This window comes from Chitinophaga sp. 180180018-3, from assembly GCF_037893185.1.
GTDB lineage: Bacteria > Bacteroidota > Bacteroidia > Chitinophagales > Chitinophagaceae > Chitinophaga.
On the sequence record NZ_CP140772.1, the window covers coordinates 1,959,894 to 2,017,564 of the forward strand.

Annotated in this window: 48 protein-coding genes (2 of these 48 cut by a window edge); 30 read left to right on the forward strand and 18 right to left on the reverse strand. The window is 47.4% G+C overall.

The features are described from left to right. A protein-coding gene (locus UNH61_RS07995; RefSeq protein ID WP_326991552.1) for a glutathionylspermidine synthase family protein crosses the window boundary here: on the forward strand, window positions 1–1,040 show its 3' portion. It extends 91 nt beyond the left edge of the window; only the last 1,040 of its 1,131 coding nucleotides appear in the window; the start codon falls outside the window, past its left edge; the stop codon is at window positions 1,038–1,040. On the opposite strand, the gene UNH61_RS08000 is transcribed toward UNH61_RS07995, so the two are convergent. Next, the gene (locus UNH61_RS08000) at window positions 1,030–2,229 is read right to left on the reverse strand and encodes a glycosyltransferase (RefSeq protein WP_326991553.1); all 1,200 of its coding nucleotides are present in this window, start codon (window positions 2,227–2,229) and stop codon (window positions 1,030–1,032) included. The genes UNH61_RS07995 and UNH61_RS08000 overlap by 11 nt on opposite strands. 127 nt (window positions 2,230–2,356) lie before the next feature. On the opposite strand from UNH61_RS08000, the gene UNH61_RS08005 reads away from it, so the two are divergent. Further along, complete coding sequence (locus tag UNH61_RS08005) at window positions 2,357–3,112, forward strand: glycosyltransferase family 2 protein (protein WP_326991554.1); 756 nt, start codon at window positions 2,357–2,359, stop codon at window positions 3,110–3,112. Here the strand turns inward: UNH61_RS08005 and UNH61_RS08010 are convergent, their stop codons facing one another. The 7 genes from UNH61_RS08010 to UNH61_RS08040 all read right to left on the reverse strand — a co-directional run bounded on the left by UNH61_RS08010 (window position 3,113) and on the right by UNH61_RS08040 (window position 7,608). Beyond that, window positions 3,113–3,916, reverse strand: a complete 804-nt coding sequence (locus UNH61_RS08010) for an AraC family transcriptional regulator (protein ID WP_326991555.1) — start codon at window positions 3,914–3,916, stop codon at window positions 3,113–3,115. 20 nt (window positions 3,917–3,936) lie between these two features. Then, window positions 3,937–4,338 carry a heme-binding protein gene (locus tag UNH61_RS08015; protein ID WP_326991556.1) on the reverse strand — a complete coding sequence of 134 codons (402 nt, stop codon included), beginning with the start codon at window positions 4,336–4,338 and terminating at the stop codon, window positions 3,937–3,939. Between the two features lie 70 nt (window positions 4,339–4,408). Continuing rightward, window positions 4,409–5,197, reverse strand: a complete 789-nt coding sequence (locus UNH61_RS08020; RefSeq protein ID WP_326991557.1) for an SDR family oxidoreductase — start codon at window positions 5,195–5,197, stop codon at window positions 4,409–4,411. A 233-nt stretch (window positions 5,198–5,430) separates the two neighbouring features. Then, window positions 5,431–5,880, reverse strand: coding sequence for a DUF1569 domain-containing protein (locus UNH61_RS08025; protein ID WP_326991558.1), 450 nt, complete (start codon window positions 5,878–5,880; stop codon window positions 5,431–5,433). Window positions 5,881–5,905: 25 nt separating this feature from the next. Then, on the reverse strand, window positions 5,906–6,298 hold the full coding sequence (locus UNH61_RS08030; RefSeq protein ID WP_326991559.1) for a VOC family protein: 393 nt from the start codon (window positions 6,296–6,298) through the stop codon (window positions 5,906–5,908). 66 nt (window positions 6,299–6,364) lie between these two features. Then, window positions 6,365–6,814 carry an AraC family transcriptional regulator gene (locus UNH61_RS08035; RefSeq protein ID WP_326991560.1) on the reverse strand — a complete coding sequence of 150 codons (450 nt, stop codon included), beginning with the start codon at window positions 6,812–6,814 and terminating at the stop codon, window positions 6,365–6,367. A gap of 191 nt (window positions 6,815–7,005) precedes the next feature. After that, window positions 7,006–7,608, reverse strand: coding sequence for a Crp/Fnr family transcriptional regulator (locus UNH61_RS08040; RefSeq protein WP_326991561.1), 603 nt, complete (start codon window positions 7,606–7,608; stop codon window positions 7,006–7,008). A gap of 183 nt (window positions 7,609–7,791) precedes the next feature. Here UNH61_RS08040 and UNH61_RS08045 point away from each other — a divergent pair, with 183 nt between their 5' ends. Both UNH61_RS08045 and UNH61_RS08050 read left to right on the forward strand, forming a co-directional pair. Next, window positions 7,792–8,688, forward strand: a complete 897-nt coding sequence (locus tag UNH61_RS08045; protein WP_326991562.1) for an SDR family oxidoreductase — start codon at window positions 7,792–7,794, stop codon at window positions 8,686–8,688. A 53-nt stretch (window positions 8,689–8,741) separates the two neighbouring features. Then, window positions 8,742–9,026, forward strand: a complete 285-nt coding sequence (locus tag UNH61_RS08050) for a hypothetical protein (protein ID WP_326991563.1) — start codon at window positions 8,742–8,744, stop codon at window positions 9,024–9,026. A gap of 17 nt (window positions 9,027–9,043) precedes the next feature. On the opposite strand, the gene UNH61_RS08055 is transcribed toward UNH61_RS08050, so the two are convergent. From UNH61_RS08055 to UNH61_RS08070, 4 genes are all read right to left on the reverse strand, one after another. After that, on the reverse strand, window positions 9,044–9,613 hold the full coding sequence (locus UNH61_RS08055; protein ID WP_326991564.1) for a GNAT family protein: 570 nt from the start codon (window positions 9,611–9,613) through the stop codon (window positions 9,044–9,046). A gap of 53 nt (window positions 9,614–9,666) precedes the next feature. Continuing rightward, window positions 9,667–9,867: a hypothetical protein gene (locus tag UNH61_RS08060; RefSeq protein ID WP_326991565.1), complete on the reverse strand. Its 201-nt coding sequence runs from the start codon at window positions 9,865–9,867 to the stop codon at window positions 9,667–9,669. A 98-nt stretch (window positions 9,868–9,965) separates the two neighbouring features. Further along, window positions 9,966–10,622 (reverse strand): GIY-YIG nuclease family protein, encoded by a 657-nt coding sequence (locus UNH61_RS08065; protein ID WP_326991566.1) that lies wholly within the window; start codon window positions 10,620–10,622, stop codon window positions 9,966–9,968. A 184-nt stretch (window positions 10,623–10,806) separates the two neighbouring features. Then, on the reverse strand, window positions 10,807–11,184 hold the full coding sequence (locus tag UNH61_RS08070; RefSeq protein ID WP_326991567.1) for a hypothetical protein: 378 nt from the start codon (window positions 11,182–11,184) through the stop codon (window positions 10,807–10,809). 175 nt (window positions 11,185–11,359) lie between these two features. Here UNH61_RS08070 and UNH61_RS08075 point away from each other — a divergent pair, with 175 nt between their 5' ends. The 10 genes from UNH61_RS08075 to UNH61_RS08120 all read left to right on the forward strand — a co-directional run bounded on the left by UNH61_RS08075 (window position 11,360) and on the right by UNH61_RS08120 (window position 24,469). Further along, complete coding sequence (locus UNH61_RS08075; RefSeq protein WP_326991568.1) at window positions 11,360–13,429, forward strand: NosD domain-containing protein; 2,070 nt, start codon at window positions 11,360–11,362, stop codon at window positions 13,427–13,429. A gap of 44 nt (window positions 13,430–13,473) precedes the next feature. Further along, complete coding sequence (locus UNH61_RS08080; protein WP_326991569.1) at window positions 13,474–13,821, forward strand: hypothetical protein; 348 nt, start codon at window positions 13,474–13,476, stop codon at window positions 13,819–13,821. 168 nt (window positions 13,822–13,989) lie between these two features. After that, entirely contained in the window at window positions 13,990–14,778 is a 789-nt protein-coding gene (locus UNH61_RS08085) for a glycerophosphodiester phosphodiesterase family protein (RefSeq protein ID WP_326991570.1), read from the forward strand. Between the two features lie 164 nt (window positions 14,779–14,942). Continuing rightward, complete coding sequence (locus UNH61_RS08090) at window positions 14,943–15,608, forward strand: response regulator transcription factor (protein ID WP_326991571.1); 666 nt, start codon at window positions 14,943–14,945, stop codon at window positions 15,606–15,608. A 142-nt stretch (window positions 15,609–15,750) separates the two neighbouring features. Continuing rightward, window positions 15,751–16,335, forward strand: coding sequence for a sigma-70 family RNA polymerase sigma factor (locus tag UNH61_RS08095; RefSeq protein WP_326991572.1), 585 nt, complete (start codon window positions 15,751–15,753; stop codon window positions 16,333–16,335). Between the two features lie 70 nt (window positions 16,336–16,405). After that, the gene (locus tag UNH61_RS08100) at window positions 16,406–17,599 is read left to right on the forward strand and encodes a FecR family protein (RefSeq protein WP_326991573.1); all 1,194 of its coding nucleotides are present in this window, start codon (window positions 16,406–16,408) and stop codon (window positions 17,597–17,599) included. A 300-nt stretch (window positions 17,600–17,899) separates the two neighbouring features. Continuing rightward, window positions 17,900–21,361 (forward strand): SusC/RagA family TonB-linked outer membrane protein, encoded by a 3,462-nt coding sequence (locus UNH61_RS08105; protein WP_326991574.1) that lies wholly within the window; start codon window positions 17,900–17,902, stop codon window positions 21,359–21,361. A gap of 17 nt (window positions 21,362–21,378) precedes the next feature. Beyond that, window positions 21,379–22,896 (forward strand): RagB/SusD family nutrient uptake outer membrane protein, encoded by a 1,518-nt coding sequence (locus UNH61_RS08110; RefSeq protein ID WP_326991575.1) that lies wholly within the window; start codon window positions 21,379–21,381, stop codon window positions 22,894–22,896. 18 nt (window positions 22,897–22,914) lie between these two features. Continuing rightward, on the forward strand, window positions 22,915–24,048 hold the full coding sequence (locus tag UNH61_RS08115; protein ID WP_326991576.1) for a TlpA disulfide reductase family protein: 1,134 nt from the start codon (window positions 22,915–22,917) through the stop codon (window positions 24,046–24,048). Between the two features lie 49 nt (window positions 24,049–24,097). Continuing rightward, window positions 24,098–24,469 carry a VOC family protein gene (locus tag UNH61_RS08120; RefSeq protein ID WP_326991577.1) on the forward strand — a complete coding sequence of 124 codons (372 nt, stop codon included), beginning with the start codon at window positions 24,098–24,100 and terminating at the stop codon, window positions 24,467–24,469. A gap of 4 nt (window positions 24,470–24,473) precedes the next feature. On the opposite strand, the gene UNH61_RS08125 is transcribed toward UNH61_RS08120, so the two are convergent. Further along, window positions 24,474–25,019, reverse strand: a complete 546-nt coding sequence (locus tag UNH61_RS08125) for a hypothetical protein (protein WP_326991578.1) — start codon at window positions 25,017–25,019, stop codon at window positions 24,474–24,476. A 333-nt stretch (window positions 25,020–25,352) separates the two neighbouring features. On the opposite strand from UNH61_RS08125, the gene UNH61_RS08130 reads away from it, so the two are divergent. Beyond that, window positions 25,353–26,702 (forward strand): outer membrane beta-barrel protein, encoded by a 1,350-nt coding sequence (locus UNH61_RS08130; RefSeq protein WP_326991579.1) that lies wholly within the window; start codon window positions 25,353–25,355, stop codon window positions 26,700–26,702. A 118-nt stretch (window positions 26,703–26,820) separates the two neighbouring features. Here UNH61_RS08130 and UNH61_RS08135 read toward each other — a convergent pair whose 3' ends face one another. From UNH61_RS08135 to UNH61_RS08150, 4 genes are all read right to left on the reverse strand, one after another. Beyond that, complete coding sequence (locus tag UNH61_RS08135) at window positions 26,821–28,164, reverse strand: sigma-54 dependent transcriptional regulator (RefSeq protein WP_326991580.1); 1,344 nt, start codon at window positions 28,162–28,164, stop codon at window positions 26,821–26,823. Between the two features lie 11 nt (window positions 28,165–28,175). Further along, window positions 28,176–29,393: a histidine kinase dimerization/phospho-acceptor domain-containing protein gene (locus UNH61_RS08140; RefSeq protein WP_326991581.1), complete on the reverse strand. Its 1,218-nt coding sequence runs from the start codon at window positions 29,391–29,393 to the stop codon at window positions 28,176–28,178. 164 nt (window positions 29,394–29,557) lie between these two features. Continuing rightward, window positions 29,558–30,496, reverse strand: coding sequence for an EamA family transporter (locus tag UNH61_RS08145; protein ID WP_326991582.1), 939 nt, complete (start codon window positions 30,494–30,496; stop codon window positions 29,558–29,560). Between the two features lie 86 nt (window positions 30,497–30,582). Continuing rightward, window positions 30,583–31,968 carry a DUF3748 domain-containing protein gene (locus UNH61_RS08150; protein ID WP_326991584.1) on the reverse strand — a complete coding sequence of 462 codons (1,386 nt, stop codon included), beginning with the start codon at window positions 31,966–31,968 and terminating at the stop codon, window positions 30,583–30,585. A 225-nt stretch (window positions 31,969–32,193) separates the two neighbouring features. On the opposite strand from UNH61_RS08150, the gene UNH61_RS08155 reads away from it, so the two are divergent. Next, entirely contained in the window at window positions 32,194–32,943 is a 750-nt protein-coding gene (locus tag UNH61_RS08155) for a metallophosphoesterase family protein (RefSeq protein ID WP_326991585.1), read from the forward strand. Here the strand turns inward: UNH61_RS08155 and UNH61_RS08160 are convergent. Next, on the reverse strand, window positions 32,937–33,776 hold the full coding sequence (locus UNH61_RS08160) for an AraC family transcriptional regulator (protein ID WP_326991586.1): 840 nt from the start codon (window positions 33,774–33,776) through the stop codon (window positions 32,937–32,939). The two genes, UNH61_RS08155 and UNH61_RS08160, sit on opposite strands and share 7 nt — an antisense overlap. 125 nt (window positions 33,777–33,901) lie before the next feature. On the opposite strand from UNH61_RS08160, the gene UNH61_RS08165 reads away from it, so the two are divergent. The 14 genes from UNH61_RS08165 to UNH61_RS08230 form a co-directional block, all read left to right on the forward strand. Then, the gene (locus UNH61_RS08165; RefSeq protein ID WP_326991587.1) at window positions 33,902–34,771 is read left to right on the forward strand and encodes a LytTR family DNA-binding domain-containing protein; all 870 of its coding nucleotides are present in this window, start codon (window positions 33,902–33,904) and stop codon (window positions 34,769–34,771) included. A 134-nt stretch (window positions 34,772–34,905) separates the two neighbouring features. Next, window positions 34,906–37,656 carry a carboxypeptidase-like regulatory domain-containing protein gene (locus UNH61_RS08170; RefSeq protein WP_326991588.1) on the forward strand — a complete coding sequence of 917 codons (2,751 nt, stop codon included), beginning with the start codon at window positions 34,906–34,908 and terminating at the stop codon, window positions 37,654–37,656. A gap of 17 nt (window positions 37,657–37,673) precedes the next feature. Then, window positions 37,674–38,945, forward strand: coding sequence for a parallel beta-helix domain-containing protein (locus UNH61_RS08175; RefSeq protein WP_326991589.1), 1,272 nt, complete (start codon window positions 37,674–37,676; stop codon window positions 38,943–38,945). Between the two features lie 12 nt (window positions 38,946–38,957). Next, a complete protein-coding gene (locus tag UNH61_RS08180; RefSeq protein ID WP_326991590.1) occupies window positions 38,958–40,007 on the forward strand; it encodes an SO2930 family diheme c-type cytochrome in 1,050 nt (349 codons plus the stop codon). Window positions 40,008–40,105: 98 nt separating this feature from the next. Then, window positions 40,106–42,487: a TonB-dependent receptor gene (locus UNH61_RS08185; RefSeq protein WP_326991591.1), complete on the forward strand. Its 2,382-nt coding sequence runs from the start codon at window positions 40,106–40,108 to the stop codon at window positions 42,485–42,487. A 556-nt stretch (window positions 42,488–43,043) separates the two neighbouring features. Beyond that, window positions 43,044–44,027 (forward strand): hypothetical protein, encoded by a 984-nt coding sequence (locus UNH61_RS08190; RefSeq protein ID WP_326991592.1) that lies wholly within the window; start codon window positions 43,044–43,046, stop codon window positions 44,025–44,027. Window positions 44,028–44,070: 43 nt separating this feature from the next. After that, window positions 44,071–44,448: a hypothetical protein gene (locus tag UNH61_RS08195; protein ID WP_326991593.1), complete on the forward strand. Its 378-nt coding sequence runs from the start codon at window positions 44,071–44,073 to the stop codon at window positions 44,446–44,448. A 25-nt stretch (window positions 44,449–44,473) separates the two neighbouring features. Further along, window positions 44,474–48,850, forward strand: a complete 4,377-nt coding sequence (locus UNH61_RS08200) for a DUF6443 domain-containing protein (RefSeq protein ID WP_326991594.1) — start codon at window positions 44,474–44,476, stop codon at window positions 48,848–48,850. A gap of 12 nt (window positions 48,851–48,862) precedes the next feature. Further along, window positions 48,863–49,228, forward strand: coding sequence for a hypothetical protein (locus UNH61_RS08205; protein WP_326991595.1), 366 nt, complete (start codon window positions 48,863–48,865; stop codon window positions 49,226–49,228). A 493-nt stretch (window positions 49,229–49,721) separates the two neighbouring features. Beyond that, window positions 49,722–51,365 carry a serine hydrolase domain-containing protein gene (locus tag UNH61_RS08210; protein WP_326991596.1) on the forward strand — a complete coding sequence of 548 codons (1,644 nt, stop codon included), beginning with the start codon at window positions 49,722–49,724 and terminating at the stop codon, window positions 51,363–51,365. 156 nt (window positions 51,366–51,521) lie between these two features. Further along, window positions 51,522–53,693 carry a TonB-dependent receptor gene (locus UNH61_RS08215; protein WP_326991597.1) on the forward strand — a complete coding sequence of 724 codons (2,172 nt, stop codon included), beginning with the start codon at window positions 51,522–51,524 and terminating at the stop codon, window positions 53,691–53,693. 88 nt (window positions 53,694–53,781) lie between these two features. Then, window positions 53,782–55,683, forward strand: coding sequence for a histidine kinase (locus tag UNH61_RS08220; protein WP_326991598.1), 1,902 nt, complete (start codon window positions 53,782–53,784; stop codon window positions 55,681–55,683). Window positions 55,684–55,881: 198 nt separating this feature from the next. Beyond that, a complete protein-coding gene (locus tag UNH61_RS08225) occupies window positions 55,882–56,475 on the forward strand; it encodes a hypothetical protein (protein ID WP_326991599.1) in 594 nt (197 codons plus the stop codon). A 56-nt stretch (window positions 56,476–56,531) separates the two neighbouring features. Then, window positions 56,532–57,671 carry the 5' portion of a DEAD/DEAH box helicase gene (locus tag UNH61_RS08230; protein ID WP_326991600.1) on the forward strand. 192 nt of this gene lie beyond the right edge of the window, so only the first 1,140 of its 1,332 coding nucleotides appear in the window; its start codon is at window positions 56,532–56,534; the stop codon falls past the right edge of the window.

Sequence of the window (57,671 nt, forward strand, 5' to 3'; positions counted from 1 at the left end):
ATGCTGCCTATGAGTTTACAGCAGCTCAGGTCGATGATATAGAAACTGCTACCAACGAAATATTTGATATGTGTCTGAAGGTAGTGGAGCATGTGATTGACAACAATCTCTGGAAAGAGTTTTTTATTCCGGAGCAATATGCGGAGCTGATCAAATGGTCGTGGAACGAAGACATGATGTCGTTCTACGGCAGGATGGACCTCGCCTATGACGGCCGGAACATCAAACTTCTGGAGTTTAATGCCGATACCCCTACCGGCCTGCTGGAAGCCAGTGTGATTCAATGGTACTGGCTGGAAGATTATAACAAATCGCTGGATCAGTTTAATTCGATCCATGAGAAATTGTTAGCGCATATGCAGGTCTGCAAGCCTTATTTTCTGGGCGATAAAATGTTTTTCTCCAGCGTTTCCAATAGTGAGGAAGATTATATCACCGTAAAGTATTTGCAGGATATTGCCGACCAGGCAGGTATTAAAAACGACTTCCTGTATATAGAAGATATCAGCATTAACGACGCCGGCCACTTTTGCACAAAAGACGGACAGCCGATAGAGAATATTTTTAAGCTGTATCCCTACGAGTGGATGTTTCATGAAGAGTTCGGCACTTATTTAACCAGCACTAAAGAGAATTGTTACTGGGTAGAACCCGCTTATAAAGCATTACTGAGTAATAAGATGTTATTGAAGTGGCTGTATAAATTATTCCCCGACTCTCCTTACATATTGCCCTGCGAATATGGCAAACCCCTTATTGGCGATTATGTGCGTAAGCCAGTGTTCAGCCGGGAAGGCGCTAATATACAGGTGGTGAAGAACGGGATAATATTGGAAGAAACAACCGGTGATTATGGAGAAGAAGGATATTTATATCAGCAGTACTTTGATATCCCGCGATTTAATGGATTCACTCCTGTGATCGGCAGCTGGCTGATAGGTGGTGTGGCAGCTGGCATGGGCATTCGCGAGTCGCAACGATTGATCACTGATAACATGAGTAAGTTTGCACCACACTATTTTGCAAAAATCAGGGATTAGCGTGAACATCTGAGTGATGCACATCTAATGCAGCGTCTAATTTTTTATAGATAACAGGAGCAGAGAAATTTTTCAGAAACGATGCTTTACTGAGAGTACATTGTTGTTGATAAAAATCGGGTTCGCTCAGCAATTTTTTTATGAAGCCGGCAAATTCCACCGGGTTCTCGGTTACAAGGCATCCGTTGTCGCTTTTATCAGGTAAGCCATCCTGTCCGTGACTATTGCATACAATAGGCAACCCGTAAGACATGGCCTCCAGCACTTTTACCTTCACACCTGTGCCGGACAGCATAGGGCAGAGGGCCACCTTTGATTTGTAATAATATTCCCCCAGATCTTCTGCAAATGGAATGAGCGTCACATTCTTCAGTCCCTGCGGTATATGTGAAGCTATTTTACCAATAACACAGAATTTGTAATCGGCTGGCAGCAATGGATATACTTTTTCAAAGAACCATTTAGACGCAGTCAGATTGTGCGGATTATGGGAGCCTACGTATATCAGGTCGAATTCCTTCGCCACTCCCGTATTTGGGGTGGCCGGCGGTTCCGCCATCGTAGCAATATACCTTACGTCGTTATTCATAAACTGATGGAAGAAGTATTGTTCTTCCGGCGAACAGGTCCATACCTGGTCGAACAGCGACAACCGCCGTATCTCATCTTCCAGCGAATTGGCCAGGTTAAATTGACGGTCGTGCTGATGTTGCGACGTCAGCAGATCATGTGTATCCGCAATGGTCACTGCCTTCCCGATTTTGGGATTGTCTTTTATCAGGTACGCCCATGAAGCATAGCTGACAATAATATAATCGTAAGAGTGCGCGTCCAGTATTTCGTTGAATCGCTCGCGCACATGCAGCGTAATAAGATCAGGGATAGCACCTTTTACTGCTCCCATTTTCTTTCTGAAAAGAAGATGCCTTAATTTATAACCGATGAAATACGCAATGGGATTCTTTTTGGTCGGCTTGCGCGGAATAAACCAGGCGTTTTCTACCAGCCCGCTTTGCTCAAATGCAGCTATCCCTTCTGGTGTGGTTTTCGTCCAGATATCCTGCAGCGAGAAGAAATCAACCTTCATTCCACGCTCCCTGAAATAGTGCAGCAGCGTAATGGCCCGTGTCTGGCTTCCACTGAACTTTTCAATAGGATTCAGCGGAAAGGTGTAAAGGATGCGTTTCATGCAGGTCGTCTGTTGATAAAGCGGCAAAACTATAGAAAATAGCGCAGAAAAAGTTACTTTACCTATCTTTGGCAGCTGCCTGCCCTATGGCAGCAAAGGAATTGATATCAGAAATAACAGTGGAGAAATGACCAGTTCATTAGCAACAACGGATATTGTCATCAGTATAATCATAGCTACCTACAATGCAGGCAGTGAAATAAAAGATTGTTTGCAATCGATCAACGACCAGGTATTCCGGAAAATGGAGATCGTGGTAGTAGATGGAGGCAGTAAGGATGATACGGTTGCCAGCCTCCAATCTTATAATGGTCGCCTCCCGCTTACCTGGATCAGTGAGCCGGATCAGGGCATCTATGATGCGCTGAATAAAGGCGCCCGCTTAGCCAGGGGCAAATGGATTTACTTCCTCGGTGCTGACGACCGGCTGCTGCCCGGATTCAGTGAACTGGCAGCCACTTTAAAAGAAGAACATACGGTGTATTACGGAATCAGTAAAGCCTGGTACCGGAACGGGGAAACAGGCCCCGGGCTGTATACCGGCAGGTTCTCCGCCTACCGGATGGCGAAAAACTGTCTTAATCACCAGGCCATACTATATCCCGCCGCCGTTTTTTCTAAATATTCCTACGAACTTCAATACCGCATCTCTGCTGATTATGCCCTCAATATCCGCGTATGGGGTGATAAAAATTTTCCCAAACAATATCTTCCGGTAACAATTGTTAACTATAACATGGAAGGATATTCCTCAGATAAAAAAGATGAATTATTCCGGCAGAACCGGTCGCAGCTCGTACGGGATTACATGGGCTATTATGTCTATTGCCTGTTCCTTTTCAGGCAGTTCAGGAAAAAAATGAAGGGCCAGCCTGACCTTTGATCATACTTCCGACGTCGTAAGCCCGAATTTTTGTTTAAACGAGAAGTAAAAATGTGACAGGTTTTCAAACCCAAGATCCAGGTAGATATCTGCTGGTTTCTGTTGCTTGTACCTGATCAGGTAATAAGCTTCATCGAGTCGTTTTTCCCTCAGCCATTGCCTGGGGGTAGTACCGAATATTTTAGCAAAATCCCGCTTAAATCCCGAAAGACTACGTCCCGTAAGCTTCGCAAATGCCTCTACGGAAACATTGAACATATAGTGCTGCTGCATGAATTCTTCCAGGTTTATTTTATATGGTTCGGAAAAATCAAATAACAGGTGTTTGAAATCAGGATTGCTTTGCAGCAGCAACTCTATGGCCTCTCTGATCTTCAGATCCGCGAGTTTGGGCGTAGCCGTTTTTTTCTTGTTGGCGTATGGCAAAAGTGAAATAAAATAACTCCGGAGAAATTCGTCGGGCTCAAAAAACAATTTCTGTTTGCCTTCATACCGTGCCTGCGCCTGGATTTTATTCTCAAGGGCATATTGCTGCAATGTTTCCTGGTCGAGGGTAATAGAAAGGAACTGGTACTTTCCTTCTTTCGACGGATATTTGATAGTGCGTACCAGCTGATTCTTCCTAACCACCACAACAGTATTTTCCGGCACTATGGTATTGCCCCGGGCATGGAACGTATGAGTTTCTCCTGATAATTGAAATCCCAGAAAATGCTCCGGTATAAATTCTTCATCCCCTCTGTGTTTCTCAAAGGCACAGGAGTATACGAACTTATCAAATATTATTTCACTCTTTTCTTCCATTGTATAAATATCCTGAATTTTTAGGAAAGCGCATCGGCGCCGGCTGTTGCAATTGCTTTATCCTGTTCCTGTGTGCCTCCCGACGAAGCAATAGCCCCTATTATGCGCCCTTCCCTGTTTCTGATAACAACGCCGCCTGCTATGGTTAGCAGTCCTTCATTGGAACTAATCATCCCGTATCCATGCATACCGGCGCCTGCCACGATACTGCCCATTACATCACTGTCGACCCCAAACATCACCGCTGTTCTCGCTTTTTTTATGGCAAAGTCAACGACCCCATAAACGCTGTCGAGCCGCGCGAGGGAAACCAGATGCCCGCCTGCATCCACCACTACGATGCTGACGGGTATATTTAGCTGCTTTGCTTTTTCTATGGCGGCATTCAGCGCACCTGATGCTTCACTGTATGTTATGTTCATTGCGTTATTTTTTTTTGTAGGGAGATAGGAATGCACAGGTTACCACCTGTGCATTCGCTCATGGATGACATCAGCTTTTTGCTGCCCAGGCTTCTGCCTGTAGTTGTTTTACGAATGTTTCTGTTTCTTTGGGATGTACATTTCTGAAATTGGCCGTATCATCCAATGCTACGTTCACAATCACTTCGGCCATTGACTGAGGATCCAGTTGGTGGGCAAGTGATTCGGCTGCCCCGTCGAATGCAGCAGCAGGAGTGAAGTTAGTGGCCGGATCATACCAGCGGAAAATCGAATCAACGCCGCGATCATTGAATCCCGTGCCGAATACACCAGGATTACAGGTGGCGATTTTTATATTGAACGGAGCCAGCTCTGTTTTCAATCCTTCCGCAATCGCCTCCAGCGCATGTTTGGACGCGCAATAGGCAGCCACATAAGGCACGGTCCATAAGCCGCCCATAGAAGACGTAAATATGATTTTTCCCTGCTTCTTTGCTGCAAATTTTCTGATGAATCCCTGTGCCAGTTCCAATGCGCCGAATACATTTACATCAAACATCGAGCGGATCAGCTCCAGCGGCTGCTCGGCAATCGGACCGCCTTCCATAATACCGGCATTACTGATCAATACATCGATGTCGTATTTTTTGTGCGCGTAGGCAATGTCACGATGATTGGTGACGTCGAGCTTATCAACGGTGAGTTGGATATGCTTTTCCTCCGCTTCTCTTTTTAAGTCGCTCATCTGAGGATAAACCTGTGTGGTGGCAATCACATGATGTCCTTTCCTGGCTAGTTCAAATGCAGCGATTTTTCCAAAACCGCTGGCAGCCCCGGTAATTAAAATTGTTTTGCTCATTTGTTCGTGTTTTTATTTGAATACAAATTTGAACAAATGAGTGATAAACGATGTTGCTGGCAGGTTCAAAGTTATATTGGTGGAAAGTTCACCGGCTTGGTAGAGAAGCAGGAGCGTTTTAAATTCAGCAACCACTGCTGCACAGGAAGGAGCAAGTGTACTACTGAACAAATTGAAGAATCAGTACGGACATCGCCCGTGAGGTCTGGAACATACTTTATCCGGTCCGGAGGCTAGCAACCGAATTGCCGGAGGTGATGATCGGCATGTTTGTAAGAAAGCAATACGATCTGCCCGGGCGACATTTCCCCAAAGAATGGATGCATGATGCCAGTGGTGTTTGGACTATCGTGTTCTGCAATCAGCGCTATCCATCGTTCTTTCGTTTGCTCAAAATCGCTGTTTACTTCGGTGGTAATCTTTAACTCGGGGCTCGTTGGTGTATTTTTCCGCAATGGAGCATCGCTTTTAGTCAGATCGCGAAGCGCCACTCTGCCGAAAATCCGGCCTATGAACGAGCGTTTAACGGGCATTCTTCCCAATGCCATTTCTTCCCATAAAACACAATGCTGCAGCATTTGACGGACATTCATCTTACCCCATTGCGCCACGTTGTGTTCACTGAGCTGGTGGATGCGGCGGGTGAGCTCTTCCCGGGCAGTTGTATCAAGTACTGTTTTCATAAAAGAAGATTTAAGTAAGTAGTCTTTATTGTTGCCTGGGCTGAAGTGAAAACCAATTGCCTGAATCATCTTTAAATAGTGCTTCAGTACCGTAGAACTCTTTTGTTGGCGCTTTAATAAATTCAACACCTTTTGTTTTCAGTTCTTCATAAGTCGCATAAATATCATTGCACTCAAATACGCCACAGCCAAATACGCCGTTTTTCACGAAGCCGGTAATGGTATCGGCCACTTCCTGGGGCAGCATTTTGCCGGCACCTACCGGAAACAGTACAATCTCAAGATCAGGTTGATCCGGCGGACTAACCGTTAGCCAGCGATTGTCGTTGCCCATTGGAAGGTCGAGTTTTAATTTAAACCCCAGTTTGTTGGTATAAAAATCAAGGGCGCTGTCCTGGTTGAGCACAAAGATGCTCATGTGACTCATTTTTGTAATCATATATATCTGTTAAGTAAGTTTATAACAAAGTTCCGGTATCGTTGGTTAAACTGTTTCTCCAAAATTGCTATTTTCAGTGAGGTTATATTGATAGATAAAACAGCCGGGAACAAAATTTAACGGCGCCCGGGAAATCTGTTTTTTTATTTGTTGTTGGGCTTCCTGGAAAGTGGAAGGAGAAACGCCTGTTGTACGTTTGAACAATGCACTGAATGACCCCACGCTTTCGAACCCTACTGCATAGCAGGCCTCAGACACGGTGCTGCCATACTTCAATAATTCCATCGCTTTCTCCAGTCGTACCCATATCAGGTACTGATGTGGCGTTTTGCCGTAAATCTTTTTAAATAACCGGATAAAATGAAACTTGGAAAAATAAGCTTCGTCTGAAATGTTGTTAAGGTCGATATCATCAGCAAAATGATGATCGATGAAAAGTTTTGCCTGCACAACCCTTCTATACAGATAAACTTTGGGATATGAATGAGACGCCATTTTATGATCGTTGCCAGTGAACGGGCTGCTGTAAAGTTAGTGAACAGGCGGGTAAAGCACAGGGGCAAACGCGACTTTTAAATGGGCAAACGCGACTTGTTGAAAGGGCGGCCTGTTTGAAAAACACAGCAGGTTCTCGACAGTATAAAATACCTTGCAGGTAAAAGGCAGGAAGAGGGATAAAATTCCAGTTACGAAATTAAATCATTGTTTTTAACCTGCTGAAGCTGTGCATGTCTTATCCGGCTCAGTGTTTCCCTGGATACACCAAGAAAGGAAGCCACCATATGCAAGGGCACCCGCTGGAAAATATCCGGGCAGGATTCAACAAACGCCTGATATTTTTCTTCAGAAGTGTAGCTGATATTCATCAGTATGCGTTCCATGTTGGCTTCGTTGCTGTTATTGATAAGCGTTTCTGAAAAGGATTTCAATGAGGGAATGGTCGCTAATAATTCTTCGAAATCAGCTCGCTGCCATTGTATGATGTCAGTATCTTCGAGTGCATCGATATTGTATTTGGAAGGGAGTTGTTTATGGTAGCTGGGGGGATCTACTACCCAGGAATTTTCCGGCGAAAATTTCATAATATATTCTGTGCCGTCGTCTTTCCTCATATAAGACTTCAGCAGGCCTTTACAAATAAAGGTTTTATGCCGGCAAACATCTCCTTCCTGCAAGATAAACTGCCTTTTACGTATTTTCTTCGTTACTGACAGTGCACGTATCATTTTCAGCTCGCTGCTGGTAAAATCTCCCTTGTCCGTAATATATGCTTCAAAAACGCTGAACATAGTAAACCTGAATGCTATTGAAAAATAGCAAAATTAGGTCAAATGACCTCAAAAAAATGTGTCAAATCTCCTTGTTTCCGGGGCGCCTTCCGGCTGAAATTTGTGTTGTTCTTTTAATAAGTACCTGGCGGTTGTGCCTGCAGGCTTGTTTTACAGACGTATTGTTTAACCAAAGATTCAGATATGCGTATTTTTCTTACAGGCGCCACGGGCTTTATAGGCTCCGCCATCGTTAAAGAGTTAATCGGCGCAGGCCACCAGGTATTGGGCCTTGCGCGCACAGAGGAGGCCGAAAGGTCGCTCATTGCTGCTGGAGCGCAGGTGCATCGCGGCAACCTTGAAAATCTGGAGAGCCTGCGCAGCGGTGCTGCTATGTCCGACGGCGTCATCCACACCGGCTTTATCCATGATTTTTCGAAATATAAGGAGAACTGCGAAATCGACCGTCGTGCCATCGAAACATTGGGCGAGGGACTGGCTGGCACCGGGCGCCCCCTCGTTGTTACATCTGGTACTGCTGTAGGGCAAACCGGCGAATTAATTACAGAAGATCAGCAGCCGGTTTCCGGGAGCGATGAGATGCCCCGCGCGGCTTCGGAAGAGGCGGCTGCGGCAGTAGCTGCCCGTGGTGTGAGGGTGGCCGTAGTACGGTTGCCCCTGTCGGTGCACGGAGAGGGTGATCATGGCTTCGTACCGATATTGATTGGGCTTGCGCGGGAAAAGGGGATGGCGGCCTATATGGGCGACGGCCTCAACCGCTGGCCAGCTGTACATCGCCTGGATGCTGCCCGCGCCTTCCGCCTGGTGGTGGAGAACAATGCGGCCGCCGGCAATTTCCATGTAGTGGGCGAAGAAGGCATCGCATTCAAAGACATCACCAATATCATCGGTCGGCGTTTGAATGTACCAGTAGCCAATATTACTGCTTCAGCAGCAGCCGGTTATTTCGGATGGTTCACACATTTCGCAGCTATCAATAATCCCACAGGTAGCCGGCATACACGGGAGCTGTTGGGATGGGAACCTGTACAACCCGGGCTCTTGTCTGATATCGACAGTGCACATTATTTCAATCAATAACCGCAGCAATGCACAGGCAATAGCCTCCTTACAGCCTAAGGAGGCGGCTGCCTGTGCAATACCTGGAAAAAACTATCTTATTTATCAGAGATACGCTGGCCGCCCAACCAGCGAAATATAAAATAAAGGATACGGAGTATGCTTATCTGAAATCTGATGTAGCAGACTTCCCGCTCAGCAGCCCGGAGTTTACATTTTACAGCTATTCAGATGAATGGGTAATTGTTTTCGCCGAAGGAAAATTTAAAATCTGTGATCCGTATGGCATTGCGGTCACTTATCGTGTAACCGAACCCGTGAGTGTAGAAAACATGCAGGATAGTGAGCCCTTCGGCTAACTACAACTGATAAAAGTTTAATCAGCTGTTCGCAGGAAAACATATTCTATACCATCAGTTTCATCGATTTCTTCACCGATTTTATGGAACCCGAACCTGGCTATCAATTGAAGGGAAGGCGTGTTCTCCGGTGACACCGAAGCAACGAAATGGTGAATCCCATGTGCCCTTTGCGCCCAGGTCATCACCGCTTCCAATGTTTCAGTGGCGTAGTGCTGTCGCTGCCAGGCCGGGAATACCTCATACCCGAATTCAACTGCGTCCCTGACATAACGCTGCAGATATTCAGGATTCGGACTGCTGTGAAACCGTATCAGGCCTATCATTTGCCTGGTTTCTGGCAGAATGATGGCTCTTGCTGACCAGGGTGCATACAGTGGGTCGTTTGCCAGTTGCCGGAGACTGTAAATCAAACTACCGGGATGTTCCATCAACTCCGCCGGAATGGCCGCACCCAGTTCCCTGGTAGCCACATCCAGCTTGCCGTTGAGGCAGGCTTCCATAATATCTTTGTTTATCAGGCGCAGTATCAGGCGCGGGGTAATAATATCTTCAGGGAGTGTTGTCATGGTTAAATGCCGGATCATCGTACTCGTTTTCTTTCATCGTCTGTTTTGCTATAACTCACAAAAATAGGTAATCAGCCTTTCCGCATTTTTTTTATCCACAGGTATACAGTCCATGTAACAGTGATACCGAACAATATAAGTAGCGGAATATAATAATGCCGGAAGAAATCATGAAAATAGGAGCCTGCTGCAATGTATATGCTGGCAATACAGAGCTTGAAGGGTATAAATTCGGCATTGCTCCAGGTGGTTTTGGCTTTAAGCAGGTTCATAAGACATGATATTTTGAAAGTAAATAAAAATCAGCTGTGGTGGCTTAACGTCAACATACATCAACAAAAGTTCACTTATTTTGAGACACGGAAACCTGCTAATACAACTGATTCCTCAATATCCTCTTAATCATCTGAATTGTACCTCTGCTAATATGACCGCTATATTTCAAAAGTATACTACTCTCGCTTTCACCATCGCTAAGCTCCTTGACAACACGCATCCATTTGCCCAGGAATTCCGAATTGGGGGTACGGTATTTCAACAATCTCCTTACAGTTTCAATAACAGATTTATTAACCGTGCCTTCATGCAGTTCAAATACTTCATCGTTATTCAATCCCAGCCGGATATCATCTGCAATGCGGGAGTAATCCTGCAGGTATTTCTCATTCGCTTCCATCACCTGTAACAGCGGATTGTCGGTGAAACTGATATCTGAATATCTCCTCGCCTGCTTCTGCAGCGACTGCAGGGCATAGCTCCGGGCGATGTTGTCGCAGATGACCAGGTCGCTCTTGCTGAGCTCAAACCATTCGCCTTTTACACGTTTATGCTGGAAAACGATATGCAGACTTTCCTCCAGCTCACTCATATTTTCCGCCGCATACTGGCGTACCACGCGGAACAGCACAGGGAGGTGCGTATGGTAAGCCGCCAGGCGCTTATGAAGATCCTGCGTTTTGCCAATCTTATACAGGTTTCGGCCTGTATTCAGAATATATACACATTTACCTATTTGTACCTGCTCCATGAGGTGATTTCACGATAGTATCTGACAATTATGTTGTCAATTTACAACTATGCTTATTATATACAAAATTGAATATTGTATTTGGTTTTAATGTGTTGGCGGGATGGTAGTAAGGCAGGGGGTATAGGAAGATGAGATAATAAAAAGACCAGCCCGTTAATACGGGCCGGCGGGTGGTTACTCACTATGACTTATAATAATTCCTTTGTGCGTTCATTACATCGTAATTACGCTGTTGTTTAAGACTTTTTATGTTTGCCCGTTTCTCCTGCCGGGTTAAGCTGTGATCCAGCTTAACAGAGCGGATTTTATCGGCGTAGTCGTTTCGTATATCGGCGATCTGCATGTCCAGTTTGGTGGGCATTGCAGGCATGCCGTAATATGGATAACCATAATAGTATCCAAAAGGAGCATAGAACGGATCATAGAAACCATATCCACCTCGAACTATGATAGTACTGTGCCCGTAACCACCGCCCCTGAAATGCCCGCCAGGTACACCAGCTGAAGCGCCGGTGACCATTGCTGCCATGAGCAATACTACTAATAATGTCCGTTTCATAACTCTTGGTTTAAGTACACTTCTTAGACTGACCGTAAATAGTAAAAATTAATCTGGTGTAAAGCTTTAACAGTTTCACAACTATTGGAGGAGAAATACATGGGTACGCATATTGATTGCGTTGCGGAGCTGTTACTTCATGGAAATTATTGTTAACCTCAAAATTGATAACGCAATGACAGTAAATTCAATTGCAGCCCTGCGAGTGACAAATGGTACTACGGCGGATAATGTATGTACGCTCTTAGGGTATTATGCTCCCGGCGATGGCGGAGGCGGAAGTTTCTATTGGGATGATACTTCGGGCGACCAGGATAACGGCGTTACCATCATCAAAGCTCAGGCTGCCACTGGCCGGTGGAAGCGGATTCACGACAAAGTGATGGATGTCAGATGGCTGGGCGCCAAAGGAGATGGAACATCAGATGATCTCGCTATGGTACAGCAGGGGATCGACTTTTGCAGCACCAATGGCTATACGCTGAAGCTTTCTGCAGGTACTTACCTGTGTAACGGTACCCTCTGGCTGAAGGACTATACGGTTATAACCGGGGAAGGGAATAACAGCGTATTGAAAATAGGCGCAAGTGGACAAATCAGAGGCGAAAAAGGTGGCGTAAGAGGATATGGATTCAATGACAACTATGCCACAGAAGTGATACCTCCGAATACGCAGGATTATGGCAATTTAACATTGACAGCCAATGTGGCGGTTGGGGCTACGGAGTTACCGGTAGGCGATACCACGAAAGTAAGTGTCGGAGACCTGTTGTATACATTTAACGGAGTAACCAATGCCTGGCAGATCCTGAGTCCCCAAAACGGCATTCCCGCAGAATGGAATAACTATGATAATCCACTTGGGCAGATGGAAATTTTCAGGGTAAAAGCAAAAACTGCTACGACTATAACGATCAACCGGCCTACGGCATTTGCCTGTCCACAAGGCACGGCTGTCAGTAAGTTAATAGGGGTAAAAGAAGTAGCATTATCAAACTTTAAAATAGACTTTGTAATACAAGTCAGTGATGCTATGCTGCTCGAGCAGACCAGTAATTGCAGGATCAGCGGCCTGGTGCTTAACAATGGCGGAATTTCGCTGTATAAGTGCGCCTGGAATACAATTAATAACTGCATTATTACTACTACCGTTGGCCGCTGCATTATGGTCACATCTTTCGGTACTGGTAACAGAATTTCCAATAATACCTGCTATTATACAACAGGAGGTGATGCTGCTATTCTTGTAATGATGGCAAATAACAATAGTGTATGCAATAACACGGTAGAAGGTAGCGGAGTTGCCGGGAAGGATGAAATAGGCGTCTGCTGCCACGCCCGTAGCTATAATAATGTAATTGCCAATAATCTTGTAAGAAACATGTCGGCCGGATACGGACTCTATTATGGCTGTTGGGCTAATACCTTCGATAGTAATTCTTCCTCCAAATGTTTTGTCGACTACAGTTGCTATTATGCAGGAAAGGCGTCCATTTCCGGTGCCAACAGCTACGGTAGTTCCGAAGAAAGAGAAAGACAAGACACGACACGGTTGAAACGCTCAGTAGCCATTTTTTATTGCCGGGAGGTAACTGTCACAAACGGAATATTGGAAAAAAATTTGCAAATAGAGGGTTCAAAGAACATCGAAATTTCTGGTAACACGCTCGTGGGGGACATATTACTTATCGTGACCAGTGTAGGTGCCAATATCCAAATCAGGAATAACCGGGTTACCTCACCTGGAAGATGTATCACTGTAACATCCGCTACATACAACATCGCGCCTCCCTACCAGCCTGTTCTGATAGAAGGCAATATATTAGAGGGTAACTATGATAAACTGATCTATCTCGAAAGAGTGGTGCATGTATATATCCGCCAGAATATCATAAAAAACAATAATCTAATTGGCATCGGATTTAATGATATAGCCAGTTTTACATCCATCACCGGCAATCACTTTATGAACTGCTCGATAGCAGTGGATTTCTCTGCCTATGCCAACAACGTAAGCACCTCATACGCCTGTGTTAAAGACAACCGGTTTTTCAATTGCACGGCGTTGTACCAGTCGTGGTTATCGCCGGTGACCAATAATTTTGTCAAAAGCGGCGGCGTGAATGGCTTTGAAATCATGAACCTCGGTAGCGTGGTGCCAACAGTACCTGATAAAAAATGGGTATATATCGGGGCTGCTGACGGGTTAACAGGTCCGGCTAACTGGAAGGAGGTTGCCCAATAATGTCAATTTTATAACAGTATATTTACAGGTATAAAAGAGACCGGATGAGGAACAATGAATTCACTCATCCGGTTTCTTTAAGGGAAATGCTGTTCTCTATGAACCTGCTTAACCGCTTTAACAAATCACTACGCTTCCTCGACCTCGGTCGAACCGAACAGGCCATCGAAATCCTGGAAACCCTGGTCCTGGACGCCGCTGCGCAGGCGGATCAACGCTGCTTCATTCAGGCCAGCTGCGTACTGGGCGAAGTTTTCTTTGCTCAGGGAAAATATGATGAGGCAAAACCACATCTGCTGAATGTAGCCAATGCTTCCTTTGAAGATGATCTGTTGGATTATGAGAAAACAAAAGCCGCCAGCCTGCTCAGAGATAATAGTTTCAAAATTTAATCTCCTTAACAGCACTGGGTAAATTGACTACCCCCTAAAACACCACCCCCGGAAAATAACAATCCCCCTGAATGCCCGCCGGAACAGCATTATAATCCTCGATAAATTCATCCGCAACACTACATGTCACTTCGTTCGTTATATTAGAATTCACCTAACATCAACTGAATGAAATCCTCATTACTGGATAATAATTTCAATGTGATCGCTTACAGAGGTGGCACCACCCTGTATCCCGAAAACTCACCGGCTGCCATCAGGCATAGTGTAAATATCAACCCGCAATGTATCATCGAAATAGACTTACAGCTGACGAAAGACAATGAGATCATCGCTTTTCACGATTTCCAACTGAACCATCTCACCAATGGCAACGGCCTCGTGATCGATCACAACATCGCTGATCTGAGAAAAATAAAGCTGCGCAACCCCGATGGCACCCTGAACGATACCGCACATATCTCTACGCTCCATGAAATATTCGATACCTTCCCTCAACAACGATTTATACTCGACCTGCATGTAATGGACCCGGTATTGATCAACAGCGTGGCGGAGATAGTAACAGACCACCATAGGGAAGGCAGCATTGCTATACAGAGTGTGAACGACAACATCATAGAGGAATTTCAGGCACTGCGGCCCGGATGGACTTTCGTTGCAGCTGCCAATGCTACCAGGAAATTTGCATTTGCTTCGAAACTACGCCTGGAGAAATGGGTGAAAACTACAGCCGATATTATGTTCCTGCCGGAGAAACTGGGCGGAATAAGCATCCTGGGCAATCGGGCACTGAACGTACTGCATCAGTGTAAGGTAAAAGTATGGAGCTGCGTGAACTTCAAACCATATACCAATGTGAATTCCTTTGCCGACATGCAACGGCTCCGGCAAAAGGGAGTGGATGGGGTTTTTACGGATGATCCCGGTTCTCTTATGGCTGCCGGTCGCAAATGACTAACCAGTTGATGTTTACGGAAAAAAACCGTTAACCGGACCTGTTTCCCAAAAGATTAAAACAAGATAAGGAGGAGATTATAACCGTCTTAGAAAGTGGTTATATTTTTCTAATCTATGTTAACGGATGCTGAATCCCTCTAGTTTTGCAGCAAATTCATATTATGAATATTTTGCTGGTGGAAAATAAACTGAACCTTGCAGAATTTATCATCCAGGAACTAGAAGAACAAAACTATTATGTCGACTTTGCACGGGAAGGTGTTACCGGCAAGCGTCTTGCCCTGAATAAAAAATACGACCTCATCATACTGGATACCGTGTTGCCCGGTGTGAGCGGTCTTGAAATTTATAAGAGTATCCGCAGGCTGAAGATGAATATCCCGGTATTGATATTAACCAACCGGAGCACCGAACAACTCAGGGTACTTGGTTATATGAGCGGGGCCGACGACTACCTCGTTAAGCCCTTTCACATAGAGGATCTGCTGGCGCGCATTAAAATGATCAGCAGACAGCCATTGCTGGAAGATGACAACAGAAGCGCCCATCTCGAAATTAACCGGCAAAACAGAACGGTCATAAGATCCGGCATCGAAATAGCCCTTACTAATACCGAACTGGCTTTGTTGAAATGTTTTCTGGCGCACCGGAACCAGGTACTTTCCCATGCGGAAATAGCCCGGGAGGTATGGGGGCCCGACTTCGACAACAGTACCAATAGGGTAGGCGTATACGTAAAATATCTGAGAGATAAAATCGACAAAGGATTTACCCCGCACTTTATATACACCGTGGTTGGAATGGGTTACATGTTGAGAGACGACTGACCCCGAACCAGCTGCAAAGTCACAGGGCCGGCCATTTTGGGCGGCCCTTTTTTATTGGAGTGCTACCCGCATCCGGCCAATTTTTATTACATTAGTGGCGATACCACCAACCATTATTTTCCCGGGAACTGACTAAACCATCATGTACGAGCGCATCTATATCGACAAAGCATTATTTCAACGCATATCAGAAGGCGATGAAGCAGCATTTGGTATCCTGTTTCGTTCTTCGCTGATGTTACTGGAACCATTTGTCAGGAAGATGGTAAGAACGCCGGATGATACCAAAGAGGTGATACAGGCCACTTTCCTGAGGGTTTGGCTGAGCCGGGATAAACTAACGGACGTAGAACAGCCACAGGCATGGCTATACAAGGTGGCCGCCAATGAATGCTATACCTGGCTGCGGAAGGAGGCTACGGAATATCGCCTCAGGGAGGCCGTTGCTGCAGAACCGGAATCCGATACGGCAGTGAAGCAACTGAGCCTGAAGGAACTGCATGCTATTATAGAAGAAGCTGTAATGTTATTATCCCCACAACGCCGCCGCATATATCAAATGAGCCGTAATCAGGGTATGAAAATTCCGGAAATAGCTACTGCACTGGATCTTTCTCCCAACTCAGTGAAAAATGCGCTGGTCTTTTCCCTCAAAGCCATCCGCGAACACCTGCGCCGCTACGGGCATACCATTCCGCTCGTTTTTCTTATTTATATCAGCAGATAAAAAATTTTTAAGGCAATAGGTCCTTAATGCTTTTTGCTCATTCTTATTAGTAGGTATATACTTAACAAGCATGCAGGAACAAAGGATAACGTATTTATTGCAGCAGCGTTTGGCCGGCGCCGACACCACTGCCGAAAAGGCGGAACTTTACCGGTTGCTGGAAAACGATGATAACAGGGAGCCATTTATGGCAGCACTGACGGAGCTGTTATGGCAGGCGCCCGTGGGAGATGCGGGATCCGTTGATATGGCGGAATATACAAATCTGCTGAAAAGTATTACTACCACTGATATAGTGTTACCATTTACAGGTGCTGTTGCATCGGGAGGCTACCGTAATTGGTGGTGGAAGGCCGCTGCTGCTGCCGTAGTACTGGTGCTGGTAACTGCAGGCATCTTCTTCTTCCGCCGGGGGGACGCCCCACTGCAGCCCGGGCCGGAACTGGCGCAACGTTATAAAAACGATGTGGCGCCCGGTGGTAATAAAGCAGTGCTTACGCTGGCTGATGGCTCGCATATTGTTCTCACCGATGCAAAAAATGATACCCTGGGCCGGCAGGGCAATACCAGTATCATTAAACTGCACGACGGCCAGGTGCTCTATAAAGGAGGCAAAGCTCCTGCAACAATTGCCTATAACACACTCACCACCCCCAGGGGAGGCCAGTATCAGCTTACATTGCCTGATGGTACACGGGTATGGCTAAACGCGGCCAGCTCCCTGCGCTTTCCCGTTGCTTTCACCGGGAATAACCGCCTCGTGGAGCTCACCGGGGAAGGCTATTTTGAAGTAGCATCTCAGCCGGGCAAGCCCTTCCTGGTGAAAAGCAATGGCGCGGAAGTGGCTGTGCTGGGCACTCATTTCAATATCATGGCCTATACCAACGAACACGCTATCGAAGTAACCTTGCTGGAAGGAGCCGTGAATGTAAGCCGCAGCGGTGCTGTGAAAAAACTGCTGCCAGGCCAGCAGGCCAGCATCCGGCAGGATAACAGCATCACCGTTGCCAACACCACCGCTCAGGAAGCGGTGGCTTGGAAAAATGGCTTCTTCATCTTTGAACATGCTGATATCACTGCTGTCATGCGGCAGGTGGAACGCTGGTACGATGTGGAAGTAGTGTATGAAGGCGATCCGCCGAAAATGCTGTTTGGCGGCGGTATGCAGCGTAGCCTGCCCCTATCCGGGATATTAAAGCTGCTGGAAAAGAATCACGTATTATTTAAAGTGGACGGAAGAAAAATAACGGTATTAAGAGGATGAGCCCCTCATATTGTCTAACATTAAAAATCAACCAACCATTGAGCTGACAAAAACCAAATTAAATCCCTGCCATTAAAAAACCAGTGATGGGCAAACATCACTGGTTTGAGGCAATAAGAATCGTGTAAACTCTTTTTTATCACCGAAATCAAATGTATGATTTTAACTGCTTTGTTCCAAAACAAGGGAGAGGCCTCATATGCCTGTGCCCTTGATTACCCTTCCGGAAGGCATCACCACCAATGCAGATCTGCTGGCACAACGAGGAAGAAACAGCCGCCAACCAAAATTTGGAAGATCATGAAGTTATCTGCTTTACTACTAATGGCCGGAGCGCTGCAGATCAGCGCAAAAAGTATGGCGCAGCGAATAACCATGTCGGTCACAAACACACCGCTGTCCGCCGTATTTAACAACATCAACCGGCAAACAGGGTACATCGTTTTCTACAACTACGATGCCCTCCAGAACACCAGACCCGTTACACTGGACATCAGGAATGCCACCATTCAGGAACTGTTACATGCTTCGCTGATGGGGCAACACCTGGAGTATACTATTGAAGACAAAACCATCACCGTTACGCGTATCATAGAGCGTACGCCGGAACAACCTGCTCCTGCGGCACAGATCCCGGTGAGAGGGCGCATTACCGACGATAAAGGCGTACCACTGCCAGGAGTGTCTGTGGTAGTGAAAGGCACCACCAAAGGCACCCAAACCAACGCCAACGGCGAATACACGGTAGTTGTAAAAGACGAATCCGCCGTATTGTCTTTTTCCTATGTAGGGTACGAAACACAGGAAGTGGTGGTGGGGAAAAGCGGGGTTATCAGCATCCGGCTCCGACCCTCCAATAACAAACTGACGATGGTAGATGTGATCAATACCGGCTATCAGACCATTTCCCGCGAAAGGGCCACTGGCTCCTTTTCTGTGATTGAACCATACCGGCTCCGCGCCAAACTGAAACCCGACCTGAAATCGGCCCTGGAAGGACAAGCCACCGGGGTGGTGCTCACCAAGGAAGGAAACGTGGAAATAAGAGGGGTGTCCACTCTGCTGGGGGCCGCTGCCAGCGCCCCTTTGCTGGTGATCGACGGGTATCCTGTTACAGCCGGACTCGAATCCGTGAACATCGATAACATCGAATCCATCACCGTACTCAAAGATGCGGTTGCTGCTTCCATTTACGGCGCCCGTTCTTCCAACGGCGTTATTGTGATCGCCACAAGGCAGGCCAGAAAAGGTGCGCTGCTGGTGGAGTATAAAGGCTCTACCGGTATCACCCTGAAACCGGATCTGAAATACCTCAACCGCTCTTCTTCTGCCGATTATGTTGATGCTGAAATAGAACTCTATAACCAGGCCCCTAATGACTATCTGACTACTTACAACAACTACGGATCCACTTCACAGGTTAACTACCTGCTCATCGCAAAATCGCAGGGATGGATGAGTGCAAAAGACGCAGATGCACAGCTGGAAGCCCTGAAAAAGAACGATGGCCTGGCCCAGATGCAGCGGTATTATTTCAGGAACCAGTTCACCCAGCAGCATAATATCTCCCTGACCGGCGGCGGGGAAAAAAGTCAGCTCAATGCTGCCGTGCGGTATATCTCCAATCAGAACAACACTATTCAAAACTCCGATAACCGCCTGATCTTTGATGTGAAGAACGACTGGCAACCACGCAAGGGAGTGAATATCCGGTTGTTTTCCAACGTCAACTACAACACGGCTGCTGCTCCGGTACGCGGCTGGCAGGATATGCTCGCGTATACCAATACGTCTCTGATACAACCGTATACACTGCTCACAGATCCGGCCACCGGCCTGCTTCAGAACGTGTTTACCAAAAACCAGAAGAAAGACGACCGATATGCTGCCATCACCGGACTGAAACCGCTTTATTACAACCCCCTGCAAGACCTCGGCCTCGAATCCTCCACCAGTAAAGCACTGCAGCTGCGCCTGGGAGGCAGCATCAATATACGCCTGCTGGAAGGGTTGAACGTGGAAGCCGGTGGTACCTGGAGCCGGGGCGATCAGCTGGCCCGGACACTGTATGATAAAACCGCTTATCGTGTGCGGCTCTGGTACGACGATAATACCTCCATTTCCAATCCGTCTAAACACTACCTGCCCGATGGGGCCGTGGTCAATGAATCGCGCAACTTCAACCAGAGCTATATGTTCCGTACCCAGCTGAACTTTAACCGCACGCTTACACCACGGCACCGGGTATCTGCCATCGCCGGAAATGAAATCAGCAGAAATACTTTTGACAACAACAGCCTGCCCACCCGCTTCGGATACAACGACCTGGCCGGTACTTTTTCTACTTTTAATTATGCGGATTACAACGCCGGCTCCTACAATGCAGATATGCTCGGCACCAACAGAGCTAATGCCAGCATTGGCAGTTACGGGTATCAGGACAACCGCTTCGTTTCCTGGTATGCCAACGGTTCCTATGAATATGATAACCGTTTCATCGTAAGTGGTAGTATCCGCCTGGATCAGACCAACTTCTTTGGCACCGATCCGCGCTATCGCTATAAGCCCCTCTGGTCTGTAGGAGGTACCTATAAACTGGCAGAAGAAAAATTCTTCCACCTGCCGCTGATCGATCGCCTCGATCTGCGCGCTTCATATGGCATCAACGGAAATATCTCGCTGAACTCAGGCCCCTTCCTGATCATCACACCCGGATCTTATTCTAACTTAACCGGCGATGTGTCCTACAGCATCACGTCGCCTCCCAACAACTCCCTGCGCTGGGAAAAAACCAAGAGCACCAACCTGGGCGCGGATTTGTCGATGTTGAACAGGCGCTTAAACCTGACGGTCGACTATTACCTCCGCAACAGCAGCGACCTCCTGGCGGCGGATGCCATTGATCCTACCAGGGGATTCAGCTCTCTTACCAAAAACATCGGCGCCGTGAGGAATCAGGGCTACGAAATTTCCGTGAATGCCGATGTGATACGCAGCGCCAACCTCGTATGGAATACCTTCTTCAATTTCAGCTATAACAACAACAAAGTGCTTACCTACAATGTCACCTATCAGTATGCATCTTCCGTAACCAATGGCGCTATAAAAAAAGCCGGCGACCCACTGGATGCGCTCTACAGTTACCGTTTTGCGGGGCTCGATAACAATGGTATTTCACAGTTTTATACAGACAAAGGAGAAAAAGTAAACGGTGGAAACGTGAAAGTAGGTGACCTGGTATACAGCGGCACACTGCGCCCGAAGTATGCCCTGAGCTGGACTAACTCCTTTCGCATAAAAGGATTTGACCTTTCATTTATGCTCATCGCTAAAATGGGGAACGTACTGCGGAGAGATGCTTTCAGCGGTTCCAACATCCTGAACAAACATGTAGCGGAAAGATGGCGGCAGCCCGGCGATGAAGCCAAAACCATCTATCCTAAACTCAGCAGCTGGAATATGGATATGTTCTATTTCCCATATTCAGATATCCTGATCGAAAGTGCCAGTTACATGAAACTAAGGGATATCACCCTTACCTACGATATCAATCCCCGCCTGCTGAAACGCATCGGTGTTAATAATACAAGGCTCTACTTCCAGACAAGGAACCTGTTTATGCTCACTGCCAACAGCGATCACCGCGATCCGGAAGTGTCGGAGCTGAACCTCACCGGAGGTACAGGAGCCTTTACGGAACAGGGTTTCACCTCCCTGCCACTCCGGCCGGAATTTTATGTCGGATTATCATTCAGTCTTTAATACTAATTGCAGCGATCATGAAACAATGCGTACATATTCTCTTTTGCGTTATCCTGGCCGTGGGAGCCGGTTCCTGCAACAAGTTCCTGGATGTAAAACCCAAAGGAAAGCTGATTCCGTCGGAAGTGGCGGATTTCGATCATCTCCTTGATAATACCAATATTGCACAATGGGTTTTCCTGGATAACAATACCGGTTGCAACCTGGGATACCTGACGGATAACCTGTACCTGTCAGACGGTATCGGCAATATTAACTACAAAGCCAACAATCACCCCAACATCGACCGCTACTGGGCGTATATTTTCCGGCAGCCATACAAAAATCCTGCTACGTCGGATTATTTCTGGGATTGGGGAACTTATCGCTCCATGGCTTATTTCAACAATGTGATCGATGGAATACGTGGGATACCCAACCTCAGCCCGGAAAACCAGCAATATGCGAAAAGGGTGGTGGCACAGGCGCTGGTAGACAGGGCCTGGTCTTATTTCATCACCACCCTGGTATATGGACCGGTGTATAAACCAGGCGCCGCCAACGATACCAAAACAATTCCTTACGTCATATCTTCGGATGTAGGCGCACCTATGCCCGACCTTTCTACGCAGGCAGAGGCATTCCGTAAAGTAGCGGCAGATGTATACATCGCATTGCCCGACATACCGGATGTGACCAACTGGCCATCGCGGCCCAATAAAACGGCTGCTCAGGCACTGATGGCGTATTATCATCTGTTCACACAGCGGTACGACAGCGTGGTGTATTACGCCAACCTGGCGTGGACGGCAGCCAGCGCAGGAGGGGTCGACAAACTGATCTACGACTACAACACGTTTTCCTGGACCGATCCGACCAACCTGGTGAACAGCACCATTAAAGCCCCGGATAATTTCCTGAGTGCCGCCAATAGCCGGGAAACACTGCTGTACAGGAATATCGATGCAGGCGCCGGAAGATCTTCTTCTTCCTATCCTTCAGATGAAATCATTGCCCTGTATGATCAGGCAAACGACCTGCGGTTTAAATATTTCTTCCTGACAGCACCGGGTTACAAAACCACTTATAACGGTACTACCTACGATGATGGCAATCGTACACAATACTACCGTGGCTCCAAAACCACCATGACGGCAGGGTTTACCTATCCTGAACTACTGCTGATGAGAGCTGAGGGCTATGCACGTACCAACCGCCTGGCCGAAGCAGTGAATGATCTGAATACACTGCGGAGATATCGCTACAAAACAGGTATACCTTTATTGTCGGGCGGATCGCAGGATGAAGTGATACAAATGGTGCTCGATGAACGAAGAAGAGAACTGCCGCTGGGATCTTTCAAGCGATTCCTGGACCTCAAGCGGTTTTGCCTCGAAGCCGGCAAGCCCTGGGCCAAAGCGAAAATAAAACACCAGATAGGCACCGCTGCCTATGAAGGAACCGTTGACTCAAAAGATTTCATATTAACCATCTCCAATCCCGTGTTGAAATTTAACCCGCAATGGAACATTCCACTGGATGGACGACCTTTTTAATCTTATAAACAAAACCACATGAAACACATGTTAGTTGCAGCACTGGCATTGCTGCCCGCCGCTGGTGTTGCCCAAACGGGTACGTATATACTGAAAGGGAAAATCGGTACGCTGAATGCACCTGCAAAACTATTTCTGAACTACCGCGCCAATGGCGAATCTGTACGGGATTCGGCCGAGTTGCAGCATGGCGTATTTGAATTTAAAGGCAAAATAGACGAACCGGTAAAAGCCTCGCTGATGCTGCGCCATGAGGCACCAACGCGGATGATGTCTTTCAAATACGATATGCTGGCAGTATACCTGGAAAAAGGTACCATCACACTTACGAGCAAAGATTCCCTGAATCATGCCGTGCTGAAAGGATCGGCCCTGAACAACGATCAGCAGCGGTTGCAGGCACAGTTGAAAAAGACCTCCGACCAGCGCGATCAGCTGGTGAATGAATACATTGCTGCTTCCGAAGAAACCCGTAAATCAGAAGAGTTTAAAAAATCTTATGACGAGAGAACTAAAGCGATCCGGGAGGAGGAAAGAAAAATCTTCCGGGCATTTGTAGTGGCTAATCCCCGCACACTCGTAAGCCTGGATGCACTGCAAAGTTTTGCCGGTTCCATTCCGGAAAATGTAGATGAAGTCACCACTGTTTTCAACGGACTGTCGCCGGCAGTGAAAAACAGCAAGCATGGAAAGGAAGTGGCGAAAATAATCGATGGCTGGAAGAAAACAGCTATCGGTGTGGTGGCGCCGGAATTTACACAGAACGACACTTTAGGCAAACCGGTGAGCCTGGCCGATTTCCGCGGCAAATATGTGCTGGTCGATTTCTGGGCCAGCTGGTGCGGCCCCTGTCGCGCTGAGAACCCGCACGTGGTGGCAGCCTACAATAAATATAAGAGCAAGCCTTTCACCATCCTGGGTGTGTCGCTGGATCAGGCCAACGGACACGATGCGTGGCTGAAAGCCATCCACGCGGATCAGCTCACCTGGACGCATGTATCGGACCTGAAATTCTGGGACAATGCGGTAGCAAAGCTATACGGTGTGCGTGCCGTACCGCAGAACTTCCTGCTCGATCCCGAGGGCAGAATTATTGCTAAGAACCTGCGGGGCGAGGCTTTGGAAAAGAAGCTGGCAGAAATACTGAAATAGGTGTAAATTGCTACTGGCAGCCAGCTGCCAGTAGCAAAAACACTGTCTTATGAACATTTATTTTGAAATACATGTAGATGATACTACCCGCGCAGTGGCTTTTTATAGGGCGGTATTCAACTGGAAATTTACCGAAGTGCCCGGATTACCCATCGCTTACTGGTCTATCGAGGCCGACGGCAGTTGGGGTGGTTTGTTAAAAAGACCGGCACATGCACCTGCACCGGAACAGGGTGCTAACGCTTTCGTGTGTTCATTGGAGGTAGCCGATTTTGATCAGACGGCTGAACTGATTATGAAGAACGGCGGAATGGTAGCCCTGCCAAAATTTGCCGTTCCCAATAAATGCTGGCAGGGCTATTTCCTGGATACAGAAGGAAATGTTTTCGGACTTTTCCAGGTAGATCCAAATGCGAAATAGCGGCTTACTTCAGCAGCCACTCCAGCTTGTACATATGATGGAATGCATCATAGGCCATCAGGCTCTCATCGTTTTTAAATGTAGCATCCAGCTGATCCGCCAGTGTCCCGTTTTCCGTAAACGCCTGTTTAATATTCCAGGCAGTCAGTGCTTTCAGTTGTCCACCGGCTGCGGAGAAATAATAGCAGTATAGATTGTCAGGAAACACTTTCGGAGAAACCGGTATTTTCCGGCGGTAAAGCAACAACCGGGGATTGCTGTTAAGGATTTCGTAACTACTGCTTTTTGTTAACCGCCAGCTGGTTCCATTGGCCAGCTTCAGGGCAAAGAATTTGTTTTTATCCAGCCTGACGTGCCTGTTGGCTTCCTGTATAGTAATATAATTCCCGGGAATCAGGCTATGCAAATTCACCGTTGCATGGCTATACGCCGGATGGTTGTTCAGATAATCTGCTTCAGTAAGATATACGCCGGCCAGTTTCCTTTGCGCCCCTGCTGTTATACCAAGTGTCAGCAGAACGAGGGTAATCATTCCTTTTATCCTTTTCATGATTTTGTTGTTTTGCCTGTACCTGTACAAGTAGGGTGCCCGCATGCCGGTTTTATTACGGAAGACAGCACCGCAGCGGGTAATACCTGAAAACAGTCTGTGGATGCGGGTATACCGGAATGAGAAAGTATCTCAATAAAATAAACCAAACGCCTGGTCTCCGGAAAACAGGGTCATTTTGACAAGGTTTACCATTTTGAAAGAGGATATTCTAATATGAAATGAGAATTTTTAATCCGGAAACTGCATTCCACAGCGGTTTTTGAAGGATACGCACTTGGCAGGGCATGTGTTTTGGCTAATGATAGGGAAATGTATAAACTATACGCAAGCATGAAAAAAGGATTAATTATTTCGCTTGTCCTGCTGATGTCCCTGTCTTATGGATATGCACAACAGGAATCAACCATCAGGAAACAAAAAGTAGCCATCGACACCTCAAATGGCAGGAGCCTGCCGTCGCCGATCGCTTCGCCGCCTTTCCCCAGCGGCGAATGGGTGGGATCACCGCTGATAGGGATCCCTTCAGATGCACCGGATTACCCCCTGACGCATATGCTTGGGCTGGCGAACAACCGCAGCCGGATCAAAGTATACGGCTGGGTAGATATCGGAGGGAATTTCAGCTCGTCCAGAAATTCGAACGCGCCTACGTCTTACAACCTGCTGCCCAATGCCGTAGTGCTGGATCAACTGATTCTCCGGGTGGAAAGGCAACCCAACACCGTGCAGAAAGAGCATACCGACTGGGGCTTTGTGATCGATAACATATTTGGTACCGACTATCGCTATACGCTCGCGAAAGGTATTTTCAGCGATCAGCTGTTAAAGTACAACCGTCTTTACGGCTATGATCCTACACAGGTATATGGTATGCTGTATTTCCCCAAAGTGGCAGACGGGCTGCTGCTAAAGATTGGCCGGTTTATATCTCCGGCTGATATTGAAGCGCAGTGGGCGCCCGACAACTATCTCTATTCCCACTCCCTCATGTTCACCGTGGATCCTTACACGTTCACCGGTGTGAATGCCACGTTCCGCCTGAATGAACACTGGCAGGTGGAGGCGGGCATACACGCAGGGAACGACATGGCGCCCTGGAGTAATTCTGCCAGTGTAAACGGACTGGCAATGGTAAGATGGGTATCCGGTAACAACAATAACTCCATCTACGGTGGTATCAATTCACTGGGCCGTGGCTATTACAGGAATGCGCACGACAATCTCCAGATGCTTGTGGCTACCTGGGGGCACCGCTTCAGTCAACGTATACACATGAACACAGAATTATACTATATCTGGCAACATGACGCCGCCGTTGGCGGTACTGCTATAGAAGGTCCGGGTAAAGACTGGTACATGGGCACAGGCCTGGGAAACACGATTCCCGGCATTGCCTCCGCGGTAGGCGCTGTGAACTATTTCCAGATACAATTATCACCTAAGAAAGATTATCTCTCCATAAGGAATGATATGCTGAATGATCCGCAAGGTAACCGCACGGGTTTCACCACACTGTATACCAGCCACACCATCGGATGGGTTCATCATTTCAATAGTCTGATCAGGATCCGGCCGGAACTGCGCTACGAAACAGCCTGGAATAATAACGCGACGCCCTATGATAACGGTGTACGCAAAGATCAGTTCACCGCAGCGATGGATTTGATTGTAAGGTTTTAAGAATGAAGAATTGAGAATATAGAATTAAGAAAGAGAGCGGAGATAGTAAACGTGAATATTTAATCCGCGTTTACTATCTCCGCTCTCTTTCTTAATTCTATATTCTCAATTCTTCATTCTACAGGCTGTTATCCAGTTTCCTATACAACGTCGACAGCCCAATATTCAGCAGTCGTGCTGCTTTAGACTTATTACCCCCGGCATAATCTATGACCCATTGTATATGTAGTTTCTCCATAGCGGCGAGGTCGAAATGGCCGGTTTGCTGCCGTACAGGGCTTTTGCGGAGTCGCATTTCAAGCGGAAGGGTATCGAGGGTTAGTTCGGAGCCGGTGGTCATGATCACCGCTCTTTCCATCACGTTTTTCAGTTCCCGGATGTTGCCGCGCCATTCGTGCAGTTTAAGATGATCCAGGAATTCCCTGCTCATGCTGTTTACCTGCCGGTTGCTTTTGGCTGCGAACAGGTGCAGGTAATGATTGGCGAATAACGGGATATCTTCTTTGCGTTCCCGCAAAGAGGGGAGGGTGATGGTAAATACATTCAGGCGGTAGTAGAGGTCTTCGCGGAACCGGCCCTGTTCAATTTCCTGATCGAGGTGGCGGTTGGTAGCGGCAATAATTCGTATATCCACTTTCGTTACCCTGGTGTCGCCTACTTTGATGAACTCGTTGGTTTCCAGTACGCGCAGCAGTTTGGCCTGAAGATCAATTGGCATTTCACCGATTTCATCCAGGAAGAGGGTGCCCATATTGGCTTCTTCGATCAGGCCTTTTTTGTTTTTGGAAGCGCCGGTGAATGCGCCTGCTTTGTAACCAAAGATCTCGCTTTCGAGAATGTCTTTCCCGATGGCGCTGCAGTTGATGGCAACAAAATCGTTGGCGGCGCGGTGGCTGGCATTATGAATAGCCTGGGCAAACATTTCTTTGCCGGAGCCGGTTTCTCCGAGCAACAGCACGGCGGCATCGCTGGGCGCCGCTTTGATGGCCAGGTTCCGGGCCTCCTGTACAAGCGGTGAGGAACCCAGCAGGTCGTTGAAGGTGGCGTAGCGGTTGCCGATACGGTGCTCGAGATGTGCCACCCGTTTCTGCAATTTTACTTTTTCGAGCGCGCGGTGAAGCAGCGGTATGATCCGGGCATTATCGTTTCCTTTGGTGATATAATCGAATGCCCCGTCTTTGATAGCGCGTACGCCATCGGAGATGTTGCCGTAGGCAGTAAGCAGGATGATTTCGGCAGGGAACTTTCGTTCACGGATATACGTTGTCAGATCGAGGCCGTTGCCATCCGGCAGCATTACATCGCTGAGGATAACGTCTACCGGTTCGGTGTCCAGCAGGCGCCGGGCGGCTTTCATGCTGCCGCATTCCAGCGTCTGGAAGCCTTCCATGGCGATGATCCGTTTCAGGAGCTGGCGGAGCTTTTCTTCATCTTCCACCAGCAGGATGGTTCCTGTGTTCATATAATGGCATATTAAGGTTGTGTAGGGGAAGCATCGCTGCTGCCGGGATGTGCCGGCGGAACAGGTAATATGGCTTCTCCGGCAGCGTCCAGCAGCTCGGTGCTGATCTGCAGTATGCGTTCAACGTCTTCATTAATACTATCCAGTAATTCTTTTTGCTCATTCAGCAACGGACCGGTTCTGGTATCGGCCAGCAAACTGAGGCTCATTTTCATGGCAGAGATGGGCGTTTTCAGCTCATGGGAAGCGGTAGCAATGAAGCGGGTCTTTGCTGCTGCCAACTCCTGGAAGGCACTCACATCGCGCAGTACAATCACTTCGCCGATCGCATCTCCGTTAACGGTAACATTTACAACGTCCTTGATAAAGTAAGTGTCGCCTATTATCAACTGCTGATGTACAGGATGTTTCAACACCGACTCCAGTAATGGCGTTTTTTTAGGACCGCATAACCTGATGGCTACTGCGTTCATAAAGAGCACCCTGTTTTTGGCGTCCAGTCCTATGATGCCGTCGTTCATCTGGTTGATGATGGCTTCCAGCCTTGTTTTTTCGAAACGGAGCTGCTCCAGGTTACTGTTTTCATATTCGTGCAGCTTCCCGGCCATGAGGTTGAAAACCTCCGCCAGATCCCCGAATTCATCGCCGGGTTGCAGATGGATACGCGTACTATAGTTCTTCTCGGCAATCTGGCGTATACCGGCTGTCAGCAGATTGATAGGATGCGAAACAATCTGCGGATAGGCGAATATAAAAATGATGGAGATGGTGAGCACAATCAGTGTAGAAACAGACAGGGTAAGAATCGCCCTGTTGGCCGACAGGGAAGCAATCTGATTTTTTTCGATGATGGCCTGCTGGTTGATTTCCGCCACCTGCAGAATGGCGTGCCGTAGTTCCTCGGGTATCTCCGCATTACCGGGCGATTGCTGTATCTGTGCTACCAGGTCGGTTACGCGGGCGGTGGCACTGTCTTCCCCGGGCTCGGTGATATTATGCTGCTGCAACGCCAGGTTCTGTTGCAGGGTGGCCAGCTTCACCGGCCGCTGTTCCAGTGCCATCAGCATGTTGTTACAATAGGCAATGGAATGGAGATTTTCCTGCAGTATCAGCCTCGCATCCTGGTTCAACCGGTATATCTGGTAAATACCCTGCATGCTGATGAGCAACGTCAGTATAAACAGGAAGATGAGGCCGAGGGTCAGTTTTGTTTTTAACCGTAATTGCATGAATAGTGGATTTGAAAGGGTCTGGTGAAGACGCCTCCAAACCGGTGCCACCATATTGGTAATCTGCTAAGTATTTATATATCAGCTGGTTGACGAAGCGCCAGGCCCAAGGCTGGCGCTTGCAGGTATGTCAAAACGGAAGACTCTTTTTCAAAATGGCAGGGTCAGGAAACCGGGCTTTCTGCCACCGCCCGTACGGCAGCTGTTGTGGGCTGTTTTTTCCTGGCCAGCAGAAATATGGTAGAGATGATACATAAACTGCCTAGCCAATCCATCACTGTAAACGGAACTTTCAGCCACAGCAGGGAGAACACGGCCGCTGAAAGAGGTTCTGCCGATGCCAGCAGACTGGTAGTTTGTGGTCCGATTATCTTAACGGCAGTGAGGTAAGCATAAAATGCCACGAGGCAGCCAAGCAGAATAATGAACGCCGTAAATGCGAGGGTATAAAAATCCCACTCACCGGAAACATTCCAGGGGGCGTGGGTGAATCCCAATAACGTACCGCCTGTGACCATTGCCCAGCCAATGATCACCGGCGTTGGGTAACGGCTAAGCAGCTGCGCCGGGTAAATACTGTAAAAAGCCATACTTAATGCCGATGCCAGTCCCCATCCCAACGCCTGCACAGAGATGGATAAGCTGTCGGTTTTTCCGTGTGTTACCATGAGAAAAGTACCTGCTACTGCCAGCGCAATGGCCAGGTATTCCAGGAAGGTGGGCCATTTCCGTGAATGCCAGGCCATGTAAACCGCAATCATCACCGGTCCTGAATATTGTAATACCGTGGCGGTAGCAGCATTGGAATGTTTGATGGTCGCAAAGAAAGTGTATTGCACCGCCAGCATGCCCAGTATACTGAATACCAGCAGCTGTGCGGCCGACTTTTTATCCTGCCAGATGGCAAATACTTCTGAAGGATGACGACGCATGGCTATCAGCAACAGTAGTATACCCGCTATCAGCAACCTTACGGTAACCAGCCATTCTGTATTGATGTTGCGGTACATGAAAAGGAATTGTCCGCAGGTACCGGATACTCCCCACAATATCGCTGCCGTTAGCGCCAGAATAATGCCCCGCCATTTAGTCTTTTGTTTCATATTTGCTTTCCGTGAGATAAAGAAGTCAACAGGTATGCAAATTTGCAGATATTGCGGGAATTCTCTCTTTTTTTGTATCGTTTACGCTACCTGTTGAGCACTTCCGACATAAATATCTGCAGGTAATTATTTACATAACGGTTATATGCCACCATTTTCCCGTTGTGCGACCAGATCACGGCGCCCTGCGGAGGAGTTGTGTTACTGTTGTTCCTTGTCAGCGGCCAGCTTTGCCGGGAGGTAAGGTCGGTGATATAAACGACGTTGTTGGCGATGTAGGCCAGCCGGCTGCCATCCGGACTAAAATTAAACCCACCCTGTATATTGAACCGATGGAAGGTGAGTTGCTGAATGGCGCCGCCATTGGGCGATACGCCGAATAGGTTGATGAAACCCGCATCGTCTTTTGCAAGGAAGGCGATCAGGCTGCCGTCGGCCGTGGTGCGAAGCCAATGCCGTGGCCCCTCTACGCCGTTTGCTGTGAAGGTGATCCGTCGTTGCTTTACACCTGCCGGTACGCCTGGGCGCGTATCTGCAGTACCTTCCAGCGGTTGCCCCGCAACGGCGGTTGTCAGCGTATCAGGCAGATCTGCTACAAAAATGGCTGTTTTCGTCTGGTTATTTTTATCTCTCACATTGCCCTGAAACGCAATGGCTCTCCGCTGGCGGCTGCCATCGGTCCGGAGGTAGCCGTTTGTACCTATCCAGCTTTCATCGAATGCTTTGTCTATTTCATCGCTCCCCGGCCTGGGCGTTGGTGTAACAGCGGTTACAATCACCGCGAACATAGTGCCGCTGTTATTCTCAGGATTATCGCCGGGAACGGTTACCCGCCCCGGAAACATGACCCCCACGGTGCGCAGATCTTTTACAGCAGCATTGGATTTACTCAATTCTTCCATAATATGATCATTATAGGTGAAACTGATCCATTCACCGTCGCCGCTCCAGGTATGGGCATGAGTGCCGCCACGTAACGCGCCGGGAGTGAACGGCGGCGTTATATTCCTCGCATCCATAAATACCGGGCGAAAAGGCGTGTCGATATCAACGGCTACGCCTGTACGCCGGCTTGCGCTGTACGGATTGTTCTTATCCGCGTTGCGGATACCGTGGATGAACAGTACCCGGTTCTTCACAGGCGAGAAAGTGACAGCTCCCACTCCCGGCCCGAAAGCCGTTTGGTGAGGACTGCGGTATATTGCTCTTATTTCTTTTGTATGCACGTTTACCATAGCAATGCTTCCGGTGGATCCGATGAGTGTATCGTAATTCCGGGTGTCGTATACTATCCAGTTATCATCGGGTGAAAAGCACTGCGTGCTGTTCAGGGTATGGCCGCCAGCTGTATAAGTTAGCTGTACGGCTGCCGGCCCGTGATCGATCACAATGCCCGGCACCTGTGCATTACTATCTGCATAATAACTAACCATACAAACCAGCAGGATCAGGTATACCTTACGTACAAACATGCTTTTGTTTATTTAAAAATCGCCTCTATATCGTTCAGCAAATATTGCCACTGCGAGGGTGTTGTGGGAGTGCTGAAATTTGGTATCCTGTGAAAAGTAAGAAAAAATGCGGGCGTTATACCATCGTAAAGCTACAAAATATACAAATGACTGTACCGCGTTTGTACAACTTTTAAGCATATTTATACAAGTACATAACCTATTCGCCACCTTAATTTTACAGCTATGAAAATAGCAGTTATCAGCGATATTCACGGAAACCTGCCGGCACTGGAAGCCGTACTGGCAGATATCGCAGTATTTGGAGCAGATCAGGTTTACTGCCTCGGCGATCTGACGGATGCAGCTCCCTGGCATAATGAAGTGATCGCCCTTATCCGTCATCGCCACATTCCGGTGATCATGGGCAATCACGATGAGCGCATTGCGTTCGACCTGCCGGTAATCCCGCTGCCCAAACATGGCCCCGAAGAGCAGGACGCCAGAAACACCGCCATCAATTTTACCAAAGCCACCATCACACCGGATAACCGGCATTTCCTTTCCTGCCTGCCGGATTCATTGCGTATCGAATTCCCGCATCTCAGCCTGCTGCTGACCCATGGCAGCACAAGAAGTAATGATGAATATATTTATGAAGACCATCCGGAAGAAGATATTGTGAACATGCTCACGGCTGCAAATGCCGACGTGTTATTCACCGGTCATACGCATTTTTCGTATATCCGTTCGGTTGATAGTGGCGCCAGGCGCATCATCAATGCCGGTGCAGTAGGGCGTACCCGGGAAGAAAAAGGCAAGGCGGTTTATCTGCAGCTGGAAATAAAGAACAGGAACGCAACTACGGTGGATGAATTACTCGATGTTCGGATTTGCAAGATAGATTATGAAGTGGAACGTACTCTGGAAGCAATCAGGCGTAGTCCGATTCCCGATTTCTATGCCCACTTCCTGGCTCCGGAAACAGCTTACTGATGTTGGGTTTGCGAGCGGAACAGGCGTGGGTTTACTCCTCTCATTTTCCGGAAGAATTTATTGAGGTGGCTGAGATCTCCGAAGCCGAACTGTTCTGATATTTCCTTTATACTGAGGGTACTGTACCGGAGTTTATTTTCAATCTGCCGGCTTTTGTAATCATTGATATAATCTTTGATGGATAAACCCAGTTCCTGCCGGAACAATACCTGCAGTTTCGTTTTGCTTAGCTGCAGCTCCGGGCCCATTACCGACTGTTGCAGCAGCTGGGGCCGGGTGATATGCTGATGGATATAATGAAGTACCCTTGTCAACTCTTCGGAATGCGCGGTGTGCCTGCCGGTAGTACCGGTGCTCCTTTTTAAAATTGAGAATACGCTTCGGATAAGGTGAAGGATCACGTCGTTGCCGGGTACCGGATGCCGGTTCCATTCGGCTGCGATGGATAGAAGTATGTTGCCGGCCAGTTCCAGGTCGGTTGGCGGAATGCGCATGCCGTCGTGCGACTGGCTCGCGATGATGAGCTGCTGCAGCAACTGCTCCCATTGATGCTGCTGTTGTTGGGAAACATCCTGCCCAAGATAAACATTGGTAAATTTCAGCACCGTGAACATGGTTTCTTCCCGGATATCGAGGATATGTTCATCGGTGGGCGCCAGCATATAAAAGCAGGGCCCTTCATAGCTGAACACTTCGCCGTTTAGCCGGTGCTCCCCCTTGCCGGAATGGATGAACATCAGCTCAAAGTGGTTGTGGCTGTGCAGTTCAAAGGGCCATTCGCTTGTTCTGAAATGCCGGATAAAAATATCATCGTGCTGAATCAGCTTTCCCAAAGGATTTCTTTTAGTATAAATAATTTAGCCAAAAGTACAAATCATGTCATAATTTAATGCTTCCGGAGGCTGCATACTCATTACGGCTTTTTTACTTAACTTAATTACAGAAAATTACCAACGTTATGAAAAGCTTAATATTCCTGCAAAATATATCCAGGCATGCGGCGGATCAACCGCGGTTTACCCTGCTCGATCCGGTTGCCAACAGGATTACCCTGATCCTCTTTTGCAGTATTTTCAGCTTCCTGTTTATGTATATTTTCCTGCCTTTTAATATCAATATCTGGTACGAAGGGCAGCATATGCCGTTACTCCCGCTGTTCCTCATCTTCACCGGTTGCGGTGTAGTGGTGCTCAGTATTTCCCAGTTCCTGTTGTTCCGCCTGAAGTGGCGGAAAAAGCTAACCCTGGCCACCTATCTCTGCTGGTTTATCGGGGAAATCATCGGAGTGGCCCTGCTGGTAACGGTGGTCAATGTATCTGTTACGGATACCTTCTTCTTTACATGGATGGAGTTTATCAATACCCTGCACTATACGGCCCTGATTATGCCCCTCCCTTATTGTATAGCCCTGTTATGGTTTTTTACCCGGGAGAAGATGACGCAATTGAAACATCTTGCTAAAGAAAAACCAGCCGACAGCTGCCTCATTATCCGCGATGAACATGATAAGCCGGCGTTGACCCTCCATCCCGGAAAACTGTTATTGATCAAAGCGGAGGATAATTATGTGCAGATATATTATCTCTCTGGTAATACCCTTACCAGGGAACTGGTACGCACTTCCCTCAAGAAACTGGAATCCTATCTGCCGGCCGACAGCTTCGCCCGTTCACACCGCTCTTATATGGTAAACCTGGGCAAAGTGGTTCTTTTTAAGAAAAATGCAAAAGGACATTACCTGCATCTCGAAGGGCTGGACGATCTGGCTGTACCGGTGTCTGCCGGTTGCCTCACCACCTTCCAGGAAAGGTTCGCCCCAACGGTCTGAATTCTACCCCCAATAGCACCGGTTTCGCCCCAAAGTAGCTCCCAATACCACTTTGCGTGATGGTATTTTGGTAATATCGTTTTGTGCATTGCTGCTTAAAACTAACAACCAAAGCCATCTAAATTTCCCCACCGATGCTAAGAGCCGTTATTATCAGCACTATCTGCCTGTTCCTGACAACACAAATGGCATATGCCCAAACCGTCATTTCGGGCAACGTCCGGAACAGCGTCACCAAAGAAGTGGTACCTGTGGTATCCGTTACCATCAGAGAAGCGCCTAATGGCGATTATACCAACGATCAGGGGAATTTTAAATTCTCTACCCGGAAAAATTATCCGTTGATCCTTATACTTTCTTCCGTTGGCTTCGAAACCAGAGAGATCACCGTGTCGGGGCCGGGCTTTCAGCACATAGAGCTGACACCGGCTTCCGTACTGGGAAAAGAAGTGGTAGTGTCGGCCAGCCGGTTTACACAGAAGAAGATCGAATCGCCGGTGACGATAGAAAGAATAGGCACGAAAGATATCATCAATTCGCCCCAGCCCAGCTATTATAATATGATCCAGGGACTGAAAGGCGTGGATGTTACCACTTCCAGCATGATGTTCACCACCATTACCACCCGCGGATTCAATACCAGCGGGAATACCAATTTCACGCAGATTGTGGATGGAATGGATAACCAGGCACCCGGACTGAATTTCCCCATTGGAGCAATCATCGGGTTAACTGAACTGGATGTGGATAACCTGGAAGTCCTTTCCGGCGCATCGTCCGCTTTATACGGTTCCAGAGGCCTGAACGGTACGATGGTAATGACTGGTAAGGATCCTTTCAAGTACCAGGGCCTCAGCGCCCAGATTACACAGGGCGTGAATCACATTAAAAAAGGAAAATCGAATGATCCGCTGGGGGCCTCTCCGTATTACGACTGGACCGTTCGCTGGGGCAAAAAGGTGAACGACCGGTTTGCCTTTAAAATCAATGTACAATACACACAGGCGAAAGACTGGATGGCCAACGATACCACTAATACCAACGGTGCCGGTGGCCCCCTGCAGGACCCCAACTACAACGGCGTGAACATGTATGGCAGCAAAACATCCGTCGACATCAATCCATTCCTGGAAGGCGCGTTGGCGCAGTCGCCCGAACTGGCCCCGATTATCAACCCGCTGCTGCAGAACGGCAGTCATTACGTGGCCCGTACAGGGTACCCGGAATATGGTTACCTTAGCAGCGACGCCAAAATGTTCAAGGCGAACATGGAACTGCGTTATAAAATAAAACCCAAGCTGGAGGCTATCCTTTCCGGAACCTACGGCCAGGGGAATGCCGTTTACAGCAACGATACCCGCTACGCGCTCACCGGCTTTCACCTGGGGCAATACCGTGCGGAGTTGAAAGCAGAACATTGGTTTGTACGCGCCTATACTTCCCGCGAAAACTCCGGTCATACCATCATTGCCATGCCCACGGCGCAGTTGATCAACGAAGCCTGGAAGCCCAGCTACAATGCCAATACGGGCGATGGCTGGTACCCGCAATACACCGGTGCATTGCTGCAGGCCATGGCGCAGGGGCAGAGCTACCTGGATGCCAGCAACATCGCCAGGAGAGCAGCGGATCAGGGCCGGCCCGATGCAGGCAGTCCGTTGTTCCTGCATCTGAAAGACAGCATCTCCGGCATTCCTACTTCTAAAGGCGGTACACTTTTCACTGATAAAAGCAGGTTGTTCAACACAGAAGTACAATACAATTTCACCCACCTGCTGAAGGTGGCAGAAGTGATAGCAGGCCTGAACTATCGCCTGTACCGCCTCGATTCCAAAGGCACCCTGTTCCCCGATACGGAAAGTCCGATTGACGTAGCAGAATACAGTGCTTACCTGCATGTCACCAAAAAGGTAATACACGATAAACTGAGCCTGGCGGCTGCCATCCGTTACGATAAAAATACCCTTTTCGCAAAGCCACGAACCACTACCCGGGCTTCGGCAGTGGCAGAAGTAAACAAGGAAAGCTTCATCCGCTTCTCCTATCAGAACGCCTATAGTTTTCCATCCAACATACAGGCCCTGCAAAGTACCCTGATCGATTACAACAGCTTTGCCTCAGGAGGCTCCGGCCGCCTGTTGAACGGCGTATACCAGTTCGATAAATACCCGGCTTACACGCTGAACAGTGTGGATAGTTTTCAGCGGACAAAAAATCCGGCCGACCTGAAGCTGTTTTCCCTGAATGATATCAAGCCACAGTCCGTAGATGCGTTCGAGTTAGGTTACTCTTCTCTCATCGCCGGCCATATACTGATTGATGTGCTGGGCTATTACTCTACCTGGAAGAATTTCATCGGCTATGTGAATGTAGCCAATACTCCGGGAACGGCCGATCCTAATGCGTTTCTGGATCATAGCAAGTACATGCAATATAATATTGCGTACAATGGTGCAGAGAAAGTGAATACCTACGGATATGCCGCCAGCGTGAGCGTGGATATGTCGCACCATTTCCTGGGCAAGGTTAACTTCTCTTCCGATTTCCTGAAGAACAGGAACAACAGTCAGGTAAACAATTTCAATACGCCTAACTACAAATTCAACATCGATTTCGGTAACACCGGCTTTGGTAAAAAGGAAAGATATTCTTTCAATACCACTTTCCGCTACCGGCCTGCATACTTCTACCAGATAGGTTTTGGCAGCGGTACCGTACCGGCATCGGCAGTGATAGATGCACAGGTCAGCTATCGCCTGTTGCAGGCGCATTCCACTATTAAGCTGGGTGGCACCAATATCACCAATGTGTATTACCGGAATGGCTTTGGGAGCCCCGCTATCGGTGCGCTCTACTACGTCACTTTTGCATATAATGTTTTCTGAGTTTAAAACAATTGAATATGAAACAATATCCTATCTTCCTGCTGTTGTTAGCCTTGCTGGCGGCCTGTCAGGCGCCGGAGCATAAAGAAGCAGGCGGTTATAAGACAAGGCTGAACTTTGGTCCGGGCGATGAAACAAAGATCGCTGAAGCATTCCTTTCGCTGACCGACAGTAGCAGCATCACCCTCAAAGAAGGGAAGTACAAATTCGATAACCTGAGCATCGCCCAAACGAAGCATATTCTTTTGCAGGGTGCGGGGCCGGATAAAACCATCCTCGACTTTTCCGCCCAGAGCCAGGGTGGGGAAGGCATACGGGTAACAGATGTAAAGGGCTTCACCATCGATGGTATGACCCTGCAGGATTCCAAAGGAGACCTGATCAAGATCAACAAATGCGAAAACGTAGTGATCACCAATCTGCATGCCATCTGGTCGACATCCGATTCTACCAGTGGCGGCTATGCCATATACCCGGTAATGTGCAGGAAAGTACTGGTGGAAAACTGTTATGCGCAAGGCGCATCCGACGCTGGTATTTATGTTGGGCAGACAGATAGCGCCATCGTTCGCAAGTGTAAGGCGTTCAAAAATGTAGCTGGTTGTGAAATAGAAAATACCTCCAACGCTGAAGTGTACGACAACGACTTCTGGGGAAATACTGCCGGCTTCCTCATCTTCGACCTGCCCGACCTCTCGAAGCGTGGCGGCCATGTAAAGGCTTACAACAATTATTTCCACGACAACAACGAGCGCAATTTCGCCAGGTCGGGCAGTTTCGGATCTACCTGGGGTGTGGGAAATGCTGCACCGGGAAGCGGAGTGGTGATACTGGCCGCTTCTGATATTGAACTGTACAATAACCGCATCGTCAATAATAACTCCAGCGCTATTTCAGTAGTATCAGGATTTTTTATTGATGAGAAAGCAGGAGAGAAGATGAATGATCACTATTTCCCGATCCCGCGGAATGTATATATCCACGATAATACCATGGAAGTGGGCAATGCTTTCCCGCCGGCCGTGTATGAGCATCATACCGGGAAAATTCTGGTAGGGCTGGAGCAGAAGTTAAACCAGGTGGATCCGTCCCGCAAAAATGCGCGGCTACCTTTCATTACCTACGATGGCATTACCACCAATATACTAACAAAGGGCACCGCCGTTAATCCGGATTCGCTTTGTATCAAACAAACAGGTCCTAATTTATTTGTGAATGTGGACGCGCTGAATATGAACAACAAAAACTGGCATCCGACTACCGATGTCGCCCCTTATGTATGTAAATAATTATAACGAGAGATGAGGAAGCCTTGCTTATATCTACTTTGCCTGATCAGCGCGATGGTGCTGGCGTATAGCTGCCAACAGCGTCCTGCGCAGGTAGCCGGACCATTTCAATTTCATGAGAAGTTATCAGACTACGGTTTTTTCACCGGCGCCCTGAAAGCGCTGCAGCCGCGGAAAGGCGTATTGCCGTACGAGTTATCGACTCCGCTGTTTACTGACTATGCGCTGAAAGACCGTTTCATAGCCTTGCCAGCGGGGCAGTCTATGCACTACACCGATCGTGGTGCATTAGATTTTCCCGATTCGACCTTTATTATTAAAAATTTCGCCTATACGAACACCGCTCATGAAAAAGTAATGATAGAAACGCGCCTGCTTTTCAAAGACCCTTCGGATCATCAGTGGAAGGTGATGAACTATCTCTGGAACAAAGAGCAGCAGGATGCGGAGAAATGGATACTGGGCAAAAAGATTCCTATCACGTTCATTGACGATAGCGGCAATCAGCAGCAAACGCTTTACCAGATGCCCAATACGAACGATTGTAAACGCTGTCATATTAATAACAGCGTGCTTACCCCTATCGGGCCCAAAGCCAGGAACCTGAATTTTGTACGCCACGGCCAGGCGCAGAATCAGTTAACGCAATGGGCCGGTATGGGGGTATTGAGCGGATTGCCGGCAATGGACAAGGTAGCGCAGCTCCCGGATTGGAAAGACAGCGTTCATTTTTCCCTGAACGAGCGGGCCCGGGCCTACCTGGATGTAAACTGTGCACACTGCCATACAAAGGGCGGAGATGCTTATAATACGGGGCTGTTCCTGGAATACGAACAAACTGCCCCGGATCATCTGGGAGTGATGAAATCGCCGGTATCCGCTGGTGGCGGGGCCGGGGGACTGGATTATGACGTTATCCCCGGGGATGCGCTGCATTCGATCCTGGTGTACCGCATGAACTGCACAGAGCCGGGCACAGCCATGCCGGAGCTGGCCCGTACAGTGATTCACCGGGAAGGGGTAGAGCTGATTCGCCGGTGGGTGAACGCTATGAAAAAGTAACTGCCGCATCCGCTTTTTTCCCGATCGGATCATTCGTTTTCCCGATCCGATCATTGGAAGGGGGCGATTTGGTGTTCCTTTGCGGAAAATATACTGTAGTGAAGCATTTTTACGTGATTATCGGCCTTCTTTTAGTGAACATTGCTGTATTGGCGCAATCCGGAACCATTAAAGGGAAAATCAATTCAGCCGACGGCCAGCCGGCAGCTTTCGTGACGATTGGAATCAAAGACACCAAAAAGGGTGCATTGACGGATGAAGATGGTCTGTTTCTTATCAGGAATGTAAAACCAGGAACATATACATTGGTTGTTTCTTATACAGGTACCAAAACCCTGCAACAGGAAGTGACTGTGGAGGCAGATAAAGTAACAGCGCTGAATCTGTCGCTGGAGGCTAATTCCAGCCAGCTGAACGAAGTGGTGGTAGATGGCACGAAAACAAGGACTATTAATAAGCGTCCGCTGACCATCGGGAAGCTGCCGGTGCCGGCGATGGATTTACCGCAGGGCGTGGCGATAATAGGGCATGAAATGCTGGAGAATCAGCAGGTACAGCGCCTGAGCGATGTGATAAAAGATGTGAACGGCGTTTACATGGCTTCCATGAGAGCAGGAACACAGGAATCTTTCAATGCCCGTGGCTATGGCTTTTCCAGCACCAATATGTTCAAGAACGGTATGCGGGTGAATTCGGGCGTAATGCCGGAGATGAGCTCACTGGAAAGAGTGGAGATCCTGAAAGGAAGTGCAGCCATCCTGTATGGTAACGTTTCCCCGGGTGCAGTAATGAACATGGTGACCAAGCAGCCTAAGTTTAACTTTGGCGGTGAGGTGAATGTTCGCGCCGGAAGTTATGGTTTATTCAAACCTGCTTTCGATGTATATGGTCCGCTTTCTTCTAAAGTAGCCTACCGCGTTAACGGTGCATTTGAAACCGCCGACAGCTATCGCGATCAGGTACATTCTAAACGTTATTATGTAAATCCTTCTTTGCTGTTTAAACTGAGCGAGCGTACAGAGCTGCTGGTACAGGGAGATTACCTGAAACATGATTTTACACCTGATTTTGGTATTGGTTCCCTGAATAATACAAAAATTGCAGATGTACCCCGTAACTGGTTCTTTGGAACCCCCTGGCAGTATGCACATACGCAGCAGACAACGGCTTCCGCAACAATAAAGCATAAACTGAATGATAACTGGAATCTCAACGGTATGATTTCTTACCAGAAATATAACCGCGACTATTATGCCATTGAAAGAATACAGGCAGATAGCACAGGTAAATGGGGCCGCCCGTTGAACCGGTTGAATAACGATGAAGATTATTACCTGGCACAGGTAGATCTGACAGGGAAATTCAAGACCGGTAATGTAGAGCATAACGTGCTTGCCGGTATAGACGGTGATCGTTACTACCAGACAGCTTATTCTTACAATCAGCCGACTACTTATGATACGATCAACATCCTTGATCCAACGAAGTATACCAGGCGTACAGATATTCCGGTGGCTAACAGGACGAAAAGCTTAGTAACACCTGTCAATCGTTTCGGTGTTTATGTACAGGACCTTGTACGTATTACGCCTAAACTGAACCTCCTGGCCGGCATACGCTTCTCTTACCTGCAGAATGAATCGCCCGTTACACGTGATTACAAATCCGGCGGCGTTACAAAAACAGATGCTAAGTACGATCATGCATTTTCACCCCGCGTGGGCCTGGTATACAAGCCAACAAACAATATGGCGGTATTTGCGAGCTATTCCAATTCCTTTACACCAAACACAGGAATTGACGTCGACAGCAATGCACTGAAACCATCTGTTATAGATCAATTTGAAGTGGGTATTAAAAACGATTTCTTCAACGGCCTGTTGTCTGTTAACGTAACAGCTTATCGTATCAACAACAACAACTATGCGCAAACAGCGCCCTTCCGGAAAGATGGCGTTACACCTAACGATAATGCCAACCTGAAAGCGCTGATCGGCAAAACCCTCAGCCAGGGTGTGGAAGTAGACATCGCCGGGCATCCGCTGCCAGGGCTGGATGTAATAGGTGGTTACAGCTACAATAACATCACTATTGAAGGATCGTCTGGCGTTACCGGAAGTTCTGTTAATGGCGAACGTTTGGTAGGAAATCCCAATCATACTGCTAATGCCAGCGTGTTCTATACATTTCAGCAAACAAAGCTGAAAGGCCTGAAATTGGGAGCTGGTTATTATTATATCGGTCAGCGTTACGCAGGATGGAATAATACTACGTTACAGTCGCAGAAATACAACCGTATGATTTCGGTGCCGGGCTTCTCTACGCTGGATCTGACTGCTGGTTATTCGTTCAAGCGTTTCTCTGTGCTGGGTAAGGTTTCTAACGTAACGAATACGTATAATTATTATGTGCATGAGAATTATAGTATTAATCCAATACCGCCGACGCAGTTTACAGGTACGGTGTCGTATAGGTTTTAAGATGGGAGATAAAAATTGTTGAGGAAAATCCGCTCGAAGGGGCGGATTTTTTTGTTTTGCTTTTATGAGAATGATTGTACAGAAACCGTTGTCTAACATTTGCAACAAAGCCGGGTGATGACCTGGTAAAAAAGCATCGTTTTAGCAGTGGAGCTGAGACTGCCTTACCACATCATGGAGTATAGGATACTTAACTGAGAACCGAATGAGAGCCGAAGGATACCCCTGTATTGATTTGGTAATCAATAAGATGTAAATATGCGAAAATGTTTAATGCGAATTTTTTAGCGCTGATTTTGATAGTATTTTAACCTATTGGTGCTGATTGTTATCACTGCTTCGCTTAACATCATGTAGTGCTTTGTTTCTTGCGAAGTATCGTAGTTTGTTTATTAAATTTCTCAGGGAAAGGATAATGAATAATTGATTTTATGTATCTTGACCCCGGTTCTGTTGACCGCCATCTTTAGATATAAAGATATTACTGTGGCAAACCTGTGAATGATTATCAATTTTTAACCCGTCATTCTACCCCGAATGATTCAAAAGAAACTCTATGAAATTTATTGCTGCTGCAGGATGTTTATTCCTGTTTTCCCTGAATTGCATTGCGCAGGAAAGTTTACAAACGGTTACACAACGTGGTGATAGTACAACTGTTCGTACCCGTCTTCAGAAAGGTGCATTAATAACAAACAGCAACCTGATAGTGGATGGCGGAACGATGAATTACAATGATCCGCTTGTCGTAAAAGGTAACCTCGATGGAGCAGCACTCATTCGTTCAAATGGCGCCGATCGTTGGGATGTAAGCAGAGATGTGTACGAAGTGAATAATTATGCCGGCACTTCTTCTTCCTTATTGTTTAACTATGGTAATTCCGGTATTCCTTACTACAGGCGCGATGGACACGATTTTACCATTATGAAAATATGGTCCCCTAAAGCCAGCAAGAACGCCTATGAAGCCACGCTCGCCCTGGTGAATGGCGACAATGAAGAAGAGATAATGGATATCTATAACATGAGCTATCCGCAGAATCACTCCTTTGGTATCAGGTTGCAGAAAAGATATAGTGCACAGTATAAGCCTTTCTTTTTTGAATACAGTGATGGGGTGGTGACTTATCCTGTCATGAAACTGGCGCCTGATTCTTCTGCTGCATTTTATGGGAATGTAGGTATTGGAACGACGGATACAAAGGGGTATAAACTGGCTGTTGCAGGTGGTATTGTGTCGGAATCTGTTCGGGTAAAGTTGCGGAGCAACTGGCCGGATTTTGTGTTTAAGTCTGCTTACCGGCTTGCGCCACTTCAGGAGGTGGAGAGTTATATAAGAAAGTATGAGCATTTGCCGGATATGCCTGCTGCCAAAGAGGTTGAAAAAGATGGGGCGGATTTGGGGGAGATGAACAGGAAGTTGTTGCAGAAGGTGGAGGAGTTGACGTTGTATCTGATAGAGCAGAATAAGGTTATACAAGGGCAGCAGAAAGATATTAATGTGCTGGCAGCAGAGGTGAAGAAATTGAAGAGGAAATAATCCCGGATTTATATCCCATTTTTTGGAATAAGTAAAAATATCTATGAAACGGTTATTTATTATGTTGTTAACATGCCTGGTTTGTCCAATGTTATTGAAAGGGCAAGCCGGCCCCCCAAGTTTGTCAAAAGTTATTCCTCCGTCTCCGGAGATTGCATCAATTACCAGATACGGATTGTACCCGGTCACTATGTTTAATGGACTTCCTGGCATTAGTATCCCAATTTACAATGTCAACATAAGAGGTTTTTCTTTGCCTATATCTTTGGATTATCATGCTTCGGGAATTAAGGTGGATGACCTGGCAAGTTGGGTAGGGCTTGGATGGAATATTAACGCAGGAGGAGCTATTACGAGAACGGTTATGGGGGTTCCTGATGATGATCCAGCCACGCCTATGATTTGGTATCAAGCCTTTTAGTGTAGCAGCCTTAATGAATAGATGTATGAAAAACAATTTCATTTTATATAAAAAGTTTGTAGCCACCTTTCTTATTTTGAGTACAGGAATGGTGTTGACTGCCCAAACGCCGGTGTCAACAACTCGGCCAGCGGCTACTCCTGTGCAAGTACCCGGTGCATATACTACTCCTACTGTCAATTATGTCCGTACCTGGGAACCGACCGTGGCTACAACAGATACAGCCTTTGTTACTGCACCTGCGCGAACTGTTGATCAGGTCAGGCAAACAACACAGTATTTTGACGGATTGGGCAGACCGCTGCAAACGGTGGCGAAGGCAATGAGTCCCGGAGGTAAAGACCTGGTAACCCCAGTGGTATATGATGCCTTTGGAAGAGAACAAACTAAATACCTGCCCTATGCGGCTACTTCCAGTGATGGCATTTTTAAAACAGATCCTTTTAACGCACAGAACACTTTTTACCAGTCGTTAACACCGGGGGAGAGTGTATTTTATAACAGGATAGATTATGAGGCGTCTCCATTAAACAGGGTATTAAAAACCTATGGACCTGGAGCCAGCTGGGCTAAGAATGATCCTTCCGGAGTGGAAAAAGGAGGCAACCGGCCTGTGGAAACGCAGTATTTAATTAATGCCGTAACCGATTCTGTGAGAATATGGGATTTTGCAAGCGTTCAGATAATACCCACCAGTGCAGCTGGCCGTATTTACGCAGCTGGCCAGTTGTATAAAAATGTCACGATAGATGAGATCGGAAATCAGGTAGTAGAATATAAAGACAAAGAAAACCGGGTCGTCCTTAAAAAAGTGCAGTCATCGCCAGCTGCTGGTTCTGCTCACATGGGATGGCTTTGTACCTATTACGCCTATGATGATTTGGGAAATCTTCGCTTTGTAATACCTCCCAAAGCTGTAGAAGCTACTCTTGCTGCCGGCTGGGTCATCAGCCCGGCCATAGCCGCAGAATTATGCTTTATGTATCGTTATGATGGCCGCAACCGGATGATTATAAAGAAAGTACCGGGAGCCGATTCTACAGTACTTATATATGATCCGAGAGATAGGCTCGCCTTTGTTCAGGATGGCAATATGAAAGGAAAAACCTGGCTGGCTACTTTTTATGATGGGCTGAACAGGCCTGTGATGACTGCATTGTATAAGAATTCTAGTGCCACCAGGGAATCACTACAGGCAGCTATCAACAGCGCTACCGGCGGTAGTACTCAAAGTGTAAGCTATGACTTTCCTGCACAGGCAAACCTGATCCTGGATAACTATGATGGTAAGCCACTTTATGAGGCTACCAATACTGTTGATATGGTGGATAGTTTTGTCACCAGTGATGGAGCAGAGACAACATTGCAGATTAATGGCAACGCCACCAGTGGTAATAGTACAATAACTGCATCCAATACTCTTTCCGGTATCCCGAAGGATTCACTGACACCATTAACCTATACTTATTATAGCGATTATACTTTCACCGGAGCGCAGGGTTATGCCAGTGGTGATATCTCCAAACCTCAGGCTGATGGTAGTCCCAATGCAGAACCATTACCAGCCACGGCCAGTTTGATGACGAAGGGACTTGTAACCGGTGCTAAAGTGAGGGTATTAGGAACTAACCAATGGTTAACCACTACCAATTTCTATAATGATAAAGGCCGGTTAATACAAACGCTGTCGGAAAACACCTCCGGAGGGCTGGATATCGTGACCAGCCTGTACGATTTTAATGGGAAAGTATTGAGCACCTACCTCCGGCATAAGAACCTGCGTAGCCGTTCTGCTCCACAAACCACTGTGCTGACCATGATGGCTTATGATGCAGCAGGCAGGTTGAAAAGTGTGAAAAAGCGGTTGAATGATGCAGCCTCCTCACAGGATAAGGTAGTCGCAATAAGTTCTTATGATGAACTCGGCCGACTAAAAACAAAGCGTTTAGGTATAACCGGTAGCACCCAGCTGGAAACGCTGACCTATGATTATAATATCCGTGGCTGGCTGACTGGCATTAACCGACCTTTTGCCAATACCGCAGGCAGCACTTCCAACTGGTTTGGACAAACGCTGGCCTATGACTCAGGATTCACCGCCCTGCAATACAATGGTAACATAGCTGGTAGCACCTGGAAGAGCCGCAGCGATGGCATTGCCCGGGCCTATGGTTATAGCTACGACAAGGTTAACCGGCTTGTTTCAGCGCCTTTCTCCCAACAGAATAGCGGCAGTACTAGCTGGACTAGTGATCAGAAAGACTTTTCCGTTAGCAACCTAACCTTCGATGCCAATGGGAATATCCAGACGATGAACCAGATGGGCATGGCTGGAACTACCAAAATGCAGATAGATCAGTTAACCTATACCTATAAACCAGGTAGTAACAAACTGGCTGCGGTAGCTGATCCTACTAATACCGCCAGCGCTAAACTGGGAGATTTTATCAATGGTACCAATACCGGGGATGACTACGATTATGATGCGAATGGTAACCTGAAATATGATCTTAATAAGAACATTTCAGCGATTACCTATAATCATCTGAACTTACCTGATAGTATCATTATCACTGGCAAAGGACGGATTAAATACCTGTATGATGCCGCTGGAGCAAAACTTCAGAAGATAGTGACTGATAACACCAGTAGTACGCCTAAGGTAACAACCACAGACTATATAGGAGGTTTTGTTTACCAAAATGACACACTGCAATTCCTGGGTCATGAAGAAGGCAGGGTACGTGCAGTATTTCAAGCCAATCAGCCAGTACAATATGTATACGACTACTTCATCAAGGATCATCTTGGAAATGTGCGGATGGTACTGACTGAACAGACGGACTTTACCATGTATGCTGCAACTATGGAAGCACCGGCAGTAGCTAAGGAAACGGCCCTGTTCAGCAATATTGATAACACCCGTTCGGCTAAGCCAGCAGGCTATCCGGCAGATGAAAGTGCAGGCCCGAATGCCTCCGTGGCAAAGCTCTCTGCCATAGGGTCAAGCAAGAAAATAGGCCCCTCTATTGTGCTGCGGGTAATGGCAGGAGATACCATACAGCTCAGTGCAAAAGCTTTCTATAAGTCAGGAGAACCGGTACAGAAGAACTCAGCTGCTCCTACCGCGGAGAATATGCTGGCAGACCTTGTGCAGGCATTTAATGGTGGCGGAGGATCGGACAAGAGTGCGCACGGTGCAACTGGCAATGCTAATCTAACGCCATTCAACAACAATTTTTACAATAATGACTATCGACGTCTGAAGGAAAAAGAACCGGATCAGCCGAATGCCGATCGTCCTAAAGCGTATTTGAATTTTGTATTGTTCGATGATGATTTTAAATTAGTGGAAGAAAATAGTGGGGTGAAGCAGGTGAAGGCGGAGCCGGATCAGTTGCAGACGCTGGGCCAGGATAGGATGGTGGTGAAGAAGAGCGGTTTCCTGTATGCTTATACCAGTAATGAGAGCCCGCAGACGGTGTATTTTGATAATGTGATATTGGGAGTGAATTCCGGGCCGTTACTGGAGGAGACGCATTATTATCCATTTGGGTTGACGATGGCGGGGATTAGTTCGAATGCGTTGAAGGGAGCGAACTATCCAGAGAATCGTAAGAAGTATAATGGGAATGAATTACAGTCGAAGGAGTTTACTGATGGATCAGGATTAGAATGGTATGATTTCAATGCGAGAATCTATGACCAACAGACTGGGCGATTCCTGCAAATAGACCCATGGATCGAAGTTGGAAGCCAGGAAATGTTGACACCATATCAATTTTCTTATAACAATCCAGTGCGTTATAACGATCCCGATGGTAAATGCCCCCTTTGTCCGGCAATACCTTATGTTATTGAAGCTGTTGAAGCATTGTGGTTTGGGTATCGGGCTTCTGCAACTGCCACCCATGTTGCTAGGGTATTATCGGAGGGTGTTGGTAAAGAAGGAGGAGTCAAGAGTGAAAAAGAGCTGGCTAATCCTGCACCCATTGATAATACACATGTTCCTAAAAATATTCCGGCAGATGCGCTGAAGACTCCTCCAAGTATAGAAATACCACTGCCACCAGCGTCAGAATCTACAATAGAGCCTTCAAAAACGAACTCCCCGTCGGAAAACACGCCAGGAGCTAGAAGGCAAAATCGTATTCCTGACAAAGCAGAGCCTAATACTACACAAACAAATAAGCCTGGCACTACAACAAAGAAATATGGCCCAGAGGGAAATGTTCAGAAAGAGTATAATAAAGGGCATCAGGGGAATAATGTTCCTAAAAATGAGCAGTCAGACCATGTCCACGATTACAAGCCTAATCCTTATAACCCTTCAGGTAGAGGAGATAGGCAGCCTGGTCGACCACCTAAGAAAAATGAATTAAAGAAAGACTTTGGACTTTAAAACTACATTAAGATGAAGGCTATTAACAAAAATAGAGACTTAATTAAGTATTTATCAGGAGAATTCAGCCTATTAAGTTCGAAATTGTACAAGATAGATATTTATAATGATGCTAAATCAGACTTAATTATTGATTTATACTTGGAATTACTTTACGCCAAGGGCGACAACCGAATCAAGCTTGCATTTACTGGAATAGAAGAATTTTCCTTTTATCACCACCATAGTAGCTACTTTTACAATGTTGAAAGATATAAACTTCTTGAAATTAATGACAGATTTTATCTTTGCTTAGATCCATCTGAAGAGGTGGAGAATATCTCCACGGAAGATCAGAATTTTATATTAAGTAGGGACGTCTATGGATTTTTTATATGAAAGAATGTTCTATTTGAATGACTAAATGCTATGACAAAGACTATATAAAGTAGGAACGTCGGAATCAAAAACGACAGGCGATTCGCCTGCCGTTTTTGATTTATCTTGATATGTTTTTTTAGTTTTTCCGATACTATCTCATAAACTGTGTAAAGTATAATAATCGGGATATCTCACTTCGATTTTTAATTTTAAAGCATATACATTTTATGAAGATAGAAGATTTTTTTGTCAGACGATTTTCTCAAGCAGTTTAAAACGGCCGGGCGTAGATTGTACCGGGCCATAATCCATACTGCCGATTATTTCTTTCCCTCCTGGGATATGTAAACTTGTAGTGGGAGTAGTAGTGTCTATCCCTATGTTGCCGGTTGCAGACCAGATATTATTTGGGGCGAAAGTAGGCACCTTTCTTTCCCTCAAATCCCGATCTGAGTAATGTATAATTACCCCCTTTCCCGCCAGTATCGCAGCTTTGCAGAAAAAATCCTTTATGACGCGAATCTTCCTCTTCACTGCCTGGCTGTTATCATGCACTTACACCAACGCTCAAACGAAAATCACCCGGCAACTCGACACCCTCTTATCCCACGCCTTCACCCCGAACGAACCTGGCATCGTTGCCCTCGTTGCCAAAGACGGACAGGTTATATACGAGAAAGCCTTCGGCAGCGCCAACCTGGAATTAAACGTACCTCTGCAGCCAAACATGGTGTTCCGCGTCGGCTCGGTAACCAAACAGTTCACCGCCGCAGGCATCCTGAAACTCGCGGAACAGGGTAAGCTATCGCTGAGCGACAGTCTGCAGCAATACATCCGCGATTTTCCCCCGAAAGGCGCCACCATTACCATCCGCCATCTGCTCACCCACACCTCCGGCCTGAAAGAGTATACCGCCATCGAAGTACCCGATCCTTATATCGAAAGGCATGATTTCACCGCACCCGCCATCATCGATCATTTTAAACAAGCTCCCCTGGAGTTTGCTCCGGGTAGCCGTTACAGTTATTCCAACTCTAATTATGTATTGCTCGCCCGTATTATAGAGGTGATAACGGGAGATACCTACCAGCACTATATCACCGAAAATGTAATCAAACCGGCAGGACTGCTCCAAACGGGCTATGCCCCCGAGAAAACGATCGTTCCCCTGCGTGTCACCGGGTATACCCGCGACAATGGCTTTTTTCAACATTGCGACTACCAGGCGATTTCCCTCGGCTACGGCTGCGGCGACCTGCTCTCTACCGCCGGCGATCTGAACCGCTGGAACAACGCGCTCCTCGCAGGGAAAGTACTCAGCCCCGCCATGCTCAAAGAGGCGTATAGTCCTTACCGTTTGAACGATGGCTCCTTCTCTTCCTATGGCTACGGCTGGATCATCGACGAGCGCGATGGCCGGAAATGTATCCATCACGAAGGCCAGACCAGCGGATTCATCGCCTCCGAAAGATATTACCCCGATGAACACCTGTATGTAGTAGTACTGACCAATGTAAAATCCGGGGAAGACAAAACCAGTTTCAGCGACCGTCGTTTCATGCTCTTTTCAGAAGTCGCGGAAATAGCGCTGGGAGATGAAGTGGCGACACTCAGTCCACAACAGCTGAACGACTACACCGGCGTTTATCAGGCCGGCAAACAAACGGTCCGCATCAGCGTAGACAAAGACCGGCTTATTTGCAAGGCATCTATGGAAGGCACTTTTGCACTGGTGCCGGTAAGTCGCGATAAATTCAAAATAGCTGAACTGAAAATACCCTGTACCTTCCAGTTTGTACGGAACCAGTCGGGCGCTATAACGGAATTCATCTCCCTGCAACGCGCCGCCTTCGACTGGCTCAAAACAACCGCCGGCCCGGCCACATCAGTTGACGCTCTCCGGAAATTCACCGGCCGGTACCAGCTTGCGCCAGCGCCCGGTACCTGGATCAGGATCACCGAACAAAAGGGCGTCTTAATGCTGTCGGCCTCCAACGCCCTGCCTGATGCGGCACTGCTCCGGCTTGGCGATAACTCTTTCAAATATACCGCTCCGGGCTACGACGATATGCTCCTGGAATTTGTTCCATCCGCCAACGGCGCCATCGAAAAACTGATCATGTTGCAGGGACCGGTGCACTGCCGCCGCCTGTAAATCGACCGCGGAAATTGGTCTTATGGACTATTTTTAAGCGGGTTTTAAGGCCATTCTAATAATAACGCCCCTTTTTCCCGATTGCGTAAGTCAATTTCCGCTTTTGATCATTTCCAGAGCTGCCAGCTGATGAAATTTGCGCATCACTTTTAATTTATGAGCAAATTATTATCAGGGCTGCCATTTATATTGCTGCCTCTCCTTGCGGGCGCTCAGCGCCACACCGATTCAACCAGGATCTATTATCTGAAAGACATCAGGGTCAAAGGAATACGCACTGTTCGCGGTACCGGGCACCTCCCGGATGAAAATGAGGGGATTATCTATTCCGGAAAAAAGAATGAAGTGGTGGTGGTCGACAGTCTGGATGCCAACAAGGCCATCAATAATACGCGCCAGATATTAGGCCGTGTACCCGGACTGAATATCACCGAAACAGAAACCGGTGGCTTTACTGCCAATGGTATCGCTACCCGTGGCCTGAATCCCACTCAGAGCATTGAAATGAACACCCGCCAGAACGGGTACAACATTTCATCCGATATATATGGCTACAATGAAGCATATTACCTGCCGCCGATGGAAGCGGTGAGTCGTGTTGAAATGGTAAGAGGTGCCTCCTCCCTGCAATTCGGCTCCCAGTTCGGTGGACTCGTAAACTATGTACTGAACCAGGCACCTAAAAATAAACCCTTCGAATTCTACACTTCTGAAACGGCCGGCAGTTTTGGTCTCTTTAATACTTTTAATTCCTTTGCAGGTACTATAAAGAAGTGGAGCTATTATAGCTTTATACAATACCGCACCCTGCAGGGGTACCGCCCTAATAGCCAGCAGCAACAGGTTTCCGCATTTGCGCGGGTACAGTACAATGCTTCAGATAAGTTATCTGTAGGTATGGAGTATTCCCTGTTACGCAATCGTATTAAAATGCCCGGTGGCCTGAATGACAGCATGTTCAATGCTGATCCGAAATCCTCCTTCCGGGCCCGTAACTGGCTCAAAAGTCCGTGGAATGTGCTTTCTGCAGATCTCAACTATACCTTTTCACCCGCTACTACGCTGAATATAAAATCTACCTACCTGTTCAGCAGCCGTGCGCTGGTGTGGCGGAATGAAGATGGAGGACCAGGTGCGCTCGATCTCATAGATCCTGCTACAGGCCAATATATCCCCCGGGAAGTGCAAAATGAGGTCATGCATAATACCACCACGGAAGCCAGGCTGGCACATCATTACCGCCTCGGCCGTACCGATAACACGCTGGCTGGCGGTATCCGCTACAGCTATGCCTGGTTCAAACGGCAGGGTGGAGGTGAAGGCACCACCGGCAGCGACTTCGATCTGCATATCACCGGCGAATACCAATATGCGCTGGACTTTACCACTACCAATGTGGCGCCCTTTGTGGAAAATATCTTCCGGCTGGGTAAAAAACTGTCCATCACGCCGGGATTCCGTTTGGAATACCTGCAAAGCACTGCCAAAGGTTATATTACCGATAATACAAAGGTATTTACAGACGACAGAAAATCACGCACCTTCCCCTTATTCGGTATCGGCGCGGAGTATAAAACAGGCGAATACGCCAATATCTATGCAAATATCAGCCAGGCCTACCGCCCGGTCGACTATGCACAGCTTACGCCCATTGGTATTACGTCAAAGATAGATCCGCATATGAAAGATGCCTCCGGGTTCAACGCTGATCTGGGCTATCGCGGAACGGTCCGCAATTTCCTCAATTTCGATCTTGGCCTGTTTTATCTCGCCTATAATAACCGGATTGGTACCGTGCTGCTCAATGATGCCAGCGGCAATCCGTACACCTACCGGACCAATGTGGCTAACAGTGTTCACAAGGGAGTGGAAACCTATCTTGAGCTGAACATCCTGAAATGGTTAAATCCATTGTCTAAAAGAGGCATCAGCATTTTCGATTCCTTCGGCTATACTGATGCAAAATATACTTCCGGAACGTTCAAAAATAACCGCGTGGAAGCGGCTGTGAACTATATTAACCGGGTGGGGCTTACCTATAGCGATCCGCATTTGTCTGTCACTTTTCAACTGAATAATGTGGGAGATGCCTATGGAGATGCCACCAATGCCAAAATCAGCGAAAACCCCGTTGCTGGCTATATCCCGGCTTACTCCGTCATGGACCTCAGTGCTACTTATAAATTTGGGCGCTATGCCTTAAAAGCTGGTGTAAATAACCTTGCCAACAACGCCTATTTCACCCGCCGGACCGACGAATATCCGGGCCCCGGAATCATTCCTTCCGATGGCCGGAGCTTCTATGCCGGTGTATCTGCCAGGTTCTGATATATATCTTAAAGACATTTGCCCGGAAAAAAGTAAATATTTTTTACTTATTTTCCGGGCAAATGAAGATATACCCGGAGATTGTAGCATGAAAAACCTTTACAAACCAAACATTATTATCATTTCCCTGGTTGCTTTACTATGTGGCTGTATACGTGGCAAACAAACGGTAACAGCAGATGCTGCTTCGGGAGAGGAACGCGAGAAACGCTATATCAACCTGGTGCTGGTACGGGATACCTTAAAGAAAAAGGCGTACCGGGATACACTGAATGCAGTACTGGCTAATCTGGAAAACACCCCAGGTAAAGCAACCGATCCCTGGTATAACTACCTGCGCGGCATGCGGTATGAGCTGGATAAGAAGCTCGATAGTGCTTTACATTATTATTATCTCACTTTTCCATCATCCGGTCAGACTGCCCTGCAAACCCTGAAAGACGATGCCGTACTGGGAAATGGCATTGGGAACTCGGGTATTGCCAAAAGTGAGATCGTAAGCCGCATCATGGCAGCAGTTAAAAAAGCAGAACAACAAAACAGCATATTTACTTATCGCTTATACGACCTGCTGGCAAAATCTTACTATAATAATAACAACGCTGAAAAGGCTATTGAGTATACCCAGCAATATTTCAGTCATCACCCGTTCCGCACGCATCCGGTTATCCGGCAGCGGTACTACGACATTTCTTTCATGCTGGCAGCGAGGGGAAATAATACAGGGGCTATGCGGCAGCACCTCGACAGCTCCCGCCAGCTGGCGCTGAATCTGCACGATAGCGTGGCGCTGGCGCGCACCTATGATTATGAATCCCAGTATTATTCAATCAAACAGGAGTTTGTAAAAGGGCTTGAATGCAGCAGGATATATTTCAATTATTTCAAGCTCCATAACGATTTAAATAATGTGGTCTTTAATAACCTGGCCACCAGCTATGTGCGCGCAGGTAAACTGGATTCTGCCATTTATTATTACAATGAATGCATCCGTTGGGCGGAACAGCAGAAGAACAGTGTAAATCTCCTGTCGGAATACCAGGGACTGAATGAAGCTTACCGGAAAAAAGGAGATTACAAAAGCGCACTGGCCGCCCTGAATAAGGCTTTCAATATATACGCCAGCAACAAGGAAGCCATTGAAGCAGCTAAAATGGAGGAACTGCATACCCAGTACCAGACTGCCAAAAAAGACCAGGCCATTGTAGGCCTGCAGCTAAACAACGAACTGAATAAAAAAGTAATCACGCAACAGCGATGGATCTTTGTGGTGATCTGTATCCTGCTCGCCATTATTGCTATTTCCATCTACAGTGCTTACCGGCAAAAATTACTCAGAGAAAAAAATGAGAAACTGCTGATCGAGAATAAACGCCTGTTGCTCGAGCAGAAAACAAGACAGATGCAGCTAAATCCGCATTTCATCTATAATGCTATCGCTAATTTGCAGGGACTTATCCGCAGCGACAAGAAAACGGAAGCCAATGCTTATCTTCTTGCCTTCTCTAAGCTGATGCGCAATATACTGGAGCTGAACCGCCACGACCTCATTCCTTTGGATGATGAAATCAATTCACTGAAGAATTATATCAAACTGCAGCAGATGCGCTTCGAAAACATGTTCGAATACAGTGTGGATACCGGCAACCTCGACATCGAATCCCTGCTTATACCACCCATGCTGTTACAGCCCTTCGTGGAGAACTCCGTGGAGCACGGGTTTAAATCGATCGGCCATAAAGGCAACCTTACCATCCGGTTCCGGCAGGAACAAACACAGCTTATTATTACCATTGATGATAACGGCGCCGGCAAAAAAGTTGAAACATACAGTCCCCCTGAGAAGGAGTCTCTTTCGCGCATCATTATACAGGAACGGCTCGATATTCTTTTTAATAAAACAGACCGGCAGGCATATTTTGAAGCTGGCCCCAAGCCACAGGGGATGGGCTTTTTAGTGATTGTCAGTATCCCGCTGTTGATAGCGTAAACCCCTTTATTTACCTGAAGATGAAATTAATATCATGCAGCACACGATGATGTGTGTGCTGCATATGTTCCCCTAAATGCTGCGAATATCAATTGCTTCCCTACGAATATAGAATCTCATCAGATACAGTATCCTGGTTCCTTAACTTTAACGACAGAAGTTCTGTACGATTTATCTGAAAAATGAAAACTGCTACTGATGGCCAGGAATAACACGAACAACAACAAACGTGCGCTAATGGGAGTATTGCTGGTATTGCTACTGATGGGATGCTATGCCTGCTATGAATTGTTATTGGTGCCTGCCCTCCGTGGCTCCACACTGATAGATAACCCAACGGCAAAGGCAATCACCGTTGGCATCGATGATAAGGTATACAATGTGCCTGCCCGCTCCTTTGAAAAAATACACCTGTCTGAAGGCCATCATCGCATCAACTGTAAGGAACATAACATCACTGACCAGGATCTTGACCTGGATCCAACTGCATTTGGTGTCATCAACCCAACACAATCTAAATATGTTATCTACAACATTATTTATTCCGAAAAGAACCTGAAAAGCCAGTTCAAACCCTACATGGTGGAAGGCCGGGAGGTATATTCCATGCTGGGAGAGCCGGAAGTGACAACTGCTCTCTTTATCCCCGACCGTACCCTGGGCAAAGGGAATATAGATGATAAAGCGCCGTCTGTGAAGGATTACAACCGTCTGAACCAGGATTACTCGTTTCTTACTAAGATCTTCCGTCTGAACGACTTTTTCGATTTCTATGATAAGAATAACCAGTAAGCCGCATCCGGAGTATAAAATGTCATTCCCGGGTTTTTCCGTACTTTTGCGGGCAAATGCAAAAACAGAACAATTCAATAAGCCACCTGCTGGCAGGTCTGAAGATCGATGCACTGAATGAAATGCAGGAGGCATCGCTGAAAGCCAATAAGGAACATGCAGATGTGATCCTGCTGTCGGCCACCGGCTCAGGTAAAACCCTGGCATTTCTGCTGCCCGTACTGGAGAAGCTCAGCAAATCAAATAAAAGCACGCAGGCGCTGATAGTAGTGCCTTCCCGCGAGCTGGCCCTGCAGATAGAAAAGGTGTTCCGGCAAATGGGCACCGGTTATAAGATCACGGCCTGCTATGGCGGTCACCTCCGGGAAACCGAAGAAAATAACCTGATAGAAGCCCCTGCCGTGATTGTGGGCACGCCCGGCCGTCTGGGTGATCATATCCGGCGTGGAAACATTACCACCACCGCTATTGAAACGCTGGTGCTGGACGAATTTGATAAAACACTGGAACTGGGTTTTCAGGAAGAAGTGTCTTTTATAGTGGCATCTTTACCAGGTATTCGTAAACGTATCCTCACTTCTGCTACAGAAGCCGTGGAGATTCCGGAGTTCCTGCCGCTCAGCAATCCGGAAAAGCTGAATTTCCTGCCGGAAGAAGGAACACCTCCGGCCCGGCTTGCCATCAAACAGGTGCTTTCTCCTGAAGATGATAAGGTAGAAACTTTATTCCGCCTTATCTGCTTCCTCGGTAACCGCTCTACCATTGTGTTCTGCAATCACCGCGAAGCAGTGGAGCGCACCAGTAAAATGCTGTCGGAAAAGAAAATCATCAATACCTTCTATCATGGCGCTATGGAACAACAGGAGCGGGATGCTGCCCTTTGTAAATTCCGTAACGGCTCCGTGAATGTACTCATTACCACTGATCTGGCTGCACGCGGGCTCGATATCCCCAATATCCGCTACATCGTGCACTTTCATCTCCCTCATACGGAAGACAGCTGGACGCACCGCAACGGCCGTACAGCCCGTATGGAAGCCAGCGGCACTGCCATCGTGATCCTCGCACCGGATGAGAAACTCATGCCGTACCTCGACGGAGAAACGATTGAAACAATTGCATTGCCCGCCACCGCTACCTTGCCGGATAAACCTAAATGGACCACCCTGTTTATTGCTGCCGGCAAAAAAGACAAG

Coding starts and splice junctions, on each gene's coding strand:
- UNH61_RS08000 (WP_326991553.1), bottom strand. CDS start 2,229: ATGAAACGCATCCTTTACACCTTTCCGCTGAATCCTATTGAAAAGTTC.
- UNH61_RS08005 (WP_326991554.1), top strand. CDS start 2,357: ATGACCAGTTCATTAGCAACAACGGATATTGTCATCAGTATAATCATA.
- UNH61_RS08010 (WP_326991555.1), bottom strand. CDS start 3,916: ATGGAAGAAAAGAGTGAAATAATATTTGATAAGTTCGTATACTCCTGT.
- UNH61_RS08015 (WP_326991556.1), bottom strand. CDS start 4,338: ATGAACATAACATACAGTGAAGCATCAGGTGCGCTGAATGCCGCCATA.
- UNH61_RS08020 (WP_326991557.1), bottom strand. CDS start 5,197: ATGAGCAAAACAATTTTAATTACCGGGGCTGCCAGCGGTTTTGGAAAA.
- UNH61_RS08025 (WP_326991558.1), bottom strand. CDS start 5,880: ATGAAAACAGTACTTGATACAACTGCCCGGGAAGAGCTCACCCGCCGC.
- UNH61_RS08030 (WP_326991559.1), bottom strand. CDS start 6,298: ATGAGCATCTTTGTGCTCAACCAGGACAGCGCCCTTGATTTTTATACC.
- UNH61_RS08035 (WP_326991560.1), bottom strand. CDS start 6,814: ATGGCGTCTCATTCATATCCCAAAGTTTATCTGTATAGAAGGGTTGTG.
- UNH61_RS08040 (WP_326991561.1), bottom strand. CDS start 7,608: ATGTTCAGCGTTTTTGAAGCATATATTACGGACAAGGGAGATTTTACC.
- UNH61_RS08045 (WP_326991562.1), top strand. CDS start 7,792: ATGCGTATTTTTCTTACAGGCGCCACGGGCTTTATAGGCTCCGCCATC.
- UNH61_RS08055 (WP_326991564.1), bottom strand. CDS start 9,613: ATGATCCGGCATTTAACCATGACAACACTCCCTGAAGATATTATTACC.
- UNH61_RS08060 (WP_326991565.1), bottom strand. CDS start 9,867: ATGAACCTGCTTAAAGCCAAAACCACCTGGAGCAATGCCGAATTTATA.
- UNH61_RS08065 (WP_326991566.1), bottom strand. CDS start 10,622: ATGGAGCAGGTACAAATAGGTAAATGTGTATATATTCTGAATACAGGC.
- UNH61_RS08070 (WP_326991567.1), bottom strand. CDS start 11,184: ATGAAACGGACATTATTAGTAGTATTGCTCATGGCAGCAATGGTCACC.
- UNH61_RS08075 (WP_326991568.1), top strand. CDS start 11,360: ATGACAGTAAATTCAATTGCAGCCCTGCGAGTGACAAATGGTACTACG.
- UNH61_RS08080 (WP_326991569.1), top strand. CDS start 13,474: ATGAGGAACAATGAATTCACTCATCCGGTTTCTTTAAGGGAAATGCTG.
- UNH61_RS08085 (WP_326991570.1), top strand. CDS start 13,990: ATGAAATCCTCATTACTGGATAATAATTTCAATGTGATCGCTTACAGA.
- UNH61_RS08090 (WP_326991571.1), top strand. CDS start 14,943: ATGAATATTTTGCTGGTGGAAAATAAACTGAACCTTGCAGAATTTATC.
- UNH61_RS08095 (WP_326991572.1), top strand. CDS start 15,751: ATGTACGAGCGCATCTATATCGACAAAGCATTATTTCAACGCATATCA.
- UNH61_RS08100 (WP_326991573.1), top strand. CDS start 16,406: ATGCAGGAACAAAGGATAACGTATTTATTGCAGCAGCGTTTGGCCGGC.
- UNH61_RS08105 (WP_326991574.1), top strand. CDS start 17,900: ATGAAGTTATCTGCTTTACTACTAATGGCCGGAGCGCTGCAGATCAGC.
- UNH61_RS08110 (WP_326991575.1), top strand. CDS start 21,379: ATGAAACAATGCGTACATATTCTCTTTTGCGTTATCCTGGCCGTGGGA.
- UNH61_RS08115 (WP_326991576.1), top strand. CDS start 22,915: ATGAAACACATGTTAGTTGCAGCACTGGCATTGCTGCCCGCCGCTGGT.
- UNH61_RS08120 (WP_326991577.1), top strand. CDS start 24,098: ATGAACATTTATTTTGAAATACATGTAGATGATACTACCCGCGCAGTG.
- UNH61_RS08125 (WP_326991578.1), bottom strand. CDS start 25,019: ATGAAAAGGATAAAAGGAATGATTACCCTCGTTCTGCTGACACTTGGT.
- UNH61_RS08130 (WP_326991579.1), top strand. CDS start 25,353: ATGAAAAAAGGATTAATTATTTCGCTTGTCCTGCTGATGTCCCTGTCT.
- UNH61_RS08135 (WP_326991580.1), bottom strand. CDS start 28,164: ATGAACACAGGAACCATCCTGCTGGTGGAAGATGAAGAAAAGCTCCGC.
- UNH61_RS08140 (WP_326991581.1), bottom strand. CDS start 29,393: ATGCAATTACGGTTAAAAACAAAACTGACCCTCGGCCTCATCTTCCTG.
- UNH61_RS08145 (WP_326991582.1), bottom strand. CDS start 30,496: ATGAAACAAAAGACTAAATGGCGGGGCATTATTCTGGCGCTAACGGCA.
- UNH61_RS08150 (WP_326991584.1), bottom strand. CDS start 31,968: ATGTTTGTACGTAAGGTATACCTGATCCTGCTGGTTTGTATGGTTAGT.
- UNH61_RS08155 (WP_326991585.1), top strand. CDS start 32,194: ATGAAAATAGCAGTTATCAGCGATATTCACGGAAACCTGCCGGCACTG.
- UNH61_RS08165 (WP_326991587.1), top strand. CDS start 33,902: ATGAAAAGCTTAATATTCCTGCAAAATATATCCAGGCATGCGGCGGAT.
- UNH61_RS08170 (WP_326991588.1), top strand. CDS start 34,906: ATGCTAAGAGCCGTTATTATCAGCACTATCTGCCTGTTCCTGACAACA.
- UNH61_RS08175 (WP_326991589.1), top strand. CDS start 37,674: ATGAAACAATATCCTATCTTCCTGCTGTTGTTAGCCTTGCTGGCGGCC.
- UNH61_RS08180 (WP_326991590.1), top strand. CDS start 38,958: ATGAGGAAGCCTTGCTTATATCTACTTTGCCTGATCAGCGCGATGGTG.
- UNH61_RS08190 (WP_326991592.1), top strand. CDS start 43,044: ATGAAATTTATTGCTGCTGCAGGATGTTTATTCCTGTTTTCCCTGAAT.
- UNH61_RS08195 (WP_326991593.1), top strand. CDS start 44,071: ATGAAACGGTTATTTATTATGTTGTTAACATGCCTGGTTTGTCCAATG.
- UNH61_RS08200 (WP_326991594.1), top strand. CDS start 44,474: ATGAAAAACAATTTCATTTTATATAAAAAGTTTGTAGCCACCTTTCTT.
- UNH61_RS08205 (WP_326991595.1), top strand. CDS start 48,863: ATGAAGGCTATTAACAAAAATAGAGACTTAATTAAGTATTTATCAGGA.
- UNH61_RS08210 (WP_326991596.1), top strand. CDS start 49,722: ATGACGCGAATCTTCCTCTTCACTGCCTGGCTGTTATCATGCACTTAC.
- UNH61_RS08215 (WP_326991597.1), top strand. CDS start 51,522: ATGAGCAAATTATTATCAGGGCTGCCATTTATATTGCTGCCTCTCCTT.
- UNH61_RS08220 (WP_326991598.1), top strand. CDS start 53,782: ATGAAAAACCTTTACAAACCAAACATTATTATCATTTCCCTGGTTGCT.
- UNH61_RS08225 (WP_326991599.1), top strand. CDS start 55,882: ATGGCCAGGAATAACACGAACAACAACAAACGTGCGCTAATGGGAGTA.